The organism is Streptomyces sp. R302 (assembly GCF_012927245.1).
In the GTDB taxonomy this organism is placed as follows: domain Bacteria; phylum Actinomycetota; class Actinomycetes; order Streptomycetales; family Streptomycetaceae; genus Streptomyces.
The window spans coordinates 169,187-225,416 of sequence record NZ_JABBGE010000013.1 but is presented as its reverse complement, the minus strand read 5'-3'; the positions used below and the strand labels follow the sequence as shown (position 1 = coordinate 225,416).

At 71.4% G+C, this 56,230-nt stretch carries 51 protein-coding genes, 1 pseudogene and 1 riboswitch (1 of these 53 only partly in view); of the genes and pseudogenes, 26 read left to right on the top strand and 26 right to left on the bottom strand.

The genetic code is table 11. The features are described 5' to 3' along the window. The first annotated feature begins 12 nt into the window (after positions 1-12). Both HHL19_RS33025 and HHL19_RS33020 read left to right on the top strand, forming a co-directional pair. Positions 13-2,853: a transglycosylase domain-containing protein gene (locus HHL19_RS33025; protein ID WP_169094059.1), complete on the top strand. Its 2,841-nt coding sequence runs from the start codon at positions 13-15 to the stop codon at positions 2,851-2,853. A gap of 128 nt (positions 2,854-2,981) precedes the next feature. Then, complete coding sequence (locus HHL19_RS33020; protein WP_169094058.1) at positions 2,982-4,532, top strand: glycosyltransferase 87 family protein; 1,551 nt, start codon at positions 2,982-2,984, stop codon at positions 4,530-4,532. A gap of 24 nt (positions 4,533-4,556) precedes the next feature. On the opposite strand, the gene HHL19_RS33015 is transcribed toward HHL19_RS33020, so the two are convergent. The 3 genes from HHL19_RS33015 to HHL19_RS33005 form a co-directional block, all read right to left on the bottom strand. After that, complete coding sequence (locus HHL19_RS33015; protein ID WP_169094057.1) at positions 4,557-5,588, bottom strand: alanine racemase; 1,032 nt, start codon at positions 5,586-5,588, stop codon at positions 4,557-4,559. Positions 5,589-5,684: 96 nt separating this feature from the next. After that, positions 5,685-6,803 (bottom strand): peptidoglycan bridge formation glycyltransferase FemA/FemB family protein, encoded by a 1,119-nt coding sequence (locus tag HHL19_RS33010; protein ID WP_169094056.1) that lies wholly within the window; start codon positions 6,801-6,803, stop codon positions 5,685-5,687. A 118-nt stretch (positions 6,804-6,921) separates the two neighbouring features. Next, on the bottom strand, positions 6,922-7,236 hold the full coding sequence (locus tag HHL19_RS33005; protein WP_169094055.1) for a hypothetical protein: 315 nt from the start codon (positions 7,234-7,236) through the stop codon (positions 6,922-6,924). A 241-nt stretch (positions 7,237-7,477) separates the two neighbouring features. Here HHL19_RS33005 and rpsF point away from each other — a divergent pair, with 241 nt between their 5' ends. From rpsF to rplI, 4 genes are all read left to right on the top strand, one after another. Continuing rightward, a complete protein-coding gene (gene rpsF, locus HHL19_RS33000; RefSeq protein WP_004950685.1) occupies positions 7,478-7,768 on the top strand; it encodes a 30S ribosomal protein S6 in 291 nt (96 codons plus the stop codon). Between the two features lie 72 nt (positions 7,769-7,840). Beyond that, the gene (locus HHL19_RS32995) at positions 7,841-8,434 is read left to right on the top strand and encodes a single-stranded DNA-binding protein (RefSeq protein WP_169094054.1); all 594 of its coding nucleotides are present in this window, start codon (positions 7,841-7,843) and stop codon (positions 8,432-8,434) included. Positions 8,435-8,492: 58 nt separating this feature from the next. Further along, positions 8,493-8,729, top strand: coding sequence for a 30S ribosomal protein S18 (gene rpsR / locus HHL19_RS32990; RefSeq protein ID WP_005315025.1), 237 nt, complete (start codon positions 8,493-8,495; stop codon positions 8,727-8,729). Between the two features lie 18 nt (positions 8,730-8,747). Continuing rightward, positions 8,748-9,194 (top strand): 50S ribosomal protein L9, encoded by a 447-nt coding sequence (rplI, locus tag HHL19_RS32985; RefSeq protein WP_169094053.1) that lies wholly within the window; start codon positions 8,748-8,750, stop codon positions 9,192-9,194. 121 nt (positions 9,195-9,315) lie between these two features. On the opposite strand, the gene HHL19_RS32980 is transcribed toward rplI, so the two are convergent. Then, positions 9,316-10,653, bottom strand: coding sequence for an MATE family efflux transporter (locus tag HHL19_RS32980; RefSeq protein WP_169094052.1), 1,338 nt, complete (start codon positions 10,651-10,653; stop codon positions 9,316-9,318). A gap of 424 nt (positions 10,654-11,077) precedes the next feature. Here HHL19_RS32980 and dnaB point away from each other — a divergent pair, with 424 nt between their 5' ends. Together dnaB and HHL19_RS32970 are read left to right on the top strand one after the other, a co-directional pair. Further along, a complete protein-coding gene (gene dnaB / locus HHL19_RS32975; RefSeq protein WP_169094051.1) occupies positions 11,078-12,583 on the top strand; it encodes a replicative DNA helicase in 1,506 nt (501 codons plus the stop codon). A gap of 37 nt (positions 12,584-12,620) precedes the next feature. Further along, positions 12,621-14,003, top strand: coding sequence for a serine hydrolase domain-containing protein (locus tag HHL19_RS32970; protein ID WP_169094050.1), 1,383 nt, complete (start codon positions 12,621-12,623; stop codon positions 14,001-14,003). Positions 14,004-14,063: 60 nt separating this feature from the next. On the opposite strand, the gene HHL19_RS32965 is transcribed toward HHL19_RS32970, so the two are convergent. The 3 genes from HHL19_RS32965 to HHL19_RS32955 all read right to left on the bottom strand — a co-directional run bounded on the left by HHL19_RS32965 (position 14,064) and on the right by HHL19_RS32955 (position 16,003). Continuing rightward, positions 14,064-14,516: a GNAT family N-acetyltransferase gene (locus HHL19_RS32965; protein WP_169094049.1), complete on the bottom strand. Its 453-nt coding sequence runs from the start codon at positions 14,514-14,516 to the stop codon at positions 14,064-14,066. A 28-nt stretch (positions 14,517-14,544) separates the two neighbouring features. Further along, positions 14,545-15,003 (bottom strand): MarR family transcriptional regulator, encoded by a 459-nt coding sequence (locus HHL19_RS32960; RefSeq protein WP_169094048.1) that lies wholly within the window; start codon positions 15,001-15,003, stop codon positions 14,545-14,547. A 136-nt stretch (positions 15,004-15,139) separates the two neighbouring features. Continuing rightward, entirely contained in the window at positions 15,140-16,003 is an 864-nt protein-coding gene (locus tag HHL19_RS32955; protein ID WP_169094047.1) for a GNAT family N-acetyltransferase, read from the bottom strand. 347 nt (positions 16,004-16,350) lie between these two features. Between HHL19_RS32955 and HHL19_RS32950 the strand changes: the two are divergent. Continuing rightward, positions 16,351-17,439 (top strand): annotated as a pseudogene (locus tag HHL19_RS32950) (globin domain-containing protein); the annotation flags it as partial. 18 nt (positions 17,440-17,457) lie between these two features. Here the strand turns inward: HHL19_RS32950 and HHL19_RS32945 are convergent. From HHL19_RS32945 to HHL19_RS32930, 4 genes are all read right to left on the bottom strand, one after another. Next, positions 17,458-17,937 (bottom strand): NUDIX hydrolase, encoded by a 480-nt coding sequence (locus HHL19_RS32945; RefSeq protein ID WP_169094045.1) that lies wholly within the window; start codon positions 17,935-17,937, stop codon positions 17,458-17,460. Positions 17,938-18,064: 127 nt separating this feature from the next. After that, positions 18,065-19,237: a cystathionine gamma-lyase gene (locus HHL19_RS32940; RefSeq protein ID WP_346768506.1), complete on the bottom strand. Its 1,173-nt coding sequence runs from the start codon at positions 19,235-19,237 to the stop codon at positions 18,065-18,067. Beyond that, entirely contained in the window at positions 19,234-19,752 is a 519-nt protein-coding gene (locus HHL19_RS32935) for a low molecular weight protein-tyrosine-phosphatase (RefSeq protein ID WP_169094043.1), read from the bottom strand. Before HHL19_RS32935 ends, HHL19_RS32940 begins: the two co-directional genes overlap by 4 nt. A gap of 9 nt (positions 19,753-19,761) precedes the next feature. Next, complete coding sequence (locus HHL19_RS32930; RefSeq protein ID WP_169094042.1) at positions 19,762-20,145, bottom strand: phage holin family protein; 384 nt, start codon at positions 20,143-20,145, stop codon at positions 19,762-19,764. A 50-nt stretch (positions 20,146-20,195) separates the two neighbouring features. Between HHL19_RS32930 and HHL19_RS32925 the strand changes: the two genes are divergently transcribed. The 4 genes from HHL19_RS32925 (at position 20,196) to HHL19_RS32910 (ending at position 22,525) form a co-directional block, all read left to right on the top strand. Next, positions 20,196-20,513 (top strand): cupin domain-containing protein, encoded by a 318-nt coding sequence (locus HHL19_RS32925; RefSeq protein WP_169094041.1) that lies wholly within the window; start codon positions 20,196-20,198, stop codon positions 20,511-20,513. A gap of 163 nt (positions 20,514-20,676) precedes the next feature. Further along, entirely contained in the window at positions 20,677-20,895 is a 219-nt protein-coding gene (locus HHL19_RS32920; protein ID WP_169094040.1) for a DUF5326 family protein, read from the top strand. A gap of 286 nt (positions 20,896-21,181) precedes the next feature. Then, positions 21,182-21,946, top strand: coding sequence for a helix-turn-helix domain-containing protein (locus tag HHL19_RS32915; protein ID WP_169094039.1), 765 nt, complete (start codon positions 21,182-21,184; stop codon positions 21,944-21,946). A 138-nt stretch (positions 21,947-22,084) separates the two neighbouring features. Then, on the top strand, positions 22,085-22,525 hold the full coding sequence (locus HHL19_RS32910) for an SsgA family sporulation/cell division regulator (RefSeq protein WP_169094074.1): 441 nt from the start codon (positions 22,085-22,087) through the stop codon (positions 22,523-22,525). 216 nt (positions 22,526-22,741) lie between these two features. Here the strand turns inward: HHL19_RS32910 and HHL19_RS32905 are convergent, their stop codons facing one another. Beyond that, the gene (locus HHL19_RS32905; protein WP_346768505.1) at positions 22,742-24,148 is read right to left on the bottom strand and encodes a YibE/F family protein; all 1,407 of its coding nucleotides are present in this window, start codon (positions 24,146-24,148) and stop codon (positions 22,742-22,744) included. Positions 24,149-24,219: 71 nt separating this feature from the next. Beyond that, positions 24,220-24,356, top strand: a riboswitch (TPP riboswitch). On the opposite strand from HHL19_RS32905, the gene thiC reads away from it, so the two are divergent. Then, positions 24,351-26,150, top strand: a complete 1,800-nt coding sequence (thiC, locus tag HHL19_RS32900) for a phosphomethylpyrimidine synthase ThiC (RefSeq protein ID WP_169094037.1) — start codon at positions 24,351-24,353, stop codon at positions 26,148-26,150. Its footprint overlaps the riboswitch before it by 6 nt. A gap of 63 nt (positions 26,151-26,213) precedes the next feature. Here thiC and HHL19_RS32895 read toward each other — a convergent pair whose 3' ends face one another. The 3 genes from HHL19_RS32895 to HHL19_RS32885 form a co-directional block, all read right to left on the bottom strand. Beyond that, positions 26,214-26,873: a hypothetical protein gene (locus HHL19_RS32895; protein WP_169094036.1), complete on the bottom strand. Its 660-nt coding sequence runs from the start codon at positions 26,871-26,873 to the stop codon at positions 26,214-26,216. Positions 26,874-27,034: 161 nt separating this feature from the next. Further along, complete coding sequence (locus HHL19_RS32890; RefSeq protein WP_346768509.1) at positions 27,035-28,405, bottom strand: metallophosphoesterase; 1,371 nt, start codon at positions 28,403-28,405, stop codon at positions 27,035-27,037. A 387-nt stretch (positions 28,406-28,792) separates the two neighbouring features. Next, positions 28,793-29,899, bottom strand: coding sequence for a LacI family DNA-binding transcriptional regulator (locus HHL19_RS32885; RefSeq protein WP_169094034.1), 1,107 nt, complete (start codon positions 29,897-29,899; stop codon positions 28,793-28,795). Between the two features lie 511 nt (positions 29,900-30,410). On the opposite strand from HHL19_RS32885, the gene hisC reads away from it, so the two are divergent. Beyond that, positions 30,411-31,502: a histidinol-phosphate transaminase gene (hisC, locus tag HHL19_RS32880; RefSeq protein WP_169094033.1), complete on the top strand. Its 1,092-nt coding sequence runs from the start codon at positions 30,411-30,413 to the stop codon at positions 31,500-31,502. Between the two features lie 63 nt (positions 31,503-31,565). On the opposite strand, the gene HHL19_RS32875 is transcribed toward hisC, so the two are convergent. After that, positions 31,566-31,940 carry a cyclophilin-like fold protein gene (locus HHL19_RS32875; RefSeq protein WP_169094032.1) on the bottom strand — a complete coding sequence of 125 codons (375 nt, stop codon included), beginning with the start codon at positions 31,938-31,940 and terminating at the stop codon, positions 31,566-31,568. A 202-nt stretch (positions 31,941-32,142) separates the two neighbouring features. Here HHL19_RS32875 and HHL19_RS32870 point away from each other — a divergent pair, with 202 nt between their 5' ends. From HHL19_RS32870 to HHL19_RS32855, 4 genes are read left to right on the top strand one after another with little or no spacing between them, the layout of a single operon-like run. Beyond that, positions 32,143-33,660 (top strand): cytochrome ubiquinol oxidase subunit I, encoded by a 1,518-nt coding sequence (locus tag HHL19_RS32870; protein WP_169094031.1) that lies wholly within the window; start codon positions 32,143-32,145, stop codon positions 33,658-33,660. Between the two features lie 18 nt (positions 33,661-33,678). Continuing rightward, positions 33,679-34,680, top strand: a complete 1,002-nt coding sequence (gene cydB / locus HHL19_RS32865; protein ID WP_169094030.1) for a cytochrome d ubiquinol oxidase subunit II — start codon at positions 33,679-33,681, stop codon at positions 34,678-34,680. 55 nt (positions 34,681-34,735) lie between these two features. Further along, positions 34,736-38,281 (top strand): thiol reductant ABC exporter subunit CydD, encoded by a 3,546-nt coding sequence (cydD, locus tag HHL19_RS32860; protein ID WP_169094029.1) that lies wholly within the window; start codon positions 34,736-34,738, stop codon positions 38,279-38,281. Between the two features lie 20 nt (positions 38,282-38,301). Next, a complete protein-coding gene (locus HHL19_RS32855; RefSeq protein WP_169094028.1) occupies positions 38,302-40,014 on the top strand; it encodes a GAF domain-containing protein in 1,713 nt (570 codons plus the stop codon). A gap of 58 nt (positions 40,015-40,072) precedes the next feature. Here the strand turns inward: HHL19_RS32855 and HHL19_RS32850 are convergent, their stop codons facing one another. Then, complete coding sequence (locus HHL19_RS32850) at positions 40,073-40,954, bottom strand: Cof-type HAD-IIB family hydrolase (protein WP_169094027.1); 882 nt, start codon at positions 40,952-40,954, stop codon at positions 40,073-40,075. 186 nt (positions 40,955-41,140) lie between these two features. On the opposite strand from HHL19_RS32850, the gene HHL19_RS32845 reads away from it, so the two are divergent. Next, entirely contained in the window at positions 41,141-42,088 is a 948-nt protein-coding gene (locus HHL19_RS32845; RefSeq protein ID WP_169094026.1) for an LLM class flavin-dependent oxidoreductase, read from the top strand. Here the strand turns inward: HHL19_RS32845 and HHL19_RS32840 are convergent. From HHL19_RS32840 to HHL19_RS32820, 5 genes are all read right to left on the bottom strand, one after another. Next, positions 42,057-42,509, bottom strand: coding sequence for a hypothetical protein (locus HHL19_RS32840; protein ID WP_169094025.1), 453 nt, complete (start codon positions 42,507-42,509; stop codon positions 42,057-42,059). The genes HHL19_RS32845 and HHL19_RS32840 overlap by 32 nt on opposite strands. Positions 42,510-42,558: 49 nt before the next feature. Further along, the gene (locus HHL19_RS32835; protein WP_169094024.1) at positions 42,559-43,101 is read right to left on the bottom strand and encodes an RNA 2'-phosphotransferase; all 543 of its coding nucleotides are present in this window, start codon (positions 43,099-43,101) and stop codon (positions 42,559-42,561) included. A gap of 96 nt (positions 43,102-43,197) precedes the next feature. Next, positions 43,198-44,139, bottom strand: a complete 942-nt coding sequence (locus HHL19_RS32830; RefSeq protein ID WP_169094023.1) for a MerR family transcriptional regulator — start codon at positions 44,137-44,139, stop codon at positions 43,198-43,200. Between the two features lie 88 nt (positions 44,140-44,227). Beyond that, positions 44,228-46,027, bottom strand: coding sequence for an SDR family oxidoreductase (locus HHL19_RS32825; RefSeq protein WP_169094022.1), 1,800 nt, complete (start codon positions 46,025-46,027; stop codon positions 44,228-44,230). Next, entirely contained in the window at positions 46,027-46,872 is an 846-nt protein-coding gene (locus HHL19_RS32820; protein ID WP_169094021.1) for a M24 family metallopeptidase, read from the bottom strand. The genes HHL19_RS32825 and HHL19_RS32820 overlap by 1 nt, the downstream gene beginning before the upstream one ends. 248 nt (positions 46,873-47,120) lie before the next feature. Here HHL19_RS32820 and HHL19_RS32815 point away from each other — a divergent pair, with 248 nt between their 5' ends. From HHL19_RS32815 to HHL19_RS32800, 4 genes are read left to right on the top strand one after another with little or no spacing between them, the layout of a single operon-like run. After that, positions 47,121-48,086: an ABC transporter ATP-binding protein gene (locus HHL19_RS32815; RefSeq protein ID WP_169094073.1), complete on the top strand. Its 966-nt coding sequence runs from the start codon at positions 47,121-47,123 to the stop codon at positions 48,084-48,086. After that, positions 48,083-48,985: an ABC transporter permease gene (locus tag HHL19_RS32810; RefSeq protein WP_169094020.1), complete on the top strand. Its 903-nt coding sequence runs from the start codon at positions 48,083-48,085 to the stop codon at positions 48,983-48,985. The genes HHL19_RS32815 and HHL19_RS32810 overlap by 4 nt, the downstream gene beginning before the upstream one ends. Further along, on the top strand, positions 48,982-49,893 hold the full coding sequence (locus tag HHL19_RS32805) for an ABC transporter ATP-binding protein (protein WP_169094019.1): 912 nt from the start codon (positions 48,982-48,984) through the stop codon (positions 49,891-49,893). The genes HHL19_RS32810 and HHL19_RS32805 overlap by 4 nt, the downstream gene beginning before the upstream one ends. Positions 49,894-49,909: 16 nt before the next feature. Further along, on the top strand, positions 49,910-50,629 hold the full coding sequence (locus HHL19_RS32800; protein WP_169094018.1) for an ABC transporter permease subunit: 720 nt from the start codon (positions 49,910-49,912) through the stop codon (positions 50,627-50,629). 19 nt (positions 50,630-50,648) lie between these two features. Here the strand turns inward: HHL19_RS32800 and HHL19_RS32795 are convergent, their stop codons facing one another. Beyond that, positions 50,649-51,887: an MFS transporter gene (locus tag HHL19_RS32795; protein ID WP_169094072.1), complete on the bottom strand. Its 1,239-nt coding sequence runs from the start codon at positions 51,885-51,887 to the stop codon at positions 50,649-50,651. Positions 51,888-51,916: 29 nt separating this feature from the next. Further along, positions 51,917-52,615, bottom strand: coding sequence for a GntR family transcriptional regulator (locus HHL19_RS32790; RefSeq protein ID WP_169094017.1), 699 nt, complete (start codon positions 52,613-52,615; stop codon positions 51,917-51,919). Between the two features lie 157 nt (positions 52,616-52,772). Between HHL19_RS32790 and lpdA the strand changes: the two genes are divergently transcribed. Both lpdA and HHL19_RS32780 read left to right on the top strand, forming a co-directional pair. Then, the gene (lpdA, locus tag HHL19_RS32785; protein ID WP_169094016.1) at positions 52,773-54,176 is read left to right on the top strand and encodes a dihydrolipoyl dehydrogenase; all 1,404 of its coding nucleotides are present in this window, start codon (positions 52,773-52,775) and stop codon (positions 54,174-54,176) included. 117 nt (positions 54,177-54,293) lie between these two features. Next, entirely contained in the window at positions 54,294-54,911 is a 618-nt protein-coding gene (locus tag HHL19_RS32780; protein WP_346768504.1) for a rhomboid-like protein, read from the top strand. 143 nt (positions 54,912-55,054) lie between these two features. Here HHL19_RS32780 and HHL19_RS32775 read toward each other — a convergent pair whose 3' ends face one another. Continuing rightward, on the bottom strand, positions 55,055-55,861 hold the full coding sequence (locus HHL19_RS32775; protein ID WP_169094014.1) for an HAD family hydrolase: 807 nt from the start codon (positions 55,859-55,861) through the stop codon (positions 55,055-55,057). Continuing rightward, positions 55,858-56,230 carry the end of a serine--tRNA ligase gene (gene serS, locus HHL19_RS32770; protein ID WP_169094013.1) on the bottom strand. Its footprint extends 917 nt past the window's final position, so the window shows 373 of its 1,290 coding nt (coding positions 918-1,290); its start codon lies beyond the right edge, outside the window; its stop codon occupies positions 55,858-55,860. Before serS ends, HHL19_RS32775 begins: the two co-directional genes overlap by 4 nt.

Here is a 56,230-nt window from a genome sequence, read left to right as displayed (position 1 = left end):
AGTAGTCGTTCGATGAGCGAGCACCGTCGCAGGATGCCGTCGCAGGAGCCGCCGTCGGGCGGCCGCGCGGCGGCACGACGCGCCGCCCAGCAGCCGCCGGGCCGCAGGTCGGCCCCGGCCCACAACCCCGGAACCGGGACGCCCCCGTACGGATCGCCGGCCCCTTACGGGTCGTCCGGCGCGTACGGGGCGTCCGGTTCCCACGGGGCCCCCTCCTCCCCCGGGGAGGAGGGGCGTCCGTACGGCGGCCGCGCGGAGGCCCGCCGGGCCGCCCAGCGCGGTGGCCGCCGGCGCGCGCCCGCGGCCGGCCCCGGCGGACCGAACGGTCCTGGCGGCGGTGGCCGCCGGGGCGGTGGCGGCGGTGGCGGCGGACGCGGCGGAGGCCCGGGCGGTCGCCCGCCGGGCAAGAAGCGGCTGATCGACTACCCGAGGTACGACAAGGACGGCTGGCGTCGCTGGATGCCGTCCTGGAAGCTCGTCACGGGCACGTTCCTGTTCTTCGTGGCACTCCTCATGGGCGCCTCGGTCATCGCGTACTCGCAGGTGGTCGTCCCCGACGTGGCCAAAACCGCGACCTCCCAGAACAACATCTACTACTGGGACGACGGCACGCGGATGGTCGCCACCGGCGCCGGCGCGAATCGCCAGATCGTCGGCATCGACCAGATCCCGAAGGTCATGCAGGAAGCCGTGATCTCGGCCGAGAACAAGACCTTCCGGGACGACTGGGGCGTCGACCCCATGGGCATCGCCCGCGCCGTGTGGAACATGGCGAAGGGCGGCGAGACCCAGGGCGGCTCGACCATCACCCAGCAGTACGTGAAGAACGGCCTGCTCGACGACCAGACGCAGTCCCTCTCCCGGAAGGTGAAGGAACTCTTCATCTCCATCAAGGTCGGCAACGACCTGGAGAAGAACGACATCCTGACCGGCTACCTCAACACCGCCTACTACGGCCGCAACGCCTACGGCATCCAGGCCGCCTCCCGCGCGTACTTCGACAAGGACTCCCGGGACCTCAACGCCTCCGAGTCGGCGGTCCTCGCCTCCGTGCTGAAGGGCGCGACGTACTACGACCCGGCCGGCTACCCCGAGTACGACCCCAACGCCACCGCCGAGAAGAACCTGGCGCGCCTCACCGAGCGCTGGGCCTGGATCCTCGACGAGATGGTCAAGGACGGGAAGATCACGGCGGAGGAGCGGGCGAAGTACAAGACCCTGCCGAAGATCAAGAAGCGGACGACGGACGCCCAGCTCAGCGGCCAGATCGGCTACCTGGTTTCGACCGCCAAGGCCAACTTCCGCAGCAAGTACGACATCAGCGAAGAGGCCCTGAACCTCGGCGGATACGAGATCCACACCACCTTCAACAAGAAGAAGGTGGAGGCGATGTCGGACTCGGTCAAGAAGGTCTACGACGAGTACATCGACGAGAAGAAGCGTCCGGAGGACGACACCCACGTCGAGTTCGGCGGCGCTTCCGTCGACGTCAAGACCGGTGCCATCGTCGCGATCTACGGCGGCCAGGACGCCACCAAGCACTACACCAACAACGCCGACACCACCGGTGCCCAGGTCGGTTCGACGTTCAAGCCCTTCGTGCTCGCCGCCGCGATGAAGGACGGCGTGCGCGACCCGGAGGGCGATGCGGTGCAGGACGCCTCCACGCGCACCCTGGTCGACCCCGACAAGAGCCGTTACTCCGGCAAGGACGACCTCAAGGTCCGCACCTACAAGGGCGACATCTGGCACGACGAGAACGGGGACGAGTGGGAGCAGGACAACGAGGGCGATCGGAGCTACGGCAACATCAGCCTGCGCCGGGCGATGATCGTCTCCGCCAACTCCCCCTTCGTGCAGCTGGGCATGGACGTCGGCATCGACAAGGTGCGTGACGCCGCCGTCAAGGCCGGTCTGCGCCCCGACTCCCTGGTGAAGGGCGAGGTTCCGTCCTTCTCCCTCGGCATCTCCAGCCCGAGCGCGATCCGGATGGCCGGCGCCTACTCCACCTTCGCCAACCAGGGCGTGCGCAACGAGCCGTACTCGGTCACCAAGGTGGTCAAGGGCGGCCAGGTCATCTTCAAGCACGAGGGCCAGTCCGAGCAGGCGTTCTCCTCGGCCATCGCCTCCAACGTCACCGACGTGCTCCGCAGCGTGGTCGAGGACAAGGACGGCACCGGTCGGAAGGCGGCCATCCCCGGCCGCGACGTGGCCGGCAAGACCGGTACCACCGACGACAACATGTCGGCCTGGTTCGTCGGCTACACCCCGCAGCTCGCGACGGCGATCGACATGTACCGCTTCGACGACGACGAGACCAAGGAAGGCCGCAAGTTCCTGGAGATGTACGGAACGGGTGGCAAGAAGTCGATCCACGGTTCGTCGTTCCCGTCCCAGATCTGGAACGACTACATGACGGACGCCGTGGCGGACCTCCCGGTCGAGAAGTTCCCGAAGCCGGAGAAGCTCGCGGACGCCAAGGCGGTCTACGGCGGCGGCGCCACGCCCAAGCCGACGGCCACCCCGACGCCGACCGAGACGCCGACGCCGACCGAGACGGCCACCACCGCCCCGACGACGACTCCCCCGCCGACGCCCACCGACACCGGCCGTCCGACGACCAAGGAGCCGAAGCCCGGCAAGACCACCTGCAGCATCTGGGACGGCTGGAACTGCAACGACACGGGTGGCGGCAACGGCGGAGCGACCCAGCCGACGCCGACCGACACCTCGGAGCCGACGCCGACGGACACGACGACGGACCCGGCCGGCCCCGGCAACGGGGGCAACGGGAACAACGGAGGCAGCGGCGGGGACCCGACCGACACCGCCACCGGAAGCTTCTTCGGCTGAGGCGACCGACCGGCACACGCGGAGGGCCGTCGTGCCCGCCCCGTACCCACGCGGTACGGAGCGGAGCGCGGCGGCCCTCCGCGTGTGCCGTCCCGCGCACGGCCGGATTCCCAGGGGCGTACGGCAGGATGTCTCCCATGCCGAGCCTGAAGAAGACGAACGGCCCCCTCGACGCCTCCCCCGGCGCCGCCGCCCCCGTCGTCGCGCCCGTCGTCGCCCCCACCCGGCGCGACGAGGTGGCCGCCGCCGGCAGCGCGCTCATCGGCGGGCGTTACGGCCGCCGCGCCCTGCCCGGCAGCGGTCCCGCGGCCGGGCAGTTCACCCCGGTGAGGGTGATCGCGCTCGTGGCCATCGGCATGTTCGCGCTCGGCATGGTGCAGAAACTGCCCTGCTACAACTGGGCCTGGTTCCGCGGCACCACCTCCCAGTACACCCACGCCTGCTACTCGGACATCCCGCACCTCTTCGCCGGGCGCGGCTTCTCCGAGGGCCTGGTGCCCTACTTCGACCGGCTCGCCGGCGACATACCGTTCCTGGAGTACCCCGTCCTGACGGGGCTGTTCATGGAGGTGGCGGCCTGGCTGACGCCCGGCGGCGACCTCCAGGCCCGCGGGCAGGCGTACTGGCTCGTCAACTCCGGCCTGCTGATGGTCTGCGTGGCCGTCCTCGCGGTCTGCGTGGCCCGGACGCACCGCAACCGCCCCTGGGACGGTCTGCTCGTCGCCCTGGCGCCCGCCGTGGCCCTCACCGCCACGATCAACTGGGACCTGCTCGCCGTGGCCCTCACCGCCGCCGCGATCCTGATGTGGGCCCGCTCCCGGCCGCTCGCCGCCGGCATCCTCCTCGGCCTGGCCGTCGCCGCCAAGTTCTACCCGGTACTGCTGCTGTGGCCGCTGCTGCTGCTCTGCCGGCGGGCCGGGCGGATGCGCGCCTTCGGCACCGCGCTGCTCGGCGCGGCGGGCTCCTGGCTGGTGGTGAACCTGCCGGTGATGCTCCTCGCGCCCGAGGGCTGGAAGCAGTTCTACCTCTTCAGCCGCGACCGGAACGTGGACTTCGGCTCGGTCTGGCTGCTCGTCAGCCAGCGCGCCGACGAGACCATCCCGCCCGAGCGGGCCAACCTGTACGCGCTGCTGCTCCTGCTGCTCGCCGCGGGCGGGCTCGCCTGGCTGGCCTTCGCCGCACCCCGGCGGCCCCGCCTCGCCCAGCTGGCGTTCCTGACGGTCGCCGCGTTCGTCCTCACCAACAAGGTCTACTCGCCGCAGTACGTCCTCTGGCTGGTGCCGCTCGCCGTGCTCGCCCGGCCGCGCTGGCGCGACTTCCTCATCTGGCAGTCCTGCGAGGTCCTGTACTACCTCGGGATCTGGATGTACCTCGCGTTCACCGGCAGCGGCAACAAGCAGGGGCTGCCGCTGGACGGCTACCACTTCGCGATCGTGCTGCACCTGCTGGGCACGCTGTACCTGTGCGCCGTGGTCGTGCGGGACATCCTGGCGCCCGAGAAGGACCCGGTCCGCGGGGACGGCGCCGACGACCCCTCGGGCGGCGTCCTGGACGGCGCCGAGGACGTCTTCGTGGTGGGCAGGGCCGCCCGTCCGGCCCGCCACGCGGCCCCCGAGCACGCCGAGGGGGAACTCCTCGTGACATGGGGAACCCCCGGGGCCGAGGGCTCCCGGGGGTGATCCGACGAGGCGCGGACGACCGGCTCAGCGCTCCACGAGCCGGTCGAACTGGGTCGTGGTGTGCCGCAGGTGGGCCACCAGCTCGTCGCCGACCTGCGGCTCCTGGGCGTCGGCCGGCACGAAGAGGATCGACACCTGCATGTGCGGCGGCTCGGCGAACCAGCGCTGCTTGCCGGCCCAGACGAACGGCGACAGGTTCCGGTTGACCGTGGCCAGACCGGCCCGGGCCACGCCCTTGGCGCGCGGCATCACGCCGTGCATCGCCTTCGGGGCCTCCAGGCCCACGCCGTGCGAGGTGCCGCCGGCGACGACGACCAGCCAGCCGTCCGAGGCCGCCTTCTGCTGGCGGTAGCCGAAGCGGTCGCCCTTGGCGACCCGGGTGACGTCCAGGACCGAACCGCGGTACTCCGTGGCCTCGTGGTCGCCCAGCCAGAGCCGGGTGCCGATCCGGGCGCGGAAACGGGTCTGCGGGAACTGCTGCTGCAGCCGCGCCTGCTCCTCGGCCCGCAGGTGGCTCACGAACATGGTGTGCAGCGGCAGCCGGGCGGCGCGCAGCCGGTCCATCCAGGAGATGACCTCCTCGACGGCGTCCGTGCCGTCCGTGCGGTCCAGCGGCAGGTGCAGGGCGAAGCCCTCCAGGCGCACGTCCTCGATCGCGGCGGCGAGCTGCGCGAGCTCCTCCTCGCGCACGCCGTGCCGCTTCATCGAGCTCATGACCTCGATGACGACCCGGGCGCCGACCAGGGCGTGCACGCCGTCGACGGAGGAGACCGAGCGGACCACCCGGTCCGGCAGCGGCACCGGCTCCTCGCCCCGCCGGAACGGGGTGAGGACCAGCAGGTCGCCGCCGAACCAGTCCTTGATCTTCGCGGCCTCGTACGTGGTCCCCACCGCGAGCATGTCCGCGCCGAAGCGGGCCGCCTCCTCGGCGAGCCGCTCGTGGCCGAAGCCGTAGCCGTTGCCCTTGCAGACCGGGATCAGACCGGGGAACTGGTCGATCACGGTCTTCTGGTGCGCCCGCCAGCGAGCGGTGTCGACGTAGAGGGAGAGCGCCATGGCCGGCCCGGAACCTTTCTGATGGCTGCGGTGGGGTGTCGGAGATGTGTACGAGACCCGCGGAACTACGAGGGTACGCAAGCCCCGCGGGGTGCGTCAGCGGCGCGACATGTAGATGTCGAGCGCCTTGTGCAGGAGCTTGTTCAGCGGGAAGTCCCACTCGCCGACGTACTCCACGGCCTCGCCGCCGGTGCCGACCTTGAACTGGATCAGACCGAAGAGGTGGTCGGTCTCGTCCAGCGAGTCGGAGATGCCGCGCAGGTCGTAGACGGTGGCGCCCATCGCGTACGCGTCGCGGAGCATCCGCCACTGCATGGCGTTGGACGGCCGGACCTCGCGGCCGATGTTGTCGGAGGCGCCGTACGAGTACCAGACGTGGCCGCCGACGACGAGCATCGTCGCCGCGGAGAGGTTCACGCCGTTGTGGCGGGCGAAGTAGAGGCGCATCCGGTTGGGGTCCTCGTTGTTGAGGACCGTCCACATGCGCTGGAAGTACGAGAGCGGGCGCGGCCGGAACTTGTCGCGGACGGCGGTGATCTCGTACAGGCGCTGCCACTCGGCGAGGTCCTCGTAGCCGCCCTGGACGACCTCGACGCCGGCCTTCTCGGCCTTCTTGATGTTGCGGCGCCACAGCTGGTTGAAGCCCTTGAGGACGTCGTCGAGCGAGCGGTTGGCCAGCGGCACCTGGAAGACGTAGCGGGGCTGCACGTCGCCGAAACCGGCGCCGCCGTCGTCGCCCTGCTGCCAGCCCATCTTCCGCAGCCGGTCGGCGACCTCGAAGGCGTGCGGCATGACCTCGGTGGCCTGCACGTCCTTGAGGCGCTTGACGTCCGGGTCCTGGATGCCGGACTTGATCGCGGCCGCGTCCCAGCGGCGGATGACGACCGGCGGGCCCATCTTCACGGAGAACGCGCCCTGCTGCTTGAGGTGGGCCAGCATCGGCTGGAGCCACTCGTCGAGGTTGGGGGCGTGCCAGTTGATGACCGGGCCCTCGGGGAGGTAGGCCAGGTAGCGCTTGAGCTTGGGCAGCTGGCGGTACAGCACCAGGCCCACGCCGACGAGCTCGCCGTTCTTGTCGAACCAGCCGAGGTTCTCCGAGCGCCACTCGGTCTTCACGTCCGCCCACGCCGGGACCTGGCAGTGGCTCGCGCCGGGCAGGCTCTGGATGTACGCCAGATGCTGCTCTCGGCTGATGGTCCTCAGGGTCAGGCTCATGTCGGGGCGCTCCTCGGCAGGTGTGTCCCCATCGGTCAGGGGCTCCGGCTCTCGCGCCGAAGCCTACTGCGACCGGGGAGCGCCCCGAAGGGCCACGTGGGCCCTGACGTGCTCGGCGTCAGCTGATCACGCCGCCGAAGAGCCCGCCGTGAGCCATGCCGAGGTAGAAGCCGACCGCCGAGGCGCCGAGTCCGAGGATCAGGAAGAAGCGTTCGCGGGTGGTGACGGAGATGAACTGTCCGTAGGCCCCGGTCAGGATGCCGATCAGGCCCGACCACGAGCTGAGCAGGTGCAGGCTGTGGAACTGCGCCGTGACGAAGGACAGGATGCCGAGCACCAGCGTCAGGGCGAGCAGGGTGTCCTGGAGCGGGTGCGGTTTGCCGTCCGTCGCGAAGAGGGAATGGCCGGGGTCGGGTCGCATTGCCTGTGCCATGGGGCACCTCCTGGCGTGCCGAGCGGAGGGCGGCGCATCCTAGCGCCGCCGACGTCCGATGTGTACAGATTGCGTCCCCTCCCCGCCGGATTTCAACCGCAAGGCGATGTGCGGGTACTCTGTACGGTCTGCGCCGGTGTCTGCCCTGGTCCTGCCAGTCTGGACGCCGTCGCTTCACGCATCACGACCCTCCTGCCACGGAACGACCGTGGCCGCTGAGTCCAAAGGAGGTGGGTTCCACATGCGTCACTACGAGGTGATGGTCATCCTCGACCCCGATCTCGAGGAGCGCGCTGTCTCCCCGCTGATCGAGAACTTCCTCTCCGTCGTCCGTGAGGGCAACGGAAAGGTCGAGAAGGTCGACACCTGGGGCCGTCGTCGTCTCGCCTACGAGATCAAGAAGAAGCCCGAGGGCATCTACTCGGTCATCGACCTGCAGGCCGAGCCTGCGGTCGTCAAGGAGCTCGACCGCCAGATGAACCTGAACGAGTCGGTCCTCCGGACCAAGGTCCTCCGCCCCGAGACCCACTGAGCTTCCGCTCAGAGGTAATCGGGTCCGAGTAGCAGCAAGCAGCCAGAAGCAATCCCGCCGAGAGGTTCACCCATGGCAGGCGAGACCGTCATCACGGTCGTCGGCAATCTCGTCGACGACCCCGAGCTGCGCTTCACCCCGTCCGGTGCGGCGGTCGCGAAGTTCCGCGTCGCGTCCACTCCCCGCACCTTCGACCGTCAGACCAACGAGTGGAAGGACGGCGAGAGCCTCTTCCTGACCTGCTCGGTCTGGCGTCAGGCGGCGGAGAACGTCGCCGAGTCCCTTCAGCGCGGCATGCGCGTCGTCGTGCAGGGCCGGCTGAAGCAGCGGTCGTACGAGGACAACCAGGGCGTCAAGCGCACGGTCTTCGAGCTGGACGTCGAGGAAGTCGGTCCCAGCCTGCGTAACGCCACGGCCAAGGTCACCAAGACCACCGGCCGCGGTGGCCAGGGTGGCGGCGGCGGCTTCGGCGGCGGCGGTGGCCAGCAGGGTGGCGGCGGCTGGGGTGGCAACTCCGGCGGCGGCCAGCAGCAGGGCGGCGGAGCTCCCTCCGACGACCCCTGGGCCTCCGGCGGCTCCTCCGGCGGCGGCCACCAGGCCGGTGGCGGCGGTGGCGGCTGGGGTGGCAACTCCGGCGGCGGCTACTCGGACGAGCCTCCCTTCTAGGGCCTGGCCCCGGAAGCAGCTCGTACCCCACACTTCTTGATCACACAGGAGAAACACCATGGCGAAGCCGCCTGTGCGCAAGCCTAAGAAGAAGGTCTGCGCGTTCTGCAAGGACAAGACCGCGTACGTGGACTACAAGGACACGAACATGCTGCGGAAGTTCATTTCCGACCGCGGCAAGATCCGTGCCCGCCGCGTGACCGGCAACTGCACGCAGCACCAGCGTGACGTCGCCACGGCCGTCAAGAACAGCCGTGAGATGGCGCTGCTGCCCTACACGTCCACCGCGCGATAAGGGAAGGGTGACCGAAAAATGAAGATCATCCTCACCCAGGAAGTCTCCGGCCTCGGTGCGGCCGGCGACGTCGTCGAGGTCAAGGACGGCTACGCTCGCAACTACCTGGTCCCGCGCGGTTTCGCGATCCGCTGGACCAAGGGTGGCGAGAAGGACGTGGCGCAGATCCGCCGCGCCCGCAAGATCCACGAGATCGCGACCATCGAGCAGGCCAACGAGATCAAGGCCAAGCTCGAGGGCACGAAGGTCCGTCTGGCCGTTCGCTCCGGCGACGCCGGCCGTCTCTTCGGCTCCGTGACCCCGGCCGACGTCGCCACGGCGATCAAGTCCGCCGGTGGCCCCGAGGTCGACAAGCGTCGCGTCGAGCTCGGTTCGCCGATCAAGACCCTGGGCTCGCACCAGGTGCTCGTGCGTCTGCACCCCGAGGTTGCCGCGAAGCTCGGCATCGAGGTCGTTGCCGCGTAACGCTGCGCTCAGCAGTACGGATGGGCCGCTCCCCACTGGGGGGCGGCCCATCCGCTGTTTCACGTGAAACACCGCGTGAAAACAACGTGTGAAACAACGCGTGAGACAGCGCCGCCTTCGGTCAGCGGGCGGCGCCTGTGACGATCCAGCGGCCGGAGCGCATCCGGTACCAGAGGGTGGCCATCCGGACCGTCATCATCAGCGTCATCGCCCACCAGAGAGCGGTCAGCCCGCCGCCGAGCACGGGCACCAGCAGGGCGACCGGTGCGAAGACCGCCAGGGTGAGCAGCATCGCCCAGGCGAGGTAGGGGCCGTCGCCCGCGCCCATGAGGACGCCGTCGAGGACGAAGACGACGCCGGAGATCGGCTGGGAGAGGGCCACGACGAGCAGGGCCGGTAGCAGGGTGGACCGGACGGCGGGGTCGCCGGTGAAGAGCGGGATGAAGAGCGGGCGGGTGAGGACCAGGAGCAGTCCGAGGACCACCCCCGAGACCACCCCCCACTGGACCATCCGGCGGCAGACCTGGCGGGCGCCCTCGGCGTCGTCGGCGCCCAGGTAGCGGCCGATGATGGCCTGGCCGGCGATGGCGATCGCGTCCAGGGCGAAGGCCATCAGGCTCCACAGGGAGAGGATGATCTGGTGGGCCGCGACCTCGGTGTCGCCCAGACGGGCGGCGACGACGGTGGCGATCATCAGGACGGCGCGCAGCGAGAGCGTGCGGACCAGGAGGGGGACGCCAGCCTGGGCCGAGGCCCGGATGCCGGCGGCGTCGGGCCGGAGCGAGGCTCCGTGCCGCCGGGCGCCACGGACGACCACGACGAGGTACGCGGCGGCCATGCAGCACTGGGCGATGACGGTGCCCCAGGCGGAGCCCGCGATGCCGAGCCCGGCGCCGTAGACCAGTCCGACGTTGAGGGCGCCGTTGGCCGCGAAGCCGCCGATGGCCACGTAGAGCGGGGTGCGGGTGTCCTGGAGTCCGCGCAGGACCCCGGTGGCGGCCAGGACGATCAGCATCGCGGGGATGCCCAGGAGGGAGATCCGCAGATACGTGGTCGCGTGGGGGGCCGCGGTGTCGGAGGCGCCGAAGGCCTCGACCAGCCAGGGCGCCGTGGGCAGGGTGACCGCGACGAGGGCGAGGCCGAGGAGGAGGGCCAGCCAGATGCCGTCGATGCCCTGCCGGAGGGCGGAGGGCAGATCGCCCGCGCCGACCCGCCGGGCGACGGCGGCCGTGGTGGCGTAGGCGAGGAAGACGAAGACGCTGACGAAGGTGGAGAGCAGGGCGCCGGCGATGGCGAGGCCCGCGAGTTGGGGGGTGCCGAGGTGGCCCACGATGGCACTGTCCACCATGAGGAAGAGCGGCTCGGCGACGAGGGCGCCGAAGGCCGGCAGGGCGAGTGAGAGGATCTCGCGGTCGTGCCGGCGCGGCGTGGCCGTGGAGCTCGTGGGGGCCTGGGTCATGAGGTCAATCTAATCGTCCACAGGTAAGTGATGCAATGGATCAGTGGTCCTTACGTTTGGGGGGATCGGGGCTTCGGGTGTGGGCTGTTTGTTCTGATCGTGGCCCCGGCGTAAAAGTTTTTCTCCCCCACAGCCCGTGGATGGAAAACGTGCAGGTCAGAGCGGTAACTGGGAGGGGTCTATGAGTTTGTCCACATGGCTGTCCCCCGGTCCGTGCACAGGATCCGGCGGCTTATCCACAGCATTGGGGGCTTCACCCACAGAGCCTGTGGATAACCAGATTGGCTGACGCCCCTCCCGGGCCTACCGTGGACCGGCGCCCGACGCGCCAGAACCGGACGCGAAAGCCACTCTTTGACCAAGGCCGTGGCGTAAGAAGGAGTGGCACGGCGAGGTCCGCTGAGCGGACGGGAAGAGGTGGCGGGTGAGCGTTCCCGAGCCCATGGACGACCCTTGGGCAGACGGCGGACCGAGCGACCGACTGCCCGTCCGCACCCGGGGCGAAGGGCGTGGCGAAGGCCGCGGCGAGGGCCGTGGGCGCGGCCGGGGCCGTGAGGAGCAGCACGAGCGCGGCAGCGACGGCCCCTGGGACGGCGGCCTCGTCGGCTTCGAGCGGGTCCCCCCGCAGGACCTCGACGCCGAGCAGTCGGTGCTCGGCGGCATGCTGCTCTCCAAGGACGCGATCGCCGACGTCGTGGAGATCATCAAGGGCCACGACTTCTACAAGCCCGCGCACGAGACCGTCTTCGGCGCGATCCTCGACCTCTACGCCAAGGGCGAGCCCGCCGACCCCATCACGGTCGGTGCCGAGCTCACCAAGCGCGGCGAGATCAACCGCGTCGGCGGCGCCTCCTATCTGCACACCCTCGTCCAGTCGGTGCCGACCGCGGCGAACGCCTCGTACTACGCGGAGATCGTCCACGAGCGGGCCGTGCTGCGGCGGCTCGTGGAGGCCGGCACCAAGATCACGCAGATGGGCTACGCGGCCGACGGCGACGTCGACGAGATCGTGAACTCGGCCCAGGCGGAGATCTACAAGGTCACCGAGCAGCGGACCACCGAGGACTACCTGCCGCTCGGCGACATCATGGAGGGCGCGCTCGACGAGATCGAGGCGATCGGCTCCCGCAGCGGCGAGATGACCGGTGTGCCCACCGGCTTCAGCGACCTCGACTCGCTCACCAACGGACTCCACCCCGGCCAGATGATCATCATCGCGGCCCGGCCCGCCATGGGTAAGTCGACCCTCGCCCTGGACTTCGCCCGGGCCGCCTCGATCAAGCACAACCTGCCCAGCGTCATCTTCTCCCTCGAAATGGGCCGCAACGAGATCGCGATGCGTCTGCTGTCCGCCGAGGCGCGGGTCGCCCTGCACCACATGCGCTCCGGCACGATGACCGACGAGGACTGGACCCGGCTCGCCCGCCGCATGCCCGACGTCTCCCAGGCGCCGCTCTACATCGACGACTCCCCGAACCTGTCGATGATGGAGATCCGCGCCAAGTGCCGCCGGCTCAAGCAGCGCAACGGCCTCAAGCTGGTCATCATCGACTACCTCCAGCTGATGCAGTCCGGCGGCTCCAAGCGGCAGGAGAGCCGTCAGCAGGAGGTCTCCGACATGTCGCGAAACCTCAAGCTCCTCGCCAAGGAGCTGGAGCTCCCGGTGATCGCGCTCTCCCAGCTGAACCGTGGTCCCGAGCAGCGCACCGACAAGAAGCCGATGGTCTCCGACCTCCGTGAGTCCGGCTCCATCGAGCAGGACGCCGACATGGTCATCCTGCTCCACCGCGAGGACGCCTACGAGAAGGAGTCCCCGCGCGCCGGCGAGGCCGACATCATCGTCGGCAAGCACCGTAACGGCCCCACGGCCACCATCACCGTGGCCTTCCAGGGCCACTACTCGCGCTTCGTGGACATGGCACAAACCTGATCGTGCCCGGGCGGGGCGGCGGGGCATGATCGGTCGCATGACCTCAGCCTTCGAAGCCCTGCTGCCCGCCACCGAGCGGTCCCTGCTGCACCGCGTGGCCCGCGCTCAGAGCGAGGGCCGCGCGCCGTCGTTCGTGGGTGCCGTCGCCCGTGGGGGAGCGATGGTGTGGAGCGGTTCCCGCAGCTGTGTGGACGGGCACGCCCCGGACGCCGACACGCAGTACCGGATCGGCTCGATCACCAAGGCGTTGACCGCCGTCCTCGTCCTCAGGCTGCGGGACGAGGGGCTGCTCGGGCTCGACGACCCGCTGGAGAAGCACCTGCCCGGCACCGGGGTGGGCGAGGCGACCATCGCCCAGCTGCTCGGCCACACGGCGGGGCTGGCGGCGGAGACGCCCTCGCCCTGGTGGGAGCGGTCGTCCGGGGAGCTGCGGCCCGGACTCGCCGATGTGCTGGGGGAAGCGCCCGTGCTCCATCCGGCGGGCCGTACCTTCCACTACTCCAACCCCGGTTACACCCTGCTCGGCGCGCTGGTCGAGGCGGTGCGCGGGGTGTCCTGGGAGGAGGCGCTGCGCACCGAGGTCCTGGAGCCGCTGGGCATGGACCGGACGACGGGGGAGCCGGTCGCCCCGCACGCCGGGGGCTGGGCGGTGCACCCCTGGGCCGATGTGATGCTTCCGGAGCCTTCCGAGGACCTCGGGGTGATGGGCGCGGCCGGCCGGCTGTGGTCGACGGCGGCGGACCTCTGCCGGTTCGGCGTCTTCCTCGCGGAGGGCGACGAGCGGGTGCTGAGCGCCTCCTCCGTCGCCGAGATGCGGGTTCCCGTGGGTCCGCCGGCCGTCGGTGATCCGCTGATGGGGTACGGCCTCGGTCTCCAGGTGGCCCGGAAGGAGAGCGGCGCGCTCATCGGGCACGGAGGTTCGCTGCCGGGCTTCGTCGCGGGCCTCTGGGTGGACGTCGAGGAGGGCCTGGTCGGCGTGGCGCTCGCGAACGCCACGAGCGGTCCGCAGCCCGGGCTCGTCGCCACCGACCTCGTACGGATCGTGGCGGAGGCCGAGCCCCGGTTCCCCGAGCCGTGGCGGCCGCTGCCCGAGGCCGAGGTCGACCAGGAGCTCCTGGCGCTGACCGGCCCCTGGTACTGGGGGACGTACTCCTACGGCCTGCGGCTCGGCGCGGAGCGCGGGGTTGTCCTGGAGCCCCTGCGCGGGGCCGGCCGCAGTGCCCGCTTCCGGGCGCTGCCCGAGGGCGGCTGGATCGGGCTCGACGGGTACTACGCGGGGGAGAGGCTCCGTGTGGTGCGGCGGCCCGACGGCAGCGTCAGCCACCTCGACCTCGGCTCCTTCGTCTTCACCCGGGAGCCGTACGAGCCCGGGGACGCGGTTCCGGGCGGTGTGGACGAGCAGGGGTGGCGGGGGCTCTGAGCCGGTCCCGATGACGCGGACGTCCGTGTTTCACGTGAAACACGGGCGACCCACCGAAGGTCAGAGCGCGAGCTTGAAGCCCACGTGGCTCGCCTCGAAGCCGAGCCGTTCGTAGAAGCGGAGCGCGTCGGTGCGGGTGACGTCGGAGGTCAGCTGGACCAGCACGCACTCCAGACGCCGGGATTCCTCGACGGCCCATTCGACGAGCCGGGTGCCCAGGCCGCTGCCGCGCTCGTCGGCGTGGATCCGCACGCCCTCGATCATGGCGCGGGTGGCGCCGCGCCGGGAGAGCCCGGGGATGACCGTCAGCTGGAGCGTGCCGACGACCCTCGCGTCACGCGTGGCGACGACGAGGTGCTGGTTCGGGTCCTCCGCGAGCCGGGTGAAGGCGGAGAGGTACGGCGCGAGGTCGTCCGGGGACTCCCGCCGGGCGCCGAGGGGGTCGTCGGCGAGCATCGCGACGATGGCGGGCACGTCCTCGGTGGTGGCGGGACGGATCTCAAGATCGCTCATGCCCGTAGCGTACGGGCCGGGCGGAGCGTCAGACGGTGACGGTCTGGCCTTCGAGGACCTGGACCAGGGGGGCGAGGTCGGGGTTCTTCGCGGCCTCGTCCAGGGCCTCGCGCAGGGCCCGGTCGTTGGTGGGGCGGGCCTCCGCGAGGAGCTTCTGGCCGGCCTCGGTGACGTCGGTGTAGATGCCGCGCCGGTCGGTGGCGCACAGGTAGCGGGTGAGCAGGCCCCGGTCCTCCAGGCGCGTGACCAGCCGGGTGGTGGCGCTCTGGCTGAGCACCACGGCGTCGGCGACCTGCTTCATCTGGAGGTGTCCGCCGGGCCCGTCGTGCTGGCGGCCGAGGACGTCGAGGAGGGAGTACTCGCGGGCGCTCAGGCCGTGTTTGGACTCCAGAGCGCGCTCGATGTGGGACTCGATCCGGCCGTGCAGCAGGGAGAGGGCGCACCAGCGCTGGGCGAGTCCGGTGAGGGCGGGGTCCGTCGCGGTCATGGTCTCTCCTCGTCCTTCTCCTGGTCGGTCGGGCCGCTCGGGATCCAGGGTAGACGATGAGCCGCAATAGTGCGCGTCTGCAAGTATATGGTTCCCGGGTTCCCGGGTTCCCGGGTTCCCGGCCCCGCCCCGGAGGTCAGCCCGCCGCGACGGTCAGCGGGGCGAAGCGACGGGAGATGTCGCCCGGGAGGCCCGGGGCGGAGTGGATCATCACCGCGTTCTCGGCGATCGGGTCCAGGCCGTTCCCCTTGAGCCAGTCGAGCAGCTCGGTGTGGCGGACGTCGACGTCGGTGCGGAGCGGACGGTCCGTGGCATCGGCCAGCGAGGCGACGAGCGCCTGGGCGGTGGCGGTGTCACGGGCGATCAGCGGGCCGACGACATGGGTGTCCATGTTGGGCCAGGCGGCGGCGAAGCCGGTGATCGCGCCGTCCTCGACGGCGACCCGCAGATGGTCGGCGAAGGCCGGGAGCCGGGTGATGAGCGGGGTGCGGTCCAGGCCGAAGATCTCGTGGTCGAGGCGGAGCACCTCCTGGAGGTCCTCCGCGGTGGCCGGGCGGACCGCGACCCGAGGCGCGGGCACGGCGGCGGAGAAGCGCCCCTTCACCATCTCGGCGCGGCCGACCTCCGTGAAGCCGAGCTCCTCGTAGAGCGGCTGCCCGTTCGGCGTGGCATGGAGGGTCAGCGGGGTGTCCCCGGCCTGCTCCACGACGTGGCGCATCAGCCGGCGTCCCACCCCCTGCCGGGCGTGGTTCCGGTCGACGAGCACCATGCCGATGGCCGCGAGACCGGGGCCGTAGGAGGTGACCACACAGCAGGCGAGCAGTCCCTCGCCGTCCGGGTCGTCGATGCCGTAGCCGGTGCCCGCGCTGAGCAGCAGCCCCCATTTGTGCTCCTCGCGGGGCCAGCCGCGGTTCTCGGAGAGATCGGCGCAGGCCAGGAGATCGGTGGGGTCGAGACGCCGGATGGGGAGCTGGGCGAGGGCGGTGGGGGAGATCGGCATGACGGCCAGGCTCTCCGACGGGGTGATCTTTCGTCCAGGGGTTTTCCGCGCTGCCAGAGGTTTTCCGCGCTGCCAGGCGTTTGTCCGCTCTACCAGGGGATTGCCGCCCCGCCGGGGGTTCCGTCCCTGGGATACCGCGGGTGTTTCACGTGAAACACCCGCGCGCGCCGAAAGAGTGGAGCCTAGTCCGCAACCCCGCCCTTTGGCCCGAGAACACCGCTTTCCGCCCGAAGTCCCGCCGTCGGCCGCCATGCTGCGAACACGGAAGCCGGCTGCGTGAGGCGAGGCACATGATGGATGGTCCGACCAGCACGACGGGCGGGACGGGGGCCCGAATATCAGAGCCCTCCCCCGATGCGGTGCTCGTCCGTCGCACCCTTGAGGAGATCGCCCCGGTCGCCGACAAGGTGACCTCGTACTTCTACGCGCTCCTCTTCGTCCGGACCCCCGCCCTGCGCGAGCTGTTCCCCGCCGCGATGGACATCCAGCGGGACCGCCTGCTCAAGGCCCTGCTCACGGTCGCCGAGCGGATGGACGACAGCGCCTTCCTCGTCGAGTACCTGGGCCATCTCGGCCGGGGGCACCGGAAGTACGGCGTCGAGGCGGCCCACTATCCGGCGGTCGGCGAGGCGCTGATCGGCGCCCTCGCGCGGTACGCGGAGCGGAGCTGGGACGGGGAGACCGAGGCGGCGTGGGTCCGGGCGTACACGGCGATCTCGCAGATCATGATCGACGCGGCCGCCGAGGACGAGACGAAGACGCCGGCCTGGTGGCAGGCCGAGGTGGTCTCGCACGATCTGCGGACCCCCGACATCGCCGTGCTCACCCTGCGGCCCGACGCGCCCTATCCCTTCCTCGCCGGGCAGTTCACCGCGCTGGAGACGCCCTGGTGGCCGCGCGTCTGGCGGCACTACTCCTTCGCCTCGGCGCCCCGGCCGGACGGACTTCTCACCCTCCACGTGAAGGCGGTCCCGGCGGGCTGGGTCTCCCGGGCGCTGGTCCACCGGGCCCGGCCCGGGGACGTGCTCCGGCTCGGCCCGCCGGCCGGTTCCATGACGGTCGACCACGCCACCGACACCGGGCTGCTCTGCCTGGGCGGCGGGACCGGCATCGCGCCGATCAAGGCGCTGGTCGAGGACGTCGCCGAGCACGGCGACCGCAGGAAGGTCGACGTGTTCTACGGCGCCCGCAGCGGCCACGACCTCTATGACATCGACACCCTGCTGCGGCTCCAGCGGACCTTCCCGTGGCTCGCCGTCCATCCCGTCACCGAGGCGCAGGGCCCGCTGCCGCAGGCCGTCCGCGCGGCGGGCCCCTGGACCGAGCGGGACGCCTATCTCTCGGGTCCGCTGGGCATGGTGCGGGAGGGCATCGACGTGCTCCGCGGCTCGGGGGTCCCCACCGAGCGGATCCGCCACGACTTCCTGGCGGAGCTCGCCACGGTGGGGGCCGGGTCAGCCGAGGTCGGGGGCGTGCATGGCGCGGACGCCCTCGATGTTGCCGTCGAGGTAGTGGCGCAGTGAGAGCGGCACCAGGTGGACCGCGGCGATCCCGACGCGGCTGAAGGGCACCCGGACGATCTCGTACTCGCCGACCGGTTCGTCCATCTCGGGGCCGTGCCGCAGGCCGAGGTCCATCGACTCCAGGCGGCAGACGAAGAAGTGCTGGACCTTCACGCCGGAGACCCCGCCGTCGACGATGTGCTCGACGGTGTCGACGAAACAGGGGACCACATCGACGATCTTGGCGCCGAGTTCCTCGTGCACCTCGCGGTGCAGGGCCTCGACGACGGTGGAGTCGGAGGGCTCGACGCCGCCACCGGGCGTCACCCAGTAAGGATCCATCCCCGGTTTGGTGCGCTTGATGAGGATGAGGTCGTCTCCGTCGAGCAGGATGGCGCGTGCGGTGCGCTTGACCACGGGCCGTTCGGTCATGGGAAGAAAATGGCCCGTTCCCGCCGGGCTGAAACGCACCGCTCCCCCGTGATCCTGAACCGGCCCCGGCGCACCGTGGCATACGGGTGCGACGGGGCCGGTCCCGGTTCCGCTTCCGGCCGGGTGGCTACCCGACGGCTTTGCGCGTCGCGTCGAGAGCCCGCAGCACGTCGGCGATCAGGTCCTCCGGATCCTCGGCGCCCACCGAGAAGCGGATGAAGCCCTCGGCGACGGCGTCCCCGCCCCAGCGCCCGCGCCGCTCGGCCGAGGAGCGCACCCCGCCGAAGCTGGTGGCGTCGTCGACCAGGCGCAGTTCCTCCAGGAAGCGTTCGGCCCGCGCGCGGTCGGCGAGCTCGAAGGAGATCACCGAGCCGAAGCGGCGCATCTGCCGCGAGGCGATCGCGTGCGCGGGGTCGTCCGGGAGCCCGGGGTGGCGCAGTCCGGTCACGTCGGGGTGCTCGGCGAGGACGCGGGCGAGCTCCAGGGCCGTGGCGCACTGGCGGTCGATCCGCAGCTGGAGCGTGGCCAGCGAGCGATGGGCGAGCCAGGCCTCCATGGGCCCGGGGATCGCGCCGACGATCTTGCGCCAGCGCCGTACCTCTGCGGCCCGCTGCGGATCGCGGCAGCTGACGTGGCCGAGCAGCACATCGCCGTGGCCGGTCATGCCCTTGGTGTCGCTGGCCACCGAGAAGTCCGCGCCCAGTTCGAGCGGGCGCTGGCCGAGCGGGGTCGCGAGGGTGTTGTCGACGCCGACGAGCGCCCCGCCGGCGTGCGCCGCGGCGACCAGCCGGCGGATGTCGCAGACGTCGAGCCCGGGGTTGGACGGGGTCTCGATCCACAGCAGCTTCGCGCCGTCGAGCACGTCGAGCTGGGCGTCGCCGCCGGTCGGCGCGGTACGCACCTCGATCCCGTACGCGCGCAGCTGTTCGTGGAGGAGCGGCAGGGCCTGGTAGCCGTCGGACGGCAGGACCACGGCGTCGCCGGCGGAGAGCTGGGAGAGGAGGACGGCGGAGATGGCGGCCATGCCGGAGGCGAAGACGACGGTCTCGACGCCGGTCTCCCCGGGCGCCTCCAGGGTGCCGATGGCCCGCTCCAGATGGGCCCAGGTCGGGTTCTCGTCGCGGCCGTAGGTGTACGGGCCGGTGGGTTCGCCGGGCAGGTGGAAGTGGGCGGCGAAGACCGGCCCCGGCAGGGTCGGCTCGTGCTTCACGGCCTCGGGCAGTCCGGCCCGCACGGCGAGCGTCCCGTCGCCGGGCCCCTCGCCGGGGTGGTGCCGTTCCTGAGGGATCAAAGGGTTCACGGGGTCCTTTCCACGGTCTCGTCCCCCTGAAGTCTCTCCCGGAGTCCGGCGCGGACGGCGGCGAGGAGTCCCTCGCTCGCGGCCTCGGCCATCTCCAGGCATTCCTCGAAGTCCTCACGCCCGCCGACATAGGGGTCGGGGACGTCGAGCGCGTCCCCGGCGGCGGGGTCGTACGAGCGGAGCAGTCGGATCTTCGCCGCCTCGTCAGGGGTACGGGCGAGGCGGCGGAGCTCCCGGACGTGGCCCTCGTCGAGCGCGATCACCAGATCGAGGGCGGGGAACCAGGAGGCGCGGAACTGCCGGGCGGTGTGGGCGGAGGTGTAGCCGTGCTCCCCCAGGACGGCGACGGTGCGCGGGTCCGCCGCGTCGCCCTCGTGCCAGCCGCCGGTGCCCGCGCTGTCCACCTCGACCGCCCCGCCGAGGCCGGCCTCCTCCACGCGCGCGCGGAAGACGTGCTCGGCCATCGGGGAGCGGCAGATGTTGCCGGTGCAGACGAAGCAGACGCGATAGGTCATGGCGGTCGCTCAGTCGCCGTCCGGGAGGAGCACGTTGAGCGCCCACGAGACGACGGAGATGACCAGGCCGCCGAGGACGGCGGTCCAGAAGCCGTCCACGTGGAAGCTGAGGTCGAACTGCCCGGCCAGCCACGAGGTGAGCATCAGCATGAGGGCGTTGATCACCAGGGTGATCAGGCCGAGGGTCAGGATGAAGAGGGGGAGCGTCAGCAGCTTCACGATCGGCTTGACCAGGAAGTTGACGAGGCCGAAGACGAGGGCGACGAGCAGCAGGCTGCCGATCGCCTTGCCCGTGATCTCGTCGTCACCGGTCAGCGTGATGCCTTCGATGAGCCAGATGGCCACGGCGAGGGCGCCCGCGTTGGCGAGCGTCTTGACTACGAAATTCTTCATGTGTCTGATCGTGGCAGAGACCATCGGGCTGAGGGCAGGGGCGAACGGCAGTGAAGGCATTCCGGCTGGACGAACTCGAGGCGGAGCGCCTCGCCAACCAGGGGGCGTACCTCCAGTTCCTGCGCGAGCGGAACATGTCGGTGGGGCTGTACGCGCTCGACGCGGGCGAGCTGGACCCGCAGTCACCGCACGCTCAGGACGAGGTGTACTTCGTGGTGTCCGGACGGGCGGCGATCACCGTCGGGGAGGAGACGACGCAGGTGGCGCGGGGCAGTGTCGTCTATGTGCCGGCCGGCGTGCCGCACCGCTTCCACCACATCAGCGAGGACCTGCGGGTCCTGGTGGTCTTCTCCCCGCCGGAGACGTGACGGCGTCCGCGGGCTCTCCGGGCCGGACCCCTGGTTCCCCTAGGGGGTGGATCAGGGGAGAGCCCGGGATTCCGGGGCCCCGCCCAGCCGAGTGCCCCGCCTAGCCTTGAAGCGTCGGGGACGAAGGGTTCCGGACAGGGCGTCGAGAGCGAAGGAGCGAGCCATGGCCGTACAGGAGATTCTCGCGGGGCTGCCGTGGTGGGTGAAGTGGGTCGCCATACCCGCGCTGGTCCTTCTCGTCTTCGGCGGGGTCATCACCAGCGTGCTCACCTTCGTGTTCAGCCTGCTGTTCAAGGTGCTGCTGTTCGTCGCGCTCGTGGCCGGACTCATCTACGCCGTACGGAAGTTCGGCACCCCGTCGAAGTCGGACCGCGACTGGTAGCACTAGCTACTCATCGGTATTCGGCGTCTGCCGGGCGTTAGCCCGGCAGAGGGAACGCGCTGGTGGAAACGGGGTGGGGGGCGAGGACAAGCCACTAGAGTGGCAGATCTCCGCCGAGTCGGGGGCTACGGGCGTAGATCTCCGGCAGACCAGCGGTTTCCCGCTCGTCCCTGAGGGGTCCGTCCATCGGACCCCATAGGCGTCCCAGGCCCGGCGGGTGCGCGGGGGCGGCCCCCGCGAACGGATGCAGCGCATCCGTTGTCACGCCTGGGGGTGACCTTTGGCCATGGCCACGCAGACAGCTGCGCCGACCCTGATCGGCTCGGTGCAGCGGGCGCTGAGACTTCTGGAGGCCGTCGCCTCCCACGCGGACGGTGCCCCCGCCAAGCAGCTCGCCCGGGAGACGAACCTCCCGCTGCCCACGACGTACCACCTTCTCCGCACCCTGACGCACGAGGGCTATCTGCTCCGCGACAAGGGGGCGTTCTACCTCGGCGAGGCAGCCGCCCGGTTGGCCGGCGGCGGGGCTGTGCAGAATCGTCGCATCAAGATCGAGGACTCCCTCGCGCACTGGCGGGACGAGATCGGTGTACCCGTCTATTTCGCGCTCTACCGCGATGGCGAGATCGAACTGATCTCCGTGGCGGACACGCCCAACTCCCCCGCGGTGGAGGAGTGGGCCGATTTCCGGGAGACCGGACACGCCCATGCGATCGGTCAGTGTCTGCTCAGTCAACTCGATCTGAAATCTCGTCAAGACCACCTCGACCGACACCCGGTGGAAGCCATCACTCCGTACACGGTGCGTAACCGGCGGATACTTTTGGAGCGTTTGGGCGGTTTGGGGCGAATGGAGCCCCTGGTGGAGCGTCAGGAATATGCGCTCGGCACGGTTTGCGCCGCCATCCCCATCACGGCGGGCAATACGGCGGCCACTCTGGCCATTTCCCTACCGCTCCACCAGGAAGAACGGTTGCTCCCAGCAGTCGAGCGACTACAGAAAGAGATCGGAGAGCTCTTCAGTTCGCTCGCCTTCTCTATCAGTATCTGAAAAATCACTCCTTGTGATCCGCTAGCGCGTACAGCACGATTGCGTCAAGAGGGCCACGGGGGATCATTCCTGGCCGTTTCGGTCACAGCTTTCAGCAGCTGTGTTTACACAACTGCTCCATCTACTGCGGGGTACATGATGCGAGAGTCGGTTCAGGCCGAGGTCCTGATGAGCTTCCTCGTCTCCGAGGAGCTCTCCTTCAAGATCCCAGTCGAACTGCGATACGAGACCCGGGATCCCTACGCGGTGCGGATGACCTTCCACCTTCCCGGAGACGCGCCCGTGACCTGGGCGTTCGGCAGAGAGCTGCTGCTCGACGGGATCAACCGCCCGAGCGGCGACGGCGACGTCCACATCGCCCCGACCGAGCCCGAGGGCCTGTCGGACGTCTCCATCCGGCTCCAGGTGGGCGGTGACCGCGCCCTCTTCCGCGCCAGCGCCCCGCCGCTGGTCGCCTTCCTCGACCGCACGGACAAGCTGGTCCCGCTCGGCCAGGAACAGACGCTGGGCGACTTCGAGGACAGCCTGGAGGCCGCGCTCGGCAAGATCCTCGCCGAGGAGAGCGCCGGCCCCGCCTGACCGGAAACCGCTCCGTACGCCTGACGCGGGCACCCGTTCCGTACACCTGACGCCGGAACCGATGCGTACGTCCGACACCGGCACCCGTTCCGCAGGGCCGACGTCGGCACCCCTCCCGTACGGCCGATGCCGGTACCTCTCCCGTACGGCCGACGCCGGCACCCCCTCCCGTACGCCTGCCGCAGGCGCCCGCCCCGTACGGCCGCCGCGCGCGCGTCACTTCGCGCGGCGCCGCCGTCCGCCGCGGCCCGCCGCCCGGCCGCCGGCCTCCGCCGCCGAGGGACGGTCGGCCGAGACCACGAGCGCCGCGAGTGCCGTCGTGACCGGCACCGAGGCGACCAGACCGATCGAGCCGACCAGCGTCCGCACGATCTCCTCCGCCACCAGTTCGCTGTTGGCCACCGTCCCCATGCTGCTCTGCGCGATGGTGAAGAGCAGGAGCAGCGGGAGCGCGGCGCCGGCGTAGGCCAGGACCAGCGTGTTGACCACCGAGGCGATGTGGTCGCGGCCGATCCGGATCCCGGCCCGGTACAGGGCGCGCGGCCCCATGCCGGGATCGGCCTGGTGCAGCTCCCAGACGGCCGAGGTCTGCGTGACGGTGACATCGTCCAGAACACCGAGAGAACCGATGATCACACCGGCGAGCAGCAGGCCGGACATGTCGATCTCCGGGTAGAGACCGTGGATCAGCCCGGTGTAGTCGTCGGTGTTGCCGCTGAGCGAGGCCCAGCCGATGAAGAAGGAACCGAGCAGGCCGATCAACAGCAGCGAGATCAGCGTGCCCAGGACCGCGACCGAGGTCCTGGCCGACAGGCCGTGGCACATGTAGAGCGCCAGCAGCATGATCGCGCTCGACCCGACCACCGCCACGACCAGCGGGTTCGACCCCTCCAGGATCGCGGGCAGGATGAAGAGGGTGAGCACCAGGAAGCTCACCGCGAGCGCGATCAGCGCCATCACGCCCCGCATGCGGCCGACGAGCACGACCGCGAGCGCGAAGATGCCGGCGAGGACCGCCATCGGCACCTTCCGGTTCACGTCCGTCACCGAGTACTGCAGGTCCTTCGGGGCGTCGGGGGCGTAGGCGACCACCACGCCCTGGCCCTCGTCCAGTTGGCGCGGAGCGTCCGGCTGCACGATCTCGGTGAACCGCCGTCCCTGGTGCGGACCGCTGGTGACCTCGATCGTCGCCTTCTCGCACTGCCCCTGCTGCCCGTTGACCGCCTCGCGGCCCTGCGGGGTGGAGGTGTCGCCGGTGGGCGGCACCTGCGCCGCGTTCACGTCCTTGCAGTCCACCTGCTCGACCGCCACGACCTTGCCCTGCTCGGTCTGCCGGTCGAAACCGACCCCGGTCCGCTCGTGGGCCGGCGTGCCACCGGGCCAGAGCACCGCGAGGCCGACGACCACGGCGGTGGCGAAGGGGATGAGGACCGCCGCGATGACTCTGCGCAGATGGCGCGAGACGGGCGCGGCGGGCCCGTGGCTGTGGCTGTGTCCATGGCCGGAACCATGGCCGGAGCCGTGGTCAGGACCCTGGTCAGGACCGTGCCGGCCGAAACCATGCCCGTGCTCGTGGCCGTGCTCGTGGCCGTGCGGATCGGGGGACTGCTGGGGGGAGGTCACCGCCCGATCATCGCAAGAACGGTGGGGGCCCACTGTTCAGCACGCCCGGGAGGGCGCTAGCCTCGTGACACCTTTGCACACGCGGGAGCTCGGAGCACCGGGCTGAGAGGGCGCTGATCACCGTACGCACACGTACGGGAGGAGGCTGCGCCGACCGCCGAACCTGTTACCGGGTAATGCCGGCGTAGGGAGATTCGGTCACATGACCATTCAGGATGCACGCACGCCTGCCTCCGACCGGAACGACGGCCGGAACGACGGCCAGGACGAGCGCACGCCGGGCTGGCACAAGGGCTACGTCGAGGGCTCCCGCCCCGACCTCCGGGTGCCGGTCCGTCAGGTGCACCTCACCAACGGCAAGGACGTGACGCTGTACGACACGTCCGGCCCGTACACCGACCCCGCCGTCGAGACCGACGTGCGCCGGGGCCTGCTCCCGCTCCGCGAGAACTGGATCATCGCGCGCGGCGACACCGAGGAGTACGCGGGCCGCCCGGTCCGTCCCGAGGACGACGGCATCAAGCACACCTCGCCGCGCGGCGGCGGGCTCAAGAACCTCGACGCCGTCTTCCCCGGCCGTCCGCGGCTGCCCCGCCGGGGCCGCGCCGGGGAGGCCGTGACCCAGCTCGCGTACGCCCGCCGGGGCGAGATCACCCCGGAGATGGAGTACGTGGCGATCCGGGAGAACGTCTCCCCCGAGGTCGTCCGCGAGGAGATCGCGGCGGGCCGCGCGGTGCTGCCGGCCAACGTCAACCACCCGGAGATCGAGCCGATGATCATCGGCAAGCGGTTCCTGGTGAAGGTCAACGCCAACATCGGCAACTCCGCCGTCACCTCCTCCATCGAGGAGGAGGTGGAGAAGATGACCTGGGCGACCCGCTGGGGCGCCGACACGGTCATGGACCTGTCCACCGGCCGCAACATCCACACCACCCGCGAGTGGGTGCTGCGCAACTCCCCCGTGCCCATCGGCACCGTGCCGCTCTACCAGGCCCTGGAGAAGGTCGACGGCCGGGCCGAGGAGCTGACCTGGGAGATCTACAAGGACACGGTCATCGAGCAGGCCGAGCAGGGCGTGGACTACATGACCGTGCACGCCGGCGTACTCCTGCCGTACGTGCCGCTCACCGCGCGCCGCAAGACCGGCATCGTCTCGCGCGGCGGCTCGATCATGGCCGCCTGGTGCCTCGCGCACCACAAGGAGAACTTCCTCTACACGAACTTCGAGGAGCTCTGCGAGATCCTCGCGGCGTACGACGTCACCTACTCGCTCGGCGACGGTCTGCGCCCCGGCTCGATCGCGGACGCCAACGACGACGCCCAGTTCGCCGAGCTGCGCACCCTCGGCGAGCTGAACACGATCGCCAAGCGCCACAACGTGCAGACGATGATCGAGGGCCCGGGCCACGTCCCGATGCACAAGATCAAGGAGAACATCGACCTCCAGCAGGAGATCTGCGAGGAGGCGCCGTTCTACACGCTCGGCCCGCTGACGACGGACGTCGCGCCCGCGTACGACCACATCACCTCCGGCATCGGCGCGGCGATGATCGCCTGGTGGGGCACCGCGATGCTCTGCTACGTCACGCCCAAGGAGCACCTGGGCCTGCCGAACCGCGACGACGTGAAGACCGGTGTCATCACGTACAAGATCGCGGCGCACGCGGCGGACCTGGCCAAGGGGCATCCGGGTGCGCAGGAGTGGGACGACGCGCTCTCCGACGCGCGCTTCGAGTTCCGCTGGGAGGACCAGTTCAACCTGGCCCTCGACCCGGACACCGCCCGTGAGTTCCACGACGAGACGCTGCCGGCGGAGCCCGCTAAGACCGCCCACTTCTGCTCGATGTGCGGTCCGAAGTTCTGCTCGATGAAGATCTCCCAGGACATCCGCCGTGAGCACGGCGGGGACCTGAAGAAGGAGGAGATCGAGGCCGGCATGGCCGAGAAGTCGGCGGAGTTCGCCGCGTCCGGCAACCGCGTCTACCTGCCGATGGCGGAGTAGCGGCCGGCCGTACGAGACCCGCCCCGACCCGCGGTCCACGGGGGGATCGCGGGCCGGGGCGCTTCACGGGGGCGGGGGCGTCGGGTCCCGGTCGGGGTCGGCGGCCGTGGCTGTGGCCGTGGCCGTGGCCGTGAGGGCGGCCTGGAGGAAGGGGACGACGCCGCGCTCCAGGAGGGCGTGGCGCCAGGCGGCGCGGGCCCGGGCGAGTTCGTCGTCGGGGGCACCGGTCTCGGCGGGGCGGTTGCGGAGGGCGGTCAGGAGGAGCCCGGCGCCCGCGCAGAGCAGTCCGGCGGCGGCGAGGGCGCCGAAGACCAGGCCGGCGGTGAGCAGCGTGGTGCCGAGGGCGGCGTCCGGGGCGAGCCAGCGGACCACGGCGCCGACCAGGAGGAAGATCGCGGCGGCGGTGCCGGCGAGGACGGGGACGAGGACGGTGAGGACCGCGACGGCGCCCGGTGACTCGTCGGGGGCGGGGGTCCGGGGGCGGTTGGAGGCGGCGCGGTCCGCCTCGCGGACCTTGGTGAAGTGCTCGTACTCGCCCGCCGCCGCGGCGGTGATCAGCGCTGTCGCGTTCAGAGCCATCGCGCGCAGCTGACCGGTGGTCAGCCGGGTGCCCGCTCCGGCGAGTTCCGGCCGGTGCGGAGCCGTGCGCAGTGCGTCGTCGAGGACCCGCTCGTACTCGGCGCGGTCCTCGGTCAGCAGGTGCGGAGCCACGTTCATGTGCATCCCCCGATGCTCGATGGGCCGGGACCGGCCGTGGAGAACGGCGGTCCGGGCGGAAGCGGAGGAGAGCCTGCCTAACTGGGGAGACCGATGGTAGGGCCGTGACCGTGCGCGCTGACAGGGGGTTTCCGGAATTCGCCCGCTCCGGATGCGCAGGGTGAGGGTCAGTCCCCCAGCGGGAGTTGGACCACCAGCAGCTTTCCGGCCATGGTGACGCCGCCGTCCATGGCGATGGCGAGACCGTCGGCGTAGACGTGCGGGCCGTCGACCACCGGGCGCGATTCCTCCTCGCCGTCCTCCGTGCCGACCTGGCCGAGGAGGTACGGGATCGGGCTGTGGCCGTGCACGACCCGGGAGCCGCCGTAGGTGCCGAGCAGCTCCTGGACGGCCTCCGGGCCGCCCTCGTCGCGGAAGGCGAAGCGCTTGGTGAACTTCCGGAAGAGGTCCCAGACCTCGTCTGCGTCGTTGCGCGTGAGGACCTCGTGGACGGTGTCGTTGACGTCCTCGATCGTCTGGCCGTAGTCGAGGTACGCGGTGGTGTCCGAGTGCAGCAGGAGGTGGTCGTCCTCGCGGACGACGGCGTCGAGCCGGGACATCCACTGGAGGTGGACGTCCTGGAGGCGGTCCATGTCGTGCTTCTGGCCGCCGTTGAGCAGCCAGGCGGCCTGGAAGGTGGCGGTGCCGGCCCCGGAGTTGACGGGCGTGTCGCCGAAGCGCTTGGCGCCGATGAGGAGCAGCTCGTGGTTGCCCATGAGCGCCTTGCAGTAGCCGCCGGCGGCGGCGGCCTCGGCGGAGAGCCGCATGACGAGGTCGATGACGCCGATGCCGTCGGGTCCGCGGTCGGTGAAGTCGCCGAGGAACCAGAGCCGGGCGTTGCCCGCGGCCCAGCCGCCGTTCTCGTCGACGAGGCCCTGGGCGCGGAGGGCGGCGAGGAGCTCGTCGAGGTAGCCGTGGACGTCGCCGACGACGTAGAGCGGCCCGGGGCCGTCGCCGGTGGGCGCGGGCGCGGGAGCGGCGGCCGGGGCGACGGGGACCTGGAGGGTGTCGCCGCGCTGGATGACCGGGAGGTCGCGCTCGGTGGGCGTGTACCCGTCCGGGAAGTCGTCGGGGAAGCCGCCGGCACCGGGGTGGGCGGAGGCCGAGGCGGCGACGGGGGCGGAGGGGGCGGCGACGGGGGCGGCGGCCACGGGGCGGGCGGCGTCGGCGTGCGCCGTCGGGACCGGGGGCTCGGCGTACGCGGCCGGTTCGGGGTGTGCCGGAGGCTCGGTGTACGCGGCCGGTTCGGGGCGTACCTGAGGCTCGGTGTACGTGGGGGCTTCGGGGCGTGCCGGAGGTTCCGGGAACGCGACCGGCTCGGGGTACGCGGCCGGGCGCGTGCCCAGGTGGAGCGTGGGGTCGGCGGGCGGGACGGGCGGCTCGCCCGCGTGGCCCTGCACGGGCACCCGGGCGTACGGGGGTACGCGGAAGTCACGCAATGTCGCCGTGCGTTCCACGGGATCCTGCCCGTCCCCCTGAGTCATCGACCCCTCCACCACCGTCGCGATGCCCTGCACATCGCGGACCGGCCTGGTCGGGGGGTCCGCGGTGTCGTGCGCCCATCATAGGAATGAGGGTCCGCCTGTGTGACGCACCAGGGGTGGTGAATCCGGGTTGGCTCCGGGTTCACCGGTTGTTTCGCCCGAATTGAGAAGGTCCAGTCCAGGGTCGGGTCCGGTGGGGTGCCCGGTTTCGCCGTTCCCGCCCACGGGCAGGGACGGGACGGTGCTCGTTCTCGGGGCCGTACTCGGTCGTGCTCGCGACGTGTTCGCGATGTGTTCGGTCGTGCTCGGTCGTGCTCGGTCACGCTCGCGATGCGTTCGCGACGTGCTCGTGTCGTTCGTCCGGCCGCTCTTTCGGCGCGGCCGGAGTCCGTAGGGGTGCCGTCAGTCCTTCGCGGGTGAGCGCGGCGGGCTCACCGTCGTCCGCGGCGACCGGCGCTGCGAGGAGGTGCGGACGATGAGTTCGGTCGGTATCACCTGCTCCAGCGGACCGTCGCCCTCGATCCCCTCGATGGCGTCGATGAGGAGCTGGACGACGGCGGTGCCGATGCGCCGCGGTTTGAGCGAGAGCGTCGTGATGGGCGGTTCGGTGGTGGCGTAGACGGTGGACTCGCTGCAGCACACGATCAGCAGGTCGTCCGGGACGCGCAGCCCGTAGCGGCGGGCGGCGGCGAGGAGGTCGGTGCCGTTGGGGTCGAAGAGGCCGTAGACGGCGTCGGGACGGTCGGGGCGGGCGAGCAGCCGGTCGGCCGCGACGGCGCCCGCGCACGGGTCGTGCGCCGGGTAGGCCTCGTAGACGGGGTCCTGTCCGACCCGCTCGCACCAGTTGAGGTACGCGGTGGTGGAGAGGCGGGTGTAGGTGTCGGTGGTGGTGCCGGTGAGGAGGCCGATCCGGCGCGCGCCGGCGTCGGCGAGGTGGTCGAGGAGGGCGAGGACGGCGGCCTCGTGGTCGTTGTCGACCCAGGCGGTCACCGGGAGCGTGCCGGCGGGGCGCCCGTCGGAGACGACGGGGAGGCCCTGGCGGACGAGCTCGGTGACGACCGGGTCGTGGTCGGAGGGGTCGATGACGACGGTGCCGTCGAGGGCGACGTTCGACCAGACGTCATGGCGTGATGTCGCGGGGAGGATGACGAGGGCGTAGCCGCGGGCGAGCGCGGCCGACGTGGCGGCCCTGGCCATCTCCGCGAAGTAGGCGAACTCCGTGAAGGTGAAAGGTTCATCCCCGTATGTCGTCACGGTCAGGCCGATGAGTCCCGACTTGCCGGTGCGGAGCGTGCGGGCCGCCGCGGAGGGGCGGTAGCCCAGCCGGTCGGCGACCTCGCGGACGTGCCTGCGGGTGGCGTCCGGGAGTCGGCCCTTGCCGTTGAGCGCGTCGGAGACAGTCGTGATGGAGACCCCGGCGGCGGCGGCCACGTCCCGGATGCCTGCCCGGCCCTGCCGGCTTCCCCGGGTCTGTGCCCGGCTCACCTGGTGCTTCCCTGCTGCTGTCATGGCGAGCCGATAGTAGGGCGATGCGGGGTGGGCGAGACGGTCGCATATGCAAGCGTTGACAGGCACGTTTCTGCATGGTCGACCCAGGTCAAATGAAGGAGAATCCAAGGTAGTTGAGGGTTTTTCCATGCGACTTGATGCCGTCGGGCGGGATGGGCCTGGTGTGGGGGAGAGGTCTCGAAGAGGTCTCAACTCACCTCTACGGGGGATGCGCGCCACGGCGCTCGCCACCGGCGCACGCCACCCGCCCGTGCGCCCCCTCGCGTGGGGAGGGCCGGAGGGGGAGGTTGGACGGAGGGTCGGAGGGGGCCGGAGGGAAGGCCGGAGGGAAGGTCGGAGGGAAGGCCGGAGGGAAGGTCGGAGGGAAGGTCGGAGGGAAGGTCGGAGAGAGGGGCGGCGGGGCGGTTTTCCACAGCGTTGCAGGGCTGTTGTCCACAGCCCATTCGCAGCGGGCCGGAATCCTCATAAGGTGAGAAGCATTGGCGGTACGGACGGTCGAGGAGGCCACACTGTGAGCGAGACCAGCGGGACGAGCGCGTCCACCCCGAAGCTGCGCGCCGAGCTGGACGGCGTCCCCACCTACAAGCCGGGCAAGCCGGCCGCCGCGGGCGGCCCGGTCGCCTTCAAGCTGTCCTCCAACGAGAACCCCTACCCCCCGCTGCCGGGCGTGATGGAGAGCGCGCTGGCCGCCGCCGCGAACTTCAACCGGTACCCGGACATGGCCTGCACCGCGCTCTCCGCGGAGCTGGCCGACCGCTTCGGCGTCCCGGTCTCCCACATCGCCACCGGCACCGGCTCGGTCGGCGTCGCCCAGTCGCTGCTCCAGGCGACCTCGGGCCCGGGCGACGAGGTGATCTACGCCTGGCGCTCCTTCGAGGCGTACCCGATCATCACGCAGATCAGCGGGGCCACCTCGGTGCAGGTGCCGCTCAAGGACGACGAGACGCACGACCTCGACGCCATGGCCGAGGCGATCACCGAGCGGACCCGGCTGATCTTCGTCTGCAACCCCAACAACCCCACGGGCACCGCGGTGCGCCGGGCCGAGCTGGAGCGCTTCCTCGACCAAGTGCCCTCCGACGTCCTGGTCGTGATCGACGAGGCGTACAAGGAGTTCGTGCGCGACATCGACATCCCGGACGGCGTCGAGCTCTACCGCGACCGGCCGAACGTGGCGGTGCTGCGCACCTTCTCCAAGGCGTACGGCCTGGCGGGGCTGCGGGTCGGCTTCGCGATCGCCCACGAGCCGGTGGCGGCGGCGCTGCGCAAGACGGCGGTGCCGTTCGGCGTGAGCCAGGTGGCGCAGGACGCGGCGGTGGCCTCGCTGCGCGCCGAGGACGAGCTGCTCGGCCGGGTCGGTTCGCTGGTGGCGGAGCGCGAGCGGGTCCGCGCGGGGCTCGTGGCCCAGGGCTGGACGGTGCCGGACGCCCAGGCGAACTTCGTCTGGCTGCGGCTCGGCGAGCGCACCATGGAGTTCGCGGCGGAGTGCGAGCGGCACGGTGTGGTGGTGCGGCCGTTCGCGGGGGAGGGCGTGCGCGTCACGATCGGCGAGACCGAGGCGAACGACCTGTTCCTGAAGGTGACGGAGGGCTTCCGTAAGTGAGGGAAGGCTTCCGCCAGGGAACCTGAAGGCTCGGGGGCGGCGTACCGGCTGCCCTGAGGGCTCTCAGGCGAGTTCCACGCGGATCGGGTCGCCGTCGCGGACGGTGGCCAGGATCCGCGGGTCCTCGTCGAGCGAGCCCAGCAGATTGCACGGGCTCGCGAGGCGGCACTCCTCGCCCCGTGAGATCGGGGTCGGCCCGTAGGGGAGGGCGAGGGCGTCGCCGTCGGTCCAGAAGGCCACCGTGCCGGGGTCGACGACCTGGCGTGCCCCCTCCTCGCGCGGCACCGAGACCGGAGTGTCGAAGTAGACCTCCTCGCCCCAGGTGCGGGCGGTGGAGACGATCGGCAGTGCCCCCAGGAGCGCCGTGCTCGTGGGGGTCTCGTCGAGGGTGGCCGTGGTGTGCCCGGCCGGCCAACTGAGGCGTATCCGAAGGGTCATGGGGCGAATTCAACAATATGTTGAAGCCCCTGGGAAGGTGTGACCTTCGGTACAGCCCCCCACTCTCCAGTACGGATTTCGTATGAGTCATAATGCTTGTGAATGTGAACGCGTTCACAAGCGTGTCCCGTTCGTCCCGTAACAGGGGGGAGCAAAGGGGCAAACTGCCGATGTGACCACGGCGATGTAAGGAGAAGACGACGTGGACCTCGCTCTGGCGCCGGAGACTTTGGCGCGCTGGCAGTTCGGCATCACCACCGTCTACCACTTTCTCTTCGTTCCGCTGACGATCTCGCTCGCCGCGCTCACCGCGGGGCTCCAGACCGCCTGGGTGCGGAGCGGGAAGGAGAAGTACCTCCGGGCCACCAAGTTCTGGGGGAAGCTCTTCCTCATCAACATCGCGATGGGTGTCGTCACCGGCATCGTGCAGGAGTTCCAGTTCGGCATGAACTGGTCGGACTACTCCCGCTTCGTCGGTGACATCTTCGGCGCCCCGCTGGCCTTCGAGGCCCTCATCGCCTTCTTCTTCGAGTCCACCTTCATCGGCCTGTGGATCTTCGGCTGGGACAAACTGCCGAAGAAGATCCACCTCGCCTGCATCTGGATGGTGTCGATCGGCACGATCCTCTCCGCGTACTTCATCCTGGCCGCCAACTCCTGGATGCAGCACCCGGTCGGCTACCGCATCAACGAGGACCGCGGCCAGGGTCCGCGCGCCGAGCTCACCGACTTCTGGCAGGTGCTCACCCAGAACACCGCCCTCACCCAGTTCTTCCACACCATGACGGCCGCCTTCCTCGTCGGCGGCGCCTTCATGGTCGGCATCTCCGCCTTCCACCTGATGCGCAAGCGGCACGTCCCGGTGATGCGGACCTCGCTGCGGCTCGGCCTGATCACGCTGATCATCGCCGGCCTCGGCACCGCCATCAGCGGGGACATGCTCGGCAAGGTCATGTTCAAGCAGCAGCCGATGAAGATGGCCGCCGCCGAGGCACTGTGGGACGGCGAGGCGCCCGCGCCCTTCTCGATCTTCGCGATCGGCGATGTGGACAAGGGCCACAACGAGGTCGCCATCGAGATCCCCGGGATACTGTCCTACCTCGCCAACGGCGACTTCCACTCGTACGTCCCCGGCATCAACGACGTCAACAAGGCCGAGCAGGAGAGGTTCGGGCCCGGCGACTACCGGCCCAACATCCCCGTCGCCTACTGGGGCTTCCGCTGGATGATCGGCTTCGGCATGGCCTCGCTCGCCATCGGCGTCGTCGGACTCTGGCTGACCCGCAAGAAGTTCCTGATCGCCCCCGGCCTGCGGACCGGTGAGGACGAAGTGCCGAACCTCGTCCTCTTCAGGAACAAGGCGCTCAGCCCGAAGATCGGCACGTGGTACTGGATCGTGGCCCTCTGGACCATGCTCTTCCCGCTCATCGCCAACTCCTGGGGCTGGATCTTCACCGAGATGGGCCGCCAGCCGTGGGTCGTCTACGGCGTGATGCGGACCAGCGCCGCCGTCTCCCCCGGCACCTCCCAGGGCGAGGTGCTCACCTCGATGATCGTCTTCACCGCCCTGTACGCGGTCCTCGCCGTCATCGAGGTCAAGCTCCTCGTGAAGTACGTGAAGGCAGGCCCGCCCGAGCTGACCGAGGACGACCTCAACCCGCCCACCAAGATCGGCGGGGACACCCGTGACCCCGACCGGCCCATGGCCTTCTCGTACTGAGGCTCAGGAGATCGAGGCATGGAACTCCACGACGTCTGGTTCGTACTCATCGCCGTCCTCTGGACCGGCTACTTCTTCCTTGAGGGTTTCGACTTCGGGGTCGGCATCCTCACCAAGCTGCTCGCTCGGAACCGGCCCGAGAAGCGGGTCCTGATCAACACCATCGGACCCGTCTGGGACGGCAACGAGGTCTGGCTGCTGACCGCCGGCGGCGCGACCTTCGCCGCCTTCCCCGAGTGGTACGCCACCCTCTTCTCCGGCTTCTACCTGCCGCTGCTGATCATCCTCGTCTGCCTCATCATCCGCGGTGTCGCCTTCGAGTACCGGGCCAAGCGGCCCGAGGAGAACTGGCAGCGCAACTGGGAGCAGGCGATCTTCTGGACCTCGCTGATCCCCGCGATCCTGTGGGGCGTCGCCTTCGGCAACATCGTCCGCGGCGTGAAGATCGACGCGAACATGGAGTACGTCGGCACCTTCTGGGACCTGCTCAACCCGTACGCGATCCTCGGCGGACTGGTGACGCTCACCCTCTTCACCTTCCACGGCACGGTCTTCGCGGCCCTGAAGACGGTCGGCGACATCCGGGCCAGGGCCCGGGCGCTCGCCCTGAAGCTGGGCCTCGTCACGGCGGTGCTCGCGCTCGCCTTCCTGATCTGGACCCAGGCCGACTCGGGTGACGCCTTGAGCCTCGCGGCGATGCTCGTCGCGGCGCTCTCGCTGGTCGGTGCGATCGGCGCCATCAAGGCGGGGCGCGAGGGCTGGTCGTTCGCGCTCTCGGGGGTGACGATCGCCGCCGCGGTCGCCATGCTGTTCCTGGCGCTCTTCCCGAACGTCATGCCGTCCTCGCTCGACCCCGCGTGGAGCCTGACGGTGACGAACGCGTCGTCGAGCCCGTACACGCTCAAGATCATGACCTGGTGTGCGGCCATCGCCACGCCGTTGGTACTGCTCTACCAGGGCTGGACCTACTGGGTCTTCCGCAAGCGGATCGGCACCCAGCACATCGTCGACGCCCACTAGGGCCTGTCCGCATCGGAGCTCGCACCAGAGCTCACAGCAGAGGGGCATGTTTCACGTGAAACCGATCGACCCGCGTCTCCTCCGGTACGCCCGGGCGACCCGTGTCTTCCTCGTCGCGGTCGTGGTGCTCGGCCTGGTCGGGGCGGGTCTGGTCATCGCCCAGGCGATGCTCATCGCCGAGATCGTGGTGGGGGCCTTCCAGCAGGGCCTCTCGGTTTCCGCGCTGACCACTCCCCTGCTGCTGCTCGCCGGGGTCGCGGTGGCCCGGGGCCTCGTCTCCTGGCTGACCGAGCTCGCGGCCCACCGGGCCAGCGCGGCGGTCAAGTCCGAACTCCGAGGCCGGCTCCTGGAGCAGGCCACCGCACTCGGGCCCGGCTGGCTCGGCGGGCAGCGCACCGGCTCGCTCATCGCGCTCGCCACCCGGGGCGTGGACGCGCTCGACGACTACTTCGCCCGCTACCTGCCCCAGCTCGGCCTCGCCGTCGTCGTCCCGATCGCGGTCCTCGCGCGGATCGTCACCGAGGACTGGGTCTCGGCCGCCATCATCGTCGTCACCCTGCCCCTCATCCCGGTCTTCATGATCCTGATCGGCTGGTACACCCAGGCCCGGATGGACCGGCAGTGGAAGCTGCTCTCCCGGCTCTCCGGCCACTTCCTCGACGTCGTCGCCGGACTGCCCACCCTCAAGGTCTTCGGCCGGGCCAAGGCCCAGGCCGCGTCGATCCGCGCCATCACCGCCGACTACCGGCGGGCGACCATGCGAACCCTGCGGATCGCCTTCCTCTCCTCCTTCGCCCTGGAACTGCTCTCCACGCTGTCGGTGGCGCTGGTCGCCGTCACCATCGGCATGCGGCTCGTCCACGGCACCCTCGACCTCTACACCGGCCTCGTCATCCTGGTCCTCGCACCCGAGGCGTATCTGCCGCTGCGCCAGGTCGGCGCCCAGTTCCACGCGGCGGCGGAGGGCCTCGCGGCGGCCGAGGAGATCTTCGAGGTCCTGGAGACCCCGGTGCGGAGCGGCGGTACGCGGGCGGTGTCGGCCGAGACGCGACTGGAGCTCGACCGGGTGACGGTCCGCCACCCGGGGCGCGCGGAGCCTTCCTTGGACGCGGCGAGCCTCACCGTCGAGCCGGGGGAGACGGTGGCGCTCGTCGGGCCCAGCGGCGCCGGGAAGTCGACCCTGCTCGACGTCGTCCTCGGTTTCACGGAGCCGGAGGGCGGCAGCGTACGGGTCGGGGGCGTGGAGCTGGCGGAGCTGGACCCGGCGGCCTGGCGCGAGCGGATCGCGTGGGTGCCGCAGCGGCCGTACCTCTTCGCCGGGACGATCGCCGAGAACGTGCGGCTCGCCCGGCCCGGGGCCGATGACGAGGAGGTGCGGGCGGCGCTCCGGGACGCCGGGGCGGACGTCTTCGTGGACGCCCTCCCCGAGGGGGCCGCGACCGTCCTCGGCGAGGACGGCGCCGGGCTCTCGGCCGGACAGCGGCAGCGGCTCGCGCTGGCGCGGGCCTTCCTAGCGGACCGGCCGCTGCTGCTCCTCGACGAGCCGACGGCGGCGCTCGACGGGGAGACGGAGGCGGGGATCGTCGACGCGGTGCGGCGGCTCGCCGCCGGGCGGACGGTGCTGCTCGTGGTGCACCGGCCGGCGCTGCTCGCGGTGGCGGATCGGGTGGTGACGATCGGGACGGTCGCCGCACCGGCTGGTGAGGGCACCGGCAGTGCGGGTGCCGTGATCGGCGCCGGGTCGGTCGGAGGGGTGCCCCCGTCCGTTCCGCCCCTGGAGGAACGCCCGCCCGCGCCCGGGGCGGCGAAGCCCCAGGGCGTCCTCGCCCGGGTCCGGTCCATGGCCGGCGAACTCAAGGGGCGGATGGGGCTCGCGCTGCTGCTCGGGAGCCTCGCACTCGGGTCGGCCGTGGGGCTCATGGCCGTGTCCGGGTGGCTCATCTCGCGGGCCTCGGAGCAGCCGCCCGTCCTGCACCTCATGGTCGCCGTGACCGCCACCCGCGCCTTCGGCATCGGGCGGGCCGTCTTCCGGTACGCCGAGCGGCTGGTCTCGCACGACGCCGTGCTGCGGATGCTCGCCGAACTGCGGGTCTCCGTCTACTCCCGGCTCGAACGGATCGCCCCGGCCGGACTCGGCCGCACCCGGCGCGGCGACCTGCTCGCCCGGCTCGTCCACGACGTCGACGCCCTCCAGGACTACTGGCTGCGCTGGCTGCTCCCGGCCGGTGCCGCGCTCGTCGTCGGGCTCGGCGCGGTCGGCTTCACCACCTGGCTGCTGCCCGAGGCGGGCGCCGTGCTCGCGGTGGGCCTGCTCGTGGCGGGTGTGCTCGTGCCGCCGCTGGGCGCCGCGCTGGCCCGCCGGGCCGAGCGGCGGCTCGCCCCGGCCCGCGGGGCGCTCGCGACGGCCGTCGCCGATCCGCTGCGCGGCTGCGCCGAGCTGACCGTGGCCGGGGCGCTGCCGGACCGGCTCGACCGGGCGCGGGCCGCCGACCGCACCCTCACCGGCATCGCCTCCCGGCAGTCCGCAGCGGCCGCGCTCGGCGCCGGGCTCTCGGCCCTGGTGTGCGGCCTGACGGTGGTCGCCGCGGCCTGGGTCGGCGTCCAGGCCGTCCGGGACGGCAGGCTCGACGGCGTCGCGCTCGCGGTCGTCGTCCTCACCCCGCTCGCCGCCTTCGAGGCCGTCACCGGCCTGCCGCTCGCCGTCCAGTACCGCCGGCGGGTCCGGCACAGCGCCGAGCGGGTCTTCGAGGTGCTCGACGCGCCCGTCCCCGTACACGAGCCGGCGGTGGCCGCCGCTCCCCCGGCCGGGCCGTTCCCGCTGGAGCTGGCCGGGCTCTCGGCCCGGTACGCCGGGCAGGAGCGGCCCGCGCTCGACGGGTTCGCGCTCACCCTCGGCGCCGGGCGGCGGGTCGCCGTCGTCGGCGCCTCGGGCTCCGGCAAGACCACGCTCGCCCAGGTGCTGCTGCGCTTCCTGGACGCGGAGGCGGGGACGTACCGGATCGGCGGGGTGGCGGCGCGGGAGCTCGACGGCGACGACGTACGCCGCTTCGTCGGCCTGTGCGCGCAGGACGCGCACCTCTTCGACAGCTCCCTGCGGGAGAACCTGCGGCTCGCCCGCCCGGGCGCGGGCGACGAGGAGCTGCGGGAGGCGCTGCGCCGGGCCCGGCTGCTCGACTGGGTCGACGGACTGCCCGACGGGCTCGACACCCTGGTGGGCGAGCACGGTTCGAAGCTCTCCGGCGGCCAGCGGCAGCGGCTCGCGCTGGCCCGCGCCCTCCTCGCCGACTTCCCGGTCCTCGTCCTCGACGAGCCGGCCGAGCACCTGGACCTGGCCACCGCCGACGCGCTCACCGACGACCTGCTCCGCGTCACCGAGGGCCGTACCACCGTCCTCATCACCCACCGGCTGCACGGACTCGACGCGGTCGACGAGGTGGTGGTCCTGGACGGCGGACGGACCGTGCAGCGCGGACCGTACGCCGCGCTCGCCGCCCAGGACGGGCCGCTGCGGCGGATGCTGGAGCAGGAGCGGGCGGCCGATCTGCTCCTCGCCGGTGCCACGCCGACCCCCGCCGACCATCCGACTTTTCTCTCCAAATAGGACTAACTAGGCTCAGGGCCATGACCGCCGCCACGCCCGATTCCCCGGACCCCCTGGTCGCCGCCACCGAGGCCACCCGCAGCCTCCAGGGGCTCTCCACGGAGCTGACCGCCCGCGTGCCGCAGCTGCTCGAAGCGATGCGGTCGGTGGGCACCGGGCTCGAACTCCACACCACCCTCGACCGGATCTGCGAGACCGCGGCCGAGCTGGCCGGCGCCCGCTACGCGGCCATCGGAGTCGTCGACGAGGAGGGCAAGGGCCTCTCCGACTTCGTCACGTACGGCGTCGCCGAGGACGTGGCCCGGCGCATCGGGCGCCGGCCCGACGGGCACGCCGGGCTGCTCGGCGCGCTCATCCGCGAGCCCCGGACGATCCGGCTCGCCGATCTCGCCTCCGACCCGCGCGCGGCCGGATTCCCGCCCGGCCACCCGGTCATGCGGACCTTCCTCGGCGTCCCCATCCGCGTCCAGGGCGAGATCTTCGGCAACCTCTACCTCGCGGAGAAGCGCAGCGGCGAGGAGTTCAACGACTACGACGAGCACATGGTCCGGGTGCTCGCCACCGAGGCGGGCATCGCCATCGGCAACGCCCGCCTCTACGAGGCCGCCCGCCAGCGCGAGCGGTGGATCGACGGCTCCGTCGCCGTCACCACCGCCCTGCTCTCCGGCGGCGATGCCGACGACGCCCTCGCCGTCGTCGCCGAACAGGCCCGGCGGCTCGCCGACGCGGACGCCGGGATCGTGCTGCTGCCCGCCGAGGAGGGCGGCCTGGAGATCGTCGCCGTCTCGTCGGCCAGCGCCACCAGGTCCCTGGGCATGGTGATCCCGCCGGAGAGCCAGGTCGTGGAGCTCCTCCTGGAGGGCGAGGCGGTCTTCGTCCAGGACGCCTCCACCGACCCGCGCATGATCAACCGGCTGACCTCCCTGTACGGGCCGATCATGCTGCTGCCGCTGCAGAGCGGCGGCCGGGTGCTCGGCGCGCTCGCGATGCCCCGGGCCAGGGGTGCCCGGCCCTTCACCGAGGCGGAGCGGACCCTCGCCACCCAGTTCGCCTCGCAGGCGGCGCTCGCGCTGATGATGGCCGAGGCGCAGCGCGACCGGGAGCGGCTCGCGGTCTTCGAGGACCGCGACCGGATCGCCCGCGACCTGCACGACCTCGTCATCCAGCGGCTCTTCGCCACCGGGATGATGCTGGAGAGCGCCCATCGGAAGGCGGTCGTGCCGGCCGTCCAGGAGGGCGTCGGCAAGGCCGTGGACGAGCTGGACGTGACCATCCAGGAGATCCGCACGGCGATCTTCGCCCTCCAGCAGGGCCCCGCGGAGGCGCCGTCGGGGCTGCGCACGCGCGTCCTCCGGGAGATCAACATGGCGGCGGTGCCGCTGGGCTTCAAGCCCGCCCACCGCTTCCTCGGCGCGATCGACGCCACCGTCGGCGAGCTGACGGGCAAGAACCTGATCGCCGCACTCCGCGAGGCGCTCTCCAACGCCTTCCGGCACGCCTCGGCCGGCCGCATCGACGTCGTCGTCGACGCGACCGTGACCCTGCCGGACGGGTCGCCCGGGGTACGGCTCACGGTCGCCGACGACGGCGTCGGCCTGCCCGAGGGCGGCCGCCGCAGCGGACTGCGCAACCTCGCCCGCCGCGCCGAGTCCCTCGGCGGCGCGAGCTGGTGCGGCCCGGGCCTCGCCGAGGCCGGCGGCGGCACGTCGGTGGTGTGGGAGGCGCCGCTCTAGAGGTGCGGGCGCGGTTCTGGAGGTGTGGGGAGCGGCTCTGGATGTGTGGGGTGCGGCTCTAGAGGTCCGTGCCGGCGCGCGGTGCCGCGACCGCTTCGGCGACGAGCTGTTCGATGACGACGGCGACGCCGTCGTCGTTGTTGCCGACCGTGCGGCCGGAGGCGGCGGCGACGACGTCGGGGTGGGCGTTGCCCATCGCGTACGAGCGGCCCGCCCAGCTCAGCATCTCGATGTCGTTCGGCATGTCGCCGAAGGCCACCACCTCGTCCGGCGAGATGCCGCGCTGCTCGCAGCAGAGGGCCAGCGTCGACGCCTTGGAGACGCCCAGGGCGCTGATCTCGATGAGCGCGGTGGGGCTGGAGCGGGTGAAGGAGGCCAGGTGGCCGGCGGCCTCCCGGGCCGTCGCCAGGAACACGTCGGGGTCGAGCTCGGGGTGCTGGGCGAGCAGTTTGAGGACGGGCGCGGCGGCGTCCGGCGCCTCCTCGTACAGCAGCTTCTCGGCGGTGGCGACGGTGGCGCCGGGGTCGAGGAAGAACGGCGGGTACAGCGGCTCGTAGTGGATGCCGGTGGTCATCTCGACGGCGAAGCTGGTGCCCGGTGCGGCGGCCCGCAGCGCCCGTACGACGTCGAGGGCGGCGGACCGGGGCAGCGGGCGCACCTGCTGGAAGACGCCGCCCGCGTGCAGGTCCACGACGGCCGCGCCGTTGGCGCAGATGGCGAGGCCGTGGCCGTGGACGTGGGCGCTGACCACGTCCATCCAGCGGGCCGGGCGACCGGTGACGAAGAAGACCTCGATCCCCGCCCGCTCGGCCGCGGCGAGGGCGGCGACGGTCCGCTCGGAGACGGACTTGTCGTCGCGCAGGAGAGTGCCGTCGAGATCGGTGGCGACGAGACGGGCGGCGGGCCGGGAGGCGCGGGCGGAGAGGTGGGGAGAGGTCACCTCCTTATGGTGCCGCACCGGACGCACGGGCGTGCGCGTCCCCGCACATCTGAGTGACCGGGCGGGGAGACAGCGCGTGAGCTGTACGTTTTCGGGGGGCTTCGGGGACGGCCGGCCGTGCGGTCGGCGGTTTCGGGGGCGGCCTTCGGAAAGGCTCGCGCCGCGTGGGCGACGTACGCTCGGGGCATGAGTCTGCGTCTGAGCACCGTGATCCTTCCTGTCGACCGCTGGCACGAGGGGGGCCGTGCCACCTGGCAGCGCGCGGAGGAGCTCGGTTTCCACACCGCGTACACCTACGACCACCTGTCCTGGCGCACCTTCCGGGACGGCCCGTGGTTCGGCGCCCTGCCGACTCTCACCGCGGCCGCGACCGCCACGGACCGGCTGCGCCTGGGCACCCTCGTCACCTCGCCCAACTTCCGGCACCCGGTGACGCTGGCGAAGGAGCTCATCTCGCTCGACGACGTCTCGGGCGGCCGGGTCACCCTCGGCATCGGCGCCGGCGGCAACGGCTTCGACGCCACCGCGCTGGGCCAGGAGCCGTGGACGCCGAAGGAGCGGGCGGACCGGCTCGCCGAGTTCGTCCCGCTGCTCGACCGGCTGCTCACCGAGGACGCGGTGACGGAGCGCGGCACGTTCTACTCGGCCGAGGAGGCCCGCAACATCCCGGGCTGCGTGCAGCGCCCCCGGCTGCCCTTCGCGGTGGCCGCGACCGGCCCGCGCGGGATGCGGCTCGCCGCCCGCCACGGGCAGGCGTGGGTGACGACCGGCGACCCGAAGCTGTACGAGTCGGGTACGGCGGCCGAGTCGGTGGAGGCACTGCGCGGTCAGGTCGAGCGGCTGGGCAAGGCGTGCGCGGATGTCGGCCGGGACGTGGCCGAGCTGGACAAGATCCTGCTCACCGGCTTCACCCCGGAGAAGAACGAGGTGCTCTCCTCCCTGGAGGCCTTCGTGGACTTCGCCGGCACCCACCGCGACCTCGGCTTCACCGAGATCGTGATCCACTGGCCCATCCAGGACTCGGTGTTCGCCGCCGACCGGGCCGTCTTCGAGTCCATCGCCACGGAGGCCTTGGCGCGCCTCGGCCAGGCGCGTGGGTCCGTCAGCGGACGCGGGAGCTCAGCCACGGGGTGAGCGCCGTCATCGGGACGAGCTCCTTGTACGTACGGCCGCCGGGCACGGGGACGATCAGCCACTGGCCGGGCGGGAAGAACCGTCCCTTCACATGCGCGAGACCGGTGTGGAGCGCCCGTACGAAGCCGGGGACGGCGTCCCTCGGCACGTCGGCGAACTCGACGCCGTCCACGACGATCCTGGCGTCGTCCTCGGGGTAGAGCTGCACGGAGACGGAGGGGGAGCCGCCGAGCTCGATGAAGGCCTCGTGCGGCAGCGAGCCGTCCTCGTCCAGCACGCTGAAGGCGCCGGCGGAGGTGCGGCGCGAGGTCTGGTCCGCGCCGATGTCGTCGGTCACGACGATCTCCAGACCGAACTCCTGGGCGAGCGCGCGGACGGCGTTGACGGCGGCCTGGGTGCTGGGCAGGTGCGGGTGCGACATGACCCGATCATGCCGCAGCGGCTCGGCCCCCTCGGCCCCCTCGGCCCGCTCAGTCGGGGAAGCGGATGAACCGCGCCGGTACCGCCGCCGTCAGCCAGACCCCGTTGGCGCTGACCCGGAACTCGTGTCCCGCCCGGTGCATCGCCCCCGCGTCCACGCTCAGCACCACCGGCCGGCCCCGTCGCGCCCCGACTCGGGTCGCCGTCTCGCGGTCGGGGGAGAGGTGCACGTCGTGGCGGGCCATGGGCCGCAGCCCTTCCGTCCGGATCGCGGGCAGCCGGGCGGCGACCGTACCGTGGTAGAGGTACGCGGGCGGCTCGGCGGCCGGCAGGTCGAGGTCGACGCTGATCGTGTGGCCCTGGCTGGCCCGGATCCGGGTGCCCTCGACGGCGAAGCGCTGCTTGTCGTTGGAGGCGACCACATGGTCCAGCTCCGCGCGGCCGATGGGGAAGCCGTGGGCGGCCGCGGCGGCGAGCAGCGCGTCGATCTCGGTCCAGCCGTGCGCGTCGAGGACCAGTCCGATCCGCTCCGGCTGGTGCCGCAGGTGCTTCGAGAGGTATTTGGACACCTTCACCGTGCGACGTTCGTCCATCGTTCTTCCCCGTTCAGGTTTGATCCACAGCCAACATGAGTTATCCACAAGCCAGTTGAGGATTCTGTGGACAACTACCCTGGGGAATCAAGTGGTTTATTGAACAGTGGGGGAATTGATGGCATTTAGCGTCAATGTATCCAATGTCCTTTTGTTGACCTCGCGTTCGGCCGCCGCCGTCAGGAACGCCGCGACGGCCTCCGGGCCAACGAGCGCCTGTACGGCCCTGATCGTGTCCGCCGGGATCGGCACCGGGCGCGGCTCGTCGTCCCTCGGCGGCGGACCCTCGGGCGAGAGGTGGATCTGGAGGTGACGGGTCGCCAGGATCCGCATGGCGCGGGCCAGTTCGGCGTCCACCGTCTGCTGGGCGAGCGGGCGGAGGCGCCGTACCATCGTCGCCGCCTCGGCCGCGTCGGAGTCCGTCGGCGGCCGGTGCTCCAGATAGCGGGCGAAGACGTGCTCGGTGGTGAACTCCAGGAAACGGGACGCTATGTGCTCGACCTGCTCCCGAAGTTCCCTCAGATGACCGGTGATCGCGGAGAGCGGCACCCCCGCCGCGTGCAACTCCACGGCCACCGTCAGCTCTTGTGGGCTGGGGACCAGGTACTCCTCGGCCTCCCGGCCCGGGATCCGCTCCAGGACGCCGAGCTCGACCGCCTCCCGCACGGCGTCCTCGTCCGGGTCGCCGCCGAAGCGGGCGTCGAGCTCCGCGCGGGAGATCCGGGCCGCCTCCTCGTCCGTCCACGGCCCCTGGACCTCCGCGACGAGCCCGAGCACCCCGCCGAGCCCCCGGCCGGTGTCCCACGCGTCGAGGAGCTCCTTGATCGAGGCCAGCGTGTAGCCCCGGTCGAGGAGGTCGGCGATCTGGCGCAGCCGGGCCAGATGGCTGTCCCCGTACACGTTCGCCCTGCCCCGCCGCTCCGGGCGGGGCAGCAGGCCGCGGTCCTGGTAGGCGCGGATGGTCCGGACCGTGGCCCCGCTGTGATGGGCGAGGTCCTCGATCCGGTACTCCGCTCGCACTGCTGACTGCTCGGACATCCCGCTCCCACCGGCCGATCGTTCCACCCCGCGCGGGGCCCTGCTGCGAGGGATCGTACGACCGACCGCCCGCCCGGGCTCCCCGCCGTTACGCCGGCGGCTGCCAGCGGGCCAGGGCGCGCAGCGCGCCCGGGGCCAGCCGGGACAGGGCGTGGGCGCCCCGCGCCTCCGGCGTGACCGGCACGACCGCCCGGTCGTGCAGCACCGCGTCCAGGATCGCGTCCGCCACCTTCTCCGGCGGGTAGTTCCGCAGCCCGTACAGCCGCGAGGCCTTCTGCTGCCGCCGCTTCTCCTCCGCCGCGTCCGTGACGCCGGCGAAGCGGGCGGTCGCGGTGATGTTGGTGTTGACGATCCCGGGGCAGATCGCGCTGACCCCGATGGACCGGTCCGCCAGTTCGGCCCGCAGGCACTCGCTGAGCATCAGCACCGCCGCCTTCGAGGTGCTGTACGCCGGCAGCGCCCGCGAGGGCTGGAAGGCCGCCGCCGAGGCGGTGTTGACGATGTGGCCGCCCTGGCCGCGGGCCACCATCTGCGCCCCGAACACCCGGCAACCGTGGATCACACCCCACAGGTTGACGTCCAGGACCCGCTTCCACTCCTCTCCGGTCGTCTCGAAGAAGGAGCCGGTGAGGCCGATCCCCGCGTTGTTGACGAGGACGTCGACGATGCCGTACTCGTCGGCCACCCGGGCCGCCAGCTTCTCCATCGCCTGCTCGTCGGAGACGTCCACCGCCTCGCCCCATGCCTCCGGGGCGCCGATCAGCCGTGCCATCTCGGCCGTCCTGGCCGCGCCCTCGGCGTCCCGGTCGACCGCGACGACCCGGGCCCCGGCCTCCGCGAAGGCGAAGGCGGTGGCCCGCCCGATGCCGCTGGCGGCGCCGGTGACCAGCACCAGCTGGCCGCCGAACCGCTCCGCGTACGCCGGCTTCACACCGCTCTTCGCGGTCGACTCCGCCACCGGCCGGGGCGCCCGCATCTCCGGCTCCTCGTGGGTGCGGACGAAGTCCGTGATCCACGCGGCCAGTTGGTCGGGTCGGGTGCGCGGCACCCAGTGCTTGGCGGGCAGGGTGCGCCGGGTGAGCTCCGGCACCCAGGCGCCCAGGTCGTCGTAGAGCCGCTCGGAGAGGAAGGCGTCCCCGGTCGGGGTGATCAGCTGCACGGGCGCGTGCGCGAAGGCGTCGGGGCGCGGCCGGGAGAGGCGCGCCCGGACGTTGTCCCGGTAGAGCCAGGCGCCGGTGGCCGCGTCGGAGGGCAGCGAGGCCGTCGGGTAGTCGCCGGCCGGGATCTTCTCGATCCGCTCCAGGAGCTTCGGCCAGCGCTTGCCGAGGGGGCCGCGCCACGCCAGCTCCGGCAGGACCGGGGTGTGCAGCATGTACACGTACCAGGACTTGGCTCCCTGGCCGAGGAGCTGTCCGACCCGGCGCGGGGTGGGACGGGTCATCCGGCTCTTGATCCAGTGCCCGAAGTGGTCGAGCGACGGGCCCGACATGGAGGTGAAGGAGGCGATCCTGCCCTCGGTGCGCGGCACGGTGACGAACTCCCACGACTGCACCGAGCCCCAGTCGTGCCCGACGAGGTGGACCGGCCGGTCCGGGCTGACCGCGTCGGCGACGGCGAGGAAGTCGTCGGTCAGCTTCTCCAGGGTGAAGCCGCCGCGCAGCGGCGCGGGCGCCGTCGAACGCCCGTGGCCCCGCACGTCGTACAGCACGACGTGGAACTCCTCCGCGAGCCGCACCGCGACCTCCGACCAGACCTCCTTCGAGTCCGGGTAGCCGTGCACGAGCAGCACCGTCGGCCGGTCGGCGTCGCCGAGCTCGGCGACGCACAGCTCGATCCCGCCCGTACGGACCCGGCGCTCCCGCGCCCCCTTGAGTCCCGCGCCCGCCATCACACCGCTCCTTCGTTCCACCGCCGCACGTGCGGCAGGTCGTCGTCCAGCCAGAACGCGCTCTGCTCGGGGTCCCTGGAGTCGGTGACGACCAGGATCTCCTCGAACTTCGCGCCCGTCCCCCGGAATCCGAGGTGCGGCTCGACCGCCCAGAGGCCCGGCGTGGGCGGGTGGTCGGAGAACTTGTAGGGGGACCAGAGCGGCGACCAGCCGTCCCGGTGGCCGTGCACGGCGTCGCTCAGCAGCCCCTTGAGGGACTGGGTGCCGAAGCCGAACAGGGTGGGGGCGAACCGCCGCTCCCGCACCCGGTCGATCTTGTGGGCGATCACGCCGAAGGGATAGGCCCGGTGCCGGTTGGCGTACCCCTGGCGGACCATGAGCCGGTCCACGTCCTCGTATATCTCGCGCAGGCTGCGCCGCTCGCGCACCTCGCGGAGGATCAGCTCGCGGTGCTCGCGCAGATCGGCGAGGAGCTTGTCGTGCAGCGGGTTGAGGCCGAGGCAGCCGCTGTAGCCGATGTCGGCCGTGTACCCCTTGTAGACGGGCGCCATGTCGAGGATGAACGGCATCCCCGGCTCCAGGCGCTTGTCGGTGGGGAAGAACTGCAGGGGGATCCTGAAGTCGACGAAGGCGGTGCGGTCCCCGAACCAGGCGAAGGGGCGGTGGAACCAGTCCTTCACCCCGCGCTCGTACAGCCACTCGCGCTGCATCCGCGCCGCCTCGCGCTCGGTCACGCCCGGCCTCAGCTGGGCCGCGACCGCCTCCGCGCAGGCGTAGGAGAGCTGCTGTACTTCCCTGAACCCCCGTAGTTCCGCGGTCAGTTCGCTTGCCACTGCTGAGGTCATGCCACCCGCCCGTCCCGTGTGAGCGCTTGGTCGCCCTACGCGTCCGTAACTTGACACCGATGAATGTGACAATGCTCGGCGGCTACGTCAAGGGGTGTGTACGAGACCCTGTGGAAAACTCCGTCCCGGAGGCCGCGACGACTTTCGTCGCGACACCCCTCAGGGTTCGTACGCCGGAAGTCGGAGAGGGATCGATCCGTAGGGCTGACGACGGCTGTGGCGCGCGCCACTACCGTCGAAGCGTGACTGTGATCGCCACCGAAAGCCTCAGCAAGCGGTTCCCCCGGGTGACCGCTCTCGACCGGCTCTCCCTGGACATCGGGCCCGGTGTGACCGGACTGGTGGGTGCCAACGGAGCCGGCAAGTCCACGATGATCAAGATCCTGCTCGGCCTCTCCCCCGCCACGGAGGGCAGCGCCGAGGTCCTGGGCCTCGACGTCTCGAAGCACGGCCCCGAGATCCGCGAGCGGGTCGGGTACATGCCCGAGCACGACTGCCTGCCGCCGGACGTCTCGGCCACCGAGTTCGTCGTCCACATGGCGCGGATGTCCGGCCTGCCGCCGACCGCCGCCCGCGAGCGGACGGCCGACACCCTGCGCCACGTCGGCCTGTACGAGGAGCGCTACCGCCCCATCGGCGGCTACTCGACTGGCATGAAGCAGCGGGTGAAGCTGGCCCAGGCCCTGGTCCACGACCCCAAGCTGGTCCTCCTCGACGAGCCGACGAACGGCCTCGACCCGGTCGGCCGGGACGAGATGCTCGGCCTGATCCGCCGCGTCTGGACCGACTTCGGCATCTCCGTGCTCGTCACCTCCCACCTCCTCGGCGAGCTGGAGCGGACCTGCGACCACGTCGTCGTCATCGACGGCGGCAAACTGCTGCGGTCCAGCTCCACCAGCGACTTCACCCGCACCACCACGACCCTGGCGGTCGAGGTCACCGACTCCGACGCCCACCCGGACGGCACCGCGGCCCTCCGCGCGGCCCTCACCACCGCCGGCGTCACCCTGCACGCGGGCGTGGAGGACGGCCTGCCCGGCGCCGGCCACATCCTCCTCCTGGAGGCCCCCGGCGAGGAGACGTACGACCTGGTGCGCGACACCGTCGCCGGCCTCGGGCTCGGCCTGGTCCGCATGGAGCAGCGCCGCCACCACATCGCCGAGGTCTTCCGTCCCGAGGCAGCCGCGCAGCACGAGGAGGTCAAGGCCCGATGAGCACCCCCGCCCCCGGGGCCGCCCCCGACACCACCCGGATCCACAACATCGGATACCGGTCCTACGACGGCCCGAGGCTCGGCCGCTCCTACGCCCGCCGCTCGCTCTTCTCGCAGTCCCTGCGGGGGTCGTACGGCCTGGGCCGCAGCGCCAAGTCGAAGGTGCTGCCGATGCTGCTCTTCGCGGTGATGTGCGTCCCGGCGCTGATCATCGTCGCGATCGCCGTGTACATCAAGGCCGACAAGCTGGCGGTGGAGTACACCCAGTACGCGATCTTCCTCCAGCTCGTCATCGCCGTCTACCTGGCCTCCCAGGCCCCCCAGTCGGTCTCCCGCGACCTCAGGTTCCGGACGGTCCCGCTGTACTTCTCCCGCCCCATCGAGCGCGTCGACTACGTGCTCGCCAAGTACGGGGCCATGGCCTCGGCGCTCTTCATCCTCACCGTCACCCCGCTGCTGATCCTCTGGATCGGCTCGATGCTGGCCAAGATGGACTTCGCCGAGCAGGCCAAACTCTTCGGCCAGGGCCTCGTCTCCGTCGCACTCCTTTCGGTGCTCTTCGGCGGCATCGGCCTCGTCATGGCCGCGCTCACCCCGCGCCGCGGCTTCGGCGTCGCCGCGGTGATCGCCGTCCTCACCATCTCCTACGGCGCGGTCTCCACCCTCCAGGGCATCTCCTACGCCACCGAGAACACCGACGCCATCGCCTGGCTCGGCCTCTTCTCCCCCCTCACCCTGATCATCGGCCTGCAGAACGCCTTCCTCGGCGCCCCCGCCTCCTTCCCCGGCGAGGTGCCGGTCGGGGCCGGGACCGGCGTGGTCTACCTCGTGGTCGTCCTCGGCCTCATCGCCGGCTGCTACGGCATCCTGATGGCCCGCTACCGGAAGGTCGGACTGTGAGCACCCTGCACATCGACCACGTCTCCCGCTGGTTCGGCAACGTCGTCGCCGTCAACGACGTCACCATGTCGATCGGCCCCGGCGTGACCGGCCTCCTCGGCCCCAACGGCGCCGGGAAGTCCACCCTCATCAACATGATGGGCGGCTTCCTCGACCCCTCCACGGGCAAGGTGACCCTCGACGGCGAGCCGGTCTGGCGCAACGAGTCGGTCTACCGCTCCATCGGCGTCGTCCCCGAGCGGGAGGCGATGTACGACTTCCTCACCGGCCGCGAGTTCGTGGTGGCCAACGCGGAGCTCCAGGGCCTCGGCGCGGCGGAGGCCCAGAAGGCCCTCGCGACCGTCGAGATGGAGCACGCGCAGGACCGGAAGATCGCCACGTACAGCAAGGGCATGCGGCAGCGCGTGAAGATGGCCTCGGCCCTCGTCCACGAGCCGTCCGTGCTGCTGCTCGACGAGCCGTTCAACGGCATGGACCCGCGCCAGCGGATGCAGCTCATGGAGCTGCTGCGCCGGATGGGCGCCGAGGGCCGCACGGTCCTCTTCTCCTCGCACATCCTGGAGGAGGTCGAGCAGCTCGCCTCGCACATCGAGGTGATCGTCGCCGGCCGGCACGCCGCCTCCGGCGACTTCCGGCGGATCCGCCGCCTGATGACCGACCGGCCGCACCGCTATCTGATCCGCTCCAGCGACGACCGGGCGCTCGCCGCCGCGCTGATCGCCGACCCGTCCACGGCCGGCATCGAGGTCGACGCGGTGGAGGGCGGACTGCGGATCCAGGCCGTCGACTTCGGACGGTTCACCGAACTGCTGCCGCAGGTGGCACGCGCGCGTGGGATCCGGCTGCTGACGGTCTCGCCGTCCGACGAGTCCCTCGAATCCGTCTTCTCGTATCTCGTCGCGGCCTGAAAGGAGCACGACCCCGATGTACGACCCCACGGTCGCCCGGCTCACCTACCGGGCCCTCCTCGGCCGCCGCCGGGCGGCGATCCTCTTCCTCCTGCCCGGGCTGCTCCTGCTCATCGCCACGGCCGTCCGCGTCATCAACGGCGCGGACGACCAGGTCGCGGCCGACCTCCTCGGCGGCTTCGCGCTCGCCACGATGGTGCCGCTGATCGGCGTCATCGCGGGCACCGGCGCGATCGGCCCGGAGATCGACGACGGCTCGATCGTCTATCTGCTCTCCAAGCCGGTGAAGCGCCCGACGATCATCATGACCAAGCTGATCGTGGCCATCGCCGTGACCATGGCCTTCTCGGCCGTGCCCACGCTGATCGCCGGCTTCATCCTGAACGGGAACGGCCAGCAGGTCGCCGTCGCCTACACGGTCGCAGCGCTGGTCGCCTCCATCGCCTACAGCGCGCTCTTCCTGCTGCTCGGCACGATCAGCCGGCACGCCGTGGTGATCGGCCTCGTCTACGCCCTGGTCTGGGAGGCGCTCTTCGGCTCCCTGATCGCCGGCGCCCGCACCCTCAGCGTCCAGCAGTGGGCGCTGGCGCTCGCCGAGAAGGTCACCGGCGACGGGCTGATCAGCTCGGACGTGGCCCTGTCGACGGCGACGGTCCTCCTGGTCGCCGTCACCCTCGGCGCCACCTGGTTCGCCGGTCACAAGCTGCGCACGCTGACGCTGGCCGGCGAGGAGTAGACACCTTCCCGGGTCGGTCTCAGACGGTACGGTCGCGGGCGGCGAGCAGGCCGACGCCCGCGGCCGCCGCGCACACCCCGAGGACCAGCGTGATCGGCACCGTCCACGAGCCGGTCGCCTGGTGCAGGGCCCCGGCCGCGAGCGGCCCGGCGGCGGCCAGCAGGTAGCCGACCGTCTGCGCCATCCCGGAGAGCCGGGCGGCCGTCGGGGCGTCCCCGGTCCGCAGCACGATCAGGGTCAGGGCGAGCCCCAGGGCCCCGCCCTGACCGATGCCGAGGACCGCGGCCCAGAGCCACGCCCCCTCGGCCGGGGCGACGAGCAGCCCCGCGTACCCGGCCGCGACCATCGCCGTCACCAGCACCACCAGCGGGCGCTGGCTGCGCCTGCGGCCCGCGAGCAGCGGCACCACGAAGGCCCCGGCGATCTGGATCAGGTTGTTGAAGGCGAAGACCACACCGGCCTCGGAGCGGCTCATCCCGTGGTCGGTGAAGATCGTCGGCATCCAGGCGATCAGCACGTACGACCAGACCGACTGCAGGCCCATGAAGAGGGTCACCTGCCAGGCGAGGGCCGAGCGCCACACGCGCGTGGGCGCGGCACCGGCGGCCGGGACGGCCCGTACCTCGTGCCCGGTACGGCCCCGGGCGATCAGCACCTGGGGCAGCCAGCCCACCGCCGCCACGACGGCGAGCACCGACCAGAAGCCGAGCGAGCCCTGCCAGCCGCCGCCGAGGGCCTCCTCCAGGGGCACGGCCGCCGCCGCGGCGATCGTGGCCCCGGCGACCATCGCCCCCGTGTAGACGGAGGTCATCGCGGCCGCCCGGTCCGGGAAGTCCCTCTTGATCAGCCCCGGCATCAGCACGTTGAGCAGGGCGATCGCGGTGCCGACGAGGACCCCGCCGCCGTACAGCGCCAGGACCGACGGCAGCAGGCGCACCAGGATGCCGCCGGCGAGCAGCAGCAGTGCGGCGAGGACCGTCCGCTCGGCGCCGAATCGGCGGCCGAGCCACGGGGCGACGAGCGCGCCGAGCCCCAGGAAGAGCACCGGGATCGAGGTGATGAGGGAGCCGGCCGTCGAGGACAGGCCGAATTTCCCGGCGATCTCGCCGACCAGCGGCGCCACGCTCGCCAGCGCGACCCGCATGTTGAGCGAGGCGAGCACGATGCCGGCGAGCAGCAGCACCGGACGGGCGGGCAGCGTCCGCCGGGTGGCCGCCCCCGCTGTCGAGGGCCGTACGTCCGCCTCGGCGTCGACCAGCACGCGCGCGTGGTCCGTCTCCGTACCCCTCACGCCCGCGTCCCGTCGGAGCGCTCCGCCGTGAGCGCCGCCACGGTCTCCGCCGGTCTCCGCAGCAGCTCGCGGGCCTGGCGTTCGGCGGCGTCCGCGTCGCCCGCCTCGACGGCGGCGACCAGGGCCTCGTGGGCGTCGATGTCGACCGGAGGCATCGCGCGGTCGCCGAGCGCCTCGACGAGCACCTCGTGGACCTGGGTGGAGAAGAAGCGGTAGACCTCGATGAAGGCGGCGTTGTGGGTGGCGCCGACCACGGCGAGGTGGAAGGCGAGGTCGGCGTCGGCGTCCCGGTCGCCCTCCTCGCGCAGGGTGGTCAGGGCGGCCCGCAGCCGCAGCAGGTCGTGGGTGTCCCGCCGCTCGGCGGCGAGCCTGGCCGCCTCCGCCTCCAGGGCGGTCCGCAGCTCCAGGACATCGCCCGCGCCCGCGTGCCGGACCCCGCGCAGGACGGCGGCCGGGTCGGCGGTGGAGCGGACGAAGGTGCCGTTGCCCTGCCGGGACTCCAGGAGCCCGGCGTGGACGAGGACGCGGATCGCCTCGCGGACCGTGTTGCGGCCGACGCCGAGCTGCTGGGCGAGCTCGTGCTCGGTGGGGATGCGGTCGCCGACGGACCACTCGCCCTCGGCGAGCTGGGCCCGCAGCTGCTCCACCGCGGAGTCCACCAGCGAGGTCCGCCCCGCCGCTCTCAGTGCCGCCATCCGTCCCGTACCTCCCGATCCGATCGATCACCCGGTTGCCCAGTCATCCTACAAGTCGTCCACAGGTGTGGCGGATCACCCCGGCCGCTCGGGGACGACCGGACTACTGTGGGCTCGTACGTGCACCGAACACCCTCATCACCCTCGGGAGTCAGTCATGTCAGACCGCTTCGACGTCGTCGTACTCGGAGCTGGCCCCGGCGGCTACGTCGCCGCCATCCGCGCCGCCCAGCTGGGCAAGCGGGTCGCGGTCGTCGAGGAGAAGTACTGGGGCGGTGTCTGCCTGAACGTCGGCTGCATCCCCACCAAGGCGCTGCTCCGCAACGCCGAACTGGCGCACATCTTCAACCACGAGGCCAAGACCTTCGGCATCAAGGTCGACGGCACGGTCTCCTTCGACTACCGCGAGGCGTTCAACCGCAGTCGCACCGTCGCGGACGGCCGCGTCAAGGGCGTCCACTTCCTGATGAAGAAGAACGGCATCACGGAGTTCGACGGCCGGGGCACCTTCCTCGACGCGCACACCCTCCAGGTGGCGAAGGCCGACGGCACCACGCAGACGATCACCTTCGAGAACTGCATCATCGCCACCGGTGCCAGCCCGCGCCTGCTGCCCGGCACCGCGCTGAGCGACCGCGTCGTCTCGTACGAGCAGCAGATCCTCGCCGAGGACGCTCCGAAGTCGATCATCATCGCCGGCGCCGGTGCGATCGGCATCGAGTTCGCGTACGTGCTGAACAACTACGGCACCAAGGTCACCATCGTCGAGTTCCTCGACCGGATGGCCCCGCTGGAGGACGAGGAGGTGTCGAAGGAGCTGGCGAAGCAGTACCGCAAGCTCGGCATCGACGTCCTCACCTCGACCCGCGTGGACGCCATCGACGAGTCCGGCCCGCAGGTCCGCGTCACCGTCACCGGCAAGGACGGCGCGAGCAAGGTCCTGGAGGCCGACAAGGTCCTCCAGGCCATCGGCTTCGCGCCGAACGTCACCGGCTACGGCCTGGAGGCCGCCGGCGTCGCCCTCACCGAGCGCGGCGCCATCGACGTGGACGGCCGCAGCCGCACCTCGGTCCCGCACATCTACGCCATCGGCGACGTCACCGCGAAGCTGATGCTCGCGCACACCGCCGAGGCCATGGGCGTCATCGCCGCCGAGACCATCGCGGGCGCCGAGACCATGGAGCTCGACTACGCGATGATCCCGCGCGCGACCTACTGCCAGCCGCAGATCGCGAGCTTCGGCTACACCGAGGCGCAGGCCCGCGAGAAGGGCTACGACGTCAAGGTCGCCAAGTTCCCCTTCATGGCGAACGGCAAGGCGCACGGCCTCGGCGACTCCACCGGCTTCGTCAAGATCGTCGCCGACGCCAAGTACGGCGAGATCGTCGGCGCCCACCTGATCGGCCCGGACGTCACCGAGCTGCTGCCGGAGCTGACCCTGGCCCAGCAGTGGGACCTCACCGTCCACGAGGTCGCGCGGAACGTCCACGCCCACCCGACCCTGGGCGAGGCCGTCAAGGAAGCGATCCACGGCATCGCCGGCCACATGATCAACTTCTGAGGTCCCGTCAGGCACCGCCAGGCCTCACCGGGCCCCACGGCTTCAGGTGATAGGCACTGACAGGTGCCGAGCGAAACCACTCCGGGTGGCGAACCGTCCCGACCGATCAGGTCGTGGGTGCGTTCGTCACCCGGTACGCATCTCTGGCTCGCGGTCATCGCGGTCACCAGCCTCGTCCTCGCCCTCTCGCCCGACGGCTTCGAGACCTATCTGCTGCACCGCAACAGCAGCAACCTCTACCAGCTCGCCCGCCACCCGGTCCGCGCCCTGCTCGCCAGCGCCTTCTGGATCCAGGATCCGGCCGCACTGGTCTTCTACGCGCTCCTCTTCGAGCTCTTCCACGCGCCCGTGGAGCGCTGGCTGGGCACACCCAAGTGGCTCTTCACGGTGGCCACCGCCCACATCGCCGCCACCCTCGTCAGCCAGCAGGTCGTCCTCTACGCGATCACCCACCACGACGTGCCCCGCAGCATGGCGCACGTCGTCGACATCGGCGTCAGCTACGGCCTCGCCGCCTCCGCGGGGATCCTGACCTACCGCATCGCCCGCCCCTGGCGATGGCTCTACCTGGCCGCCGCGCTGGCCTTCTTCCTCGTCCCGCTGCTCACGGACCGCACCTTCACCGACCTCGGGCACGCCCTCTCGCTCGCCATCGGCCTCGCCTGCTACCCGCTCACCCGGCGTCCGGCGCACGGAAAACCGTTCGCGACCGAACGGCCGCCCGGCGCACACTAGTTGTGCGGGGGAAACGGGGGATCCCCCGGTGGCGGCCGCTTCGAGCGCGCGGATCTCCGGTCCGCGCGGGCCGCGACCGACGAAGGCCCGCTCCCTCAGGGAGCGGGCCTTCGCACGGAATCCGTGGTGGTACGGGACGCGGGTCAGACCGCCATCAGACGCTCCAGGACGACCGCGATGCCGTCCTCCTCGTTGGAGTCGGTCACCTCGTCCGCGACCGCCCGCAGCTCCTCGTGCGCGTTGCCCATCGCGACCCCGCGCGCGGCCCAGCCGAACATCGGGATGTCGTTGGGCATGTCGCCGAAGGCGATGGTCTCCGCCGCCTTCACGCCCAGCCGGCGCGCCGCCAGCGAGAGGCCGGTGGCCTTGCTCAGGCCGAGCGGCAGGATCTCCACGATCCCCGGGCCCGCCATGACCACGTCGACGAGGCCGCCGACGGTGGCGCGCGCGACGGCGGTCAGCTCGTCGTCGCTCATCGTCGGGTGCTGGAGGTAGAGCTTGGTGAGCGGCGCAGCCCACACCTCGGCCGGGTCCTCGAACGGCACGAACGGCAGCGGGCCCTCCTGGGCCCGGTAGCCGGGGCCCACCAGGACCTCGCCCTCCAGGCCGTCCCGGCTCGCGGCCAGCGCCAGCGGGCCGATCTCCGCCTCGATCTTGGACAGGGCGAGCCCGGCGAGCTGCCGGTCCAGGGTGAGGGAGGTCAGCAGCCGGTGCTCGCCTGCGTGGTAGACCTGCGCGCCCTGGCCGCACACCGCGATCCCCTCGTAGCCGAGGTCGTCGAGGATGTGACGGGTCCAGGGCACCGCCCGGCCGGTGACGACGATGTGCGCGGCACCGGCCGCCGTCACCGCGGCGAGCGCCTCCCGGGTGCGGTCCGAGACGGACTCGTCGGCCCGCAGCAGCGTGCCGTCGAGGTCCGTCGCGACCAGGCGGTAGGGGAAGGCGCTCACTTGGCGATCGGCTCCAGGACCTCGCGCCCGCCCAGGTACGGCCGGAGGACCTCCGGGACGCGCACCGAACCGTCGGCGAGCTGGTGGTTCTCCAGGATGGCGACGATGGTGCGCGGGACGGCGCACAGCGTGCCGTTCAGCGTGGCGAGCGGCTGGACGGTCTTCTTGCCGCCCTGCTCCTCGCGCATGCGGACCGACAGGCGGCGGGCCTGGAAGCCGTCGCAGTTGGACGCCGAGGTCAGCTCGCGGTACTTGCCCTGGGTCGGGATCCACGCCTCGCAGTCGAACTTGCGGGAGGCGGAGGCGCCGAGGTCACCGGTGGCGACGTCGATCACCTGGAAGGGCAGCTCCAGGGAGGTGAGCCACTGC

What these genes read in the sequence shown, in the direction of transcription:
- HHL19_RS32835 (WP_169094024.1), bottom strand. Translation starts at nt 43,101, where the DNA reads ATGGACGAACGTCGCACGGTGAAGGTGTCCAAATACCTCTCGAAGCAC.
- HHL19_RS32800 (WP_169094018.1), top strand. Translation starts at nt 49,910, where the DNA reads ATGTACGACCCCACGGTCGCCCGGCTCACCTACCGGGCCCTCCTCGGC.
- HHL19_RS33025 (WP_169094059.1), top strand. Translation starts at nt 13, where the DNA reads ATGAGCGAGCACCGTCGCAGGATGCCGTCGCAGGAGCCGCCGTCGGGC.
- rpsR (WP_005315025.1), top strand. Translation starts at nt 8,493, where the DNA reads ATGGCGAAGCCGCCTGTGCGCAAGCCTAAGAAGAAGGTCTGCGCGTTC.
- HHL19_RS32935 (WP_169094043.1), bottom strand. Translation starts at nt 19,752, where the DNA reads ATGACCTATCGCGTCTGCTTCGTCTGCACCGGCAACATCTGCCGCTCC.
- HHL19_RS32960 (WP_169094048.1), bottom strand. Translation starts at nt 15,003, where the DNA reads ATGACCGCGACGGACCCCGCCCTCACCGGACTCGCCCAGCGCTGGTGC.
- HHL19_RS32895 (WP_169094036.1), bottom strand. Translation starts at nt 26,873, where the DNA reads ATGCACATGAACGTGGCTCCGCACCTGCTGACCGAGGACCGCGCCGAG.
- HHL19_RS33020 (WP_169094058.1), top strand. Translation starts at nt 2,982, where the DNA reads ATGTCTCCCATGCCGAGCCTGAAGAAGACGAACGGCCCCCTCGACGCC.
- HHL19_RS32885 (WP_169094034.1), bottom strand. Translation starts at nt 29,899, where the DNA reads ATGACAGCAGCAGGGAAGCACCAGGTGAGCCGGGCACAGACCCGGGGA.
- HHL19_RS32920 (WP_169094040.1), top strand. Translation starts at nt 20,677, where the DNA reads ATGGCCGTACAGGAGATTCTCGCGGGGCTGCCGTGGTGGGTGAAGTGG.
- rplI (WP_169094053.1), top strand. Translation starts at nt 8,748, where the DNA reads ATGAAGATCATCCTCACCCAGGAAGTCTCCGGCCTCGGTGCGGCCGGC.
- HHL19_RS33015 (WP_169094057.1), bottom strand. Translation starts at nt 5,588, where the DNA reads ATGGCGCTCTCCCTCTACGTCGACACCGCTCGCTGGCGGGCGCACCAG.
- HHL19_RS33005 (WP_169094055.1), bottom strand. Translation starts at nt 7,236, where the DNA reads ATGGCACAGGCAATGCGACCCGACCCCGGCCATTCCCTCTTCGCGACG.
- HHL19_RS32840 (WP_169094025.1), bottom strand. Translation starts at nt 42,509, where the DNA reads ATGTCGCACCCGCACCTGCCCAGCACCCAGGCCGCCGTCAACGCCGTC.
- HHL19_RS32830 (WP_169094023.1), bottom strand. Translation starts at nt 44,139, where the DNA reads ATGTCCGAGCAGTCAGCAGTGCGAGCGGAGTACCGGATCGAGGACCTC.
- HHL19_RS32930 (WP_169094042.1), bottom strand. Translation starts at nt 20,145, where the DNA reads ATGAAGAATTTCGTAGTCAAGACGCTCGCCAACGCGGGCGCCCTCGCC.
- HHL19_RS32965 (WP_169094049.1), bottom strand. Translation starts at nt 14,516, where the DNA reads ATGAGCGATCTTGAGATCCGTCCCGCCACCACCGAGGACGTGCCCGCC.
- lpdA (WP_169094016.1), top strand. Translation starts at nt 52,773, where the DNA reads ATGTCAGACCGCTTCGACGTCGTCGTACTCGGAGCTGGCCCCGGCGGC.
- HHL19_RS32845 (WP_169094026.1), top strand. Translation starts at nt 41,141, where the DNA reads ATGAGTCTGCGTCTGAGCACCGTGATCCTTCCTGTCGACCGCTGGCAC.
- HHL19_RS33010 (WP_169094056.1), bottom strand. Translation starts at nt 6,803, where the DNA reads ATGAGCCTGACCCTGAGGACCATCAGCCGAGAGCAGCATCTGGCGTAC.
- HHL19_RS32855 (WP_169094028.1), top strand. Translation starts at nt 38,302, where the DNA reads ATGACCGCCGCCACGCCCGATTCCCCGGACCCCCTGGTCGCCGCCACC.
- HHL19_RS32790 (WP_169094017.1), bottom strand. Translation starts at nt 52,615, where the DNA reads ATGGCGGCACTGAGAGCGGCGGGGCGGACCTCGCTGGTGGACTCCGCG.
- HHL19_RS32995 (WP_169094054.1), top strand. Translation starts at nt 7,841, where the DNA reads ATGGCAGGCGAGACCGTCATCACGGTCGTCGGCAATCTCGTCGACGAC.
- HHL19_RS32910 (WP_169094074.1), top strand. Translation starts at nt 22,085, where the DNA reads ATGCGAGAGTCGGTTCAGGCCGAGGTCCTGATGAGCTTCCTCGTCTCC.
- rpsF (WP_004950685.1), top strand. Translation starts at nt 7,478, where the DNA reads ATGCGTCACTACGAGGTGATGGTCATCCTCGACCCCGATCTCGAGGAG.
- HHL19_RS32970 (WP_169094050.1), top strand. Translation starts at nt 12,621, where the DNA reads ATGACCTCAGCCTTCGAAGCCCTGCTGCCCGCCACCGAGCGGTCCCTG.
- HHL19_RS32820 (WP_169094021.1), bottom strand. Translation starts at nt 46,872, where the DNA reads ATGACCTCAGCAGTGGCAAGCGAACTGACCGCGGAACTACGGGGGTTC.
- HHL19_RS32810 (WP_169094020.1), top strand. Translation starts at nt 48,083, where the DNA reads ATGAGCACCCCCGCCCCCGGGGCCGCCCCCGACACCACCCGGATCCAC.
- HHL19_RS32875 (WP_169094032.1), bottom strand. Translation starts at nt 31,940, where the DNA reads ATGACCCTTCGGATACGCCTCAGTTGGCCGGCCGGGCACACCACGGCC.
- HHL19_RS32955 (WP_169094047.1), bottom strand. Translation starts at nt 16,003, where the DNA reads ATGCCGATCTCCCCCACCGCCCTCGCCCAGCTCCCCATCCGGCGTCTC.
- HHL19_RS32980 (WP_169094052.1), bottom strand. Translation starts at nt 10,653, where the DNA reads ATGACCCAGGCCCCCACGAGCTCCACGGCCACGCCGCGCCGGCACGAC.
- cydB (WP_169094030.1), top strand. Translation starts at nt 33,679, where the DNA reads ATGGAACTCCACGACGTCTGGTTCGTACTCATCGCCGTCCTCTGGACC.
- thiC (WP_169094037.1), top strand. Translation starts at nt 24,351, where the DNA reads ATGACCATTCAGGATGCACGCACGCCTGCCTCCGACCGGAACGACGGC.
- HHL19_RS32825 (WP_169094022.1), bottom strand. Translation starts at nt 46,027, where the DNA reads ATGGCGGGCGCGGGACTCAAGGGGGCGCGGGAGCGCCGGGTCCGTACG.
- HHL19_RS32915 (WP_169094039.1), top strand. Translation starts at nt 21,182, where the DNA reads ATGGCCACGCAGACAGCTGCGCCGACCCTGATCGGCTCGGTGCAGCGG.
- HHL19_RS32945 (WP_169094045.1), bottom strand. Translation starts at nt 17,937, where the DNA reads ATGACCGAACGGCCCGTGGTCAAGCGCACCGCACGCGCCATCCTGCTC.